Genomic DNA, 57671 nt, shown 5'->3' with positions numbered 1-57671 from the left:
ATTTTGCAAAGGGCATTCGGGCCAATATGGAGCAGATGGCATCGTACAGAAGTCCGATTCCGGAAGCCGCCATAAAAGCCTACCTGGATGCCCATCCGCTGGATATGGGCAAAGCACTGGAACAAATCAACACGCAGTATTGGGTAGCGTCCTTTTTAGATGGCTCCGAAGCCTGGGCTAACTTCCGGCGTAGTGGCTTCCCCGCTCTGAAGAAAAACCCCTACCCCGGCTCCGAAATCAAAGGCGACTTCATCCGCCGGCTGCCCTACCCCGATAGTGAGATTGTGGTCAATTCGGCCCAGCTAAACGAGGCCGTCAAGCGGCAGGGACCCAATGACCTGGATACCCGCGTTTGGTGGGATAAATAGTAAAATGGTTTACGGTTTTTGGTTTACGATTTACGGTGGTTGACACGAATATCACTGACGTAAATCTGTCTCGTGCTTCAGCTATTCATGCGTTAGCCACCGTAAACCAAAAACCGTAAACCATAAACCTTAAACCAATTTATACACATGAATAAACCTGATTTCAACCGCCGTGACTCGTTAAAAATGCTGGGTCTGGGCGCATCGGCCGGGGCACTGAACCTGTTTGGCGGCCTCTCTACCGCCGAAGCGCGTGAACAGCAGGGCACACCCCAATACGCCAAAGGACTGGCTCCGGTCAAAATTAAAAGCGTGAAAGCCATTGCCACCGCTCCGCAGGGCTCCAACCTTATTGTGGTGAAAGTAGAAACCACCGAGCCGGGCCTGTACGGCTTAGGCTGCGCCACGTTTACACAGCGGGCAATGGCCGTTGTTACCGCTATCAACTCGTACCTCAATGATTTCTGCGCCGGGAAGGACGTGGACAACATCGAGGATATGTGGAATGGGGCGTATGTCAGCTCCTACTGGCGCAATGGTCCCGTGCTCAACAACGCCCTCAGCGGACTGGACCAGGCCTTATGGGACATCAAAGGCAAACGCGCCAACATGCCCGTTTATCAGTTGCTGGGGGGCAAATCCCGCTTTGCCATTCCGTGCTACACCCATGCCAACGGCAACACACCCGAAGCCGTTGCCGAGGATGTGAAGAAGATTATGGAGCGCGGTTTCCGGCACATCCGCATTCAACAGGGGGGCTACGGAGCTGTGGGAGCCACCGCCGACAAACCCGACTTCAAAGCGGCCAACTTTGGGGGCGAAACCGACAACTACATGAACGTACCGCTCTACCTAAAATCGGTACCGAAGATGTTCGAGGTGGTCCGGAAAGCGTGTGGCGACGAAGTTGAACTGCTCCACGACATCCACGAGCGGGTGCAGCCGATGGAAGCCATCAACATGATCAAGAAACTGGAAGACTACCGGCCTTTCTTCGTCGAAGACCCCTTCTCGCCCGAGAACATGGAGTGGTTCCGGCAACTGCGCCAGTCGACCACGGTGCCCATTGCCATGGGTGAGTTGTTCAACAACATTAACGAGTTTAAAGAGCCGATGGTGAACCGGCTGTTCGATTTTGTGCGCTGCCACGTCTCGCAGATTGGCGGCATTACGCCCGCCATGAAGATAGCCCGACTGGGCGAGTTCTTCAACGTCCGCACCGCCTGGCACGGCCCCGGCGACGTATCGCCGGTGGGGCACGCGGCCCACGCTCACATCGACCTGGTTGTGTGGAACTTTGGCATTCAGGAGGCCGTCAGCTTCTCCGACAAAATGCAGGAAGTTTTCAGCGGTTGCCCCACCATGAACAAGGGCTATATGTCGGTAAATGAAGTACCGGGCCTGGGCGTAGATATCAATGAAAAAGAAGCCGCCAAGTACCCCATCGGCACCAAATCCAACTGGCAGGTGCGGAAAATGGACGGCACGCTGATCAGACCTTAATTCGGTTTTTGGTTTACGGTTTTTAGTTAGCTGACGCGAGTCTACTAGTGCGTTAGCCGACTACAAACCGTAAACCAAAAACCGTAACCTATAAACCCTGAACCCTATATGAAATCGCCCAAACTTTCCCGGCGTTCCGCCATCCAATCCGTACTGGGGATGGCCGGTACGGGTCTGCTCCTGCCCGAATCATCCTATGCCGCCAACCCCGCCCCGTTTCGGGATTACAGCAAAGTAAAAATCACCAAGCTGGAAACCTTCCTGGTCAAACCGCGCTGGATCTTCCTGAAAATCCACACCGATGTGGGTGTGTACGGCCTGGGCGAACCCCTGCTCGAAGGGCGGGCACTCACCATCCAGACAGCCATAAAGGAAGTGGAGCCCTACCTGATTGGCAAAGACCCGCGAGCGGTAGTACACCACTGGCAGGCCATTTACCGACACGCCTTTTATCGGGGTGGCCCCATCCTGACCTCGGCGCTCAGCGGCATTGACCACGCGCTGTGGGACATCAAGGGTAAACTCCTCAATGTACCCGTCTATGAACTGCTGGGCGGCCCCACCCGCGACCGCGTTCGGGTGTACGGGCGCGCCAGCAACGCCGAACAAATCAAGCAGCAAAAGGCGCTGGGATTCACCGTTATCAAAACGGGCGTCGCGCATAAGAACCCGGCCAATATTGTCGAAAACCCCCAATTCATTAAGTACGCCATCGACAATTTTGCGTCGCTGCGGGAAGCCGGCGGCCCCGATATGGACATTGCCATTGATTTTCACGGCAATATTTCGCCCCAGACCGCGAAGGTGCTCATTAAGCAGTTGGAACCCTATCAACCCATGTTCGTGGAAGAGCCCTGCCAGGCGCAGAATGTGGATACCATGGTCGACATTGCGAAGGGTACCCACCTGCCTATTGCCACCGGCGAACGCATTTTTACGAAATGGGGCTTCCGCGAAATACTGGAGAAAGGTGCCGCCAGCATCGTTCAACCCGATCTGTGCCACGCGGGTGGTATTACGGAGGGTCGCATCATTGCGGGCATGGCCGAAGCCTATTACGTACCCATTGCGCCCCACAATCCCATGGGGCCCATCTCGCTGGCCGTCGGGCTTAACCTGGCAGCCAGCGTACCCAATTTTCTGGTTCAGGAGCAGGTCTCCTTGGGCGAAGGTTACCTCAAGAATCCGTTTAAGCTACAACCAGACGGTACAGTTCTCATTCCCAAAGGACCGGGCCTCGGCGTCGAACTGGACGAAGCCCTGATGAAAGATAAAATCGGCCACGACTGGAAAAACCCTGAGTCGTACAATGCACTGGATGGCTCGGTAGTGGATTGGTAAACGAACGTCAACCCAACTGCCTATGATTAACACCCGATAATGCACACTCCTGTCAATTCCTTACCAAACCAAAATACTCCTGATAATCATGAAAAACCCTGTAAAACTCGTTGTTCTGCTGCTGCTACTGGGCCAGAACTTCGCTTTTGCACAAACCAGTCGCATTACCGGAAAGGTAACCGGCCCCGACAATGAGGGGCTACCCGGCGTAAACGTGCAGGTGGAAGGCACCACTACCGGAACCGCTACCGATGCCGCCGGAAACTTCGTACTGAATGCTCCGGGTACGGCTTCGCTCATCTTCTCCAATATTGGGTATACCAGTCAAACGGTGCCGGTCAATGGGCGAACGGTTGTGAATGTGCAGTTGGCAGAGGACTTGAAAACGCTCAGCGAGGTAGTTGTGGTCGGTTACGGAACCCAAAGAAAAACCGACGTTACGGGCGCACTGACGGCTATTTCTACAAAAGAATTTGCCCAGCAGCCCATTACGCGCCTGGACCAGGTATTACAGGGTCGGGCGGCCGGTGTACAGGTAACGCAGGCCAACGGCGCACCGGGGGGCGATGCCCGCATCCGGGTGCGGGGAGCCAACTCCGTTTTGGGCGACAACAACCCGCTTTACGTGATTGATGGCTACGTGGGCGCCGATTTCAACTTCATAAACCCCAACGACATTGCCACGATTCAGGTACTGAAAGATGCGGCTTCAACGTCTATTTACGGTAGCCGGGGTGCCAATGGCGTGGTCATTATCACCACCAAACGCGGGGCGAAAGGCATTAAAGTGATGTACGAAGGACAGGCGAGTGTATCGAACGTTATCAAACGATACGATGTACTACCCGCCGGAGAGTTCGCGGAGATTGTGAATGCCCGCGCCACAGCTACTGGCTCAACTCCGCCCTTTACGGCAGCCCAGATAACCGACTACAGACAAAACGGCGGCACCGACTGGCAGGATTTGGTCTATCGAAAAGGCAGTGGCCAGCAGCATCAGGTAACGGTGTCGGGCGGCAGCGATAAATCGACGTTCCTGATTTCGGGAAACTACGTGGGGCAGAAGGGCATCGTTGAAAACAGCGACTTCAAACGGTACATTCTCCGTACCAACCTGACAACACAACTCAACGACAAACTAAGCCTGCGACTAAATCTGTCGGGGACAAAAACCCAGAATCATAACACTAACGGGGGCGGTGCGCTGATTCAGGTACTAGCCTGGGCCCCTACTACCCCCGCTTACGGGTCTGATGGACAGCCCACCTTTACGGACCCTACCGGTTCGGTATACCGGAATCCGCTGGATTTCCTCTACGACCAGTCTATCAATGCCGACCGGGCTACGTTTAACGTGATTGGTGGCCTGAATTACAAGCTGCCCATAAAAGGACTGTCTTTCGATGTGCAGTATGCCGTAAATTACCTGAACGCCCAGAACCTGAGCTTTACCGGCCAGCGACTCTCGAACAATAACCCCAACGCCAGCCGTTATTCGGCCGATTTGGTAACGCTGCAAAACACCAACAACCTGACCTACAACCTGACCGTTGGCAACCACTCCATTACGGCGGTGGGCGTGCTGGAAACGCAGCAATTCACCAACCGCAATTTTACCGCTACGGCCACCGGCCTGCGGTTTCCGCAGTTAGGTTTCGACAACATCGGCGGTAACTCGGCGGCTTCGGTCGCATCGGGTTATCAGAAATGGACGCTGCTCTCGCTGCTGGGCCGGGTCAACTACGCCTACAAAGACAGGTACCTGGTTACGGCTGCCGTTCGGCGGGATGGGTCGTCTAAATTCGGGCCGGATAATAAGTACAGCGTGTTCCCGTCGGTGGCCCTCGGCTGGCGGCTTTCGGAAGAGCCGTTCATCAAAGACCTCAACGTATTCAGCAACCTCAAGCTTCGGGGTAGCTGGGGCATGACGGGTAGCCAGGCTATCAACCCGTATGCCACGCTGTCGCCCTATAACACGGTGTTCGTAGCCTACAACAACACGGCGGCTGTGGCCGGTGTGAATCAGGGCAATCAGGGCAACCAAAACCTGAAGTGGGAAACCACCCGCCAAACGGACGTAGGGGTAGAAATGGAATTCATGAACGGACGAATTCACATCGAAGCCGACTATTTCAACAAAAACACCACCGACTTGCTGCTCAATGCGGCCCTGCCGAGTTATGCCGGTGGTGGCACCCAAACCCGGAACATCGGCGAGGTTGAAAACAAAGGGTTCGAGTTTACGCTGGGCGGCACGCCGGTTCGGAGCACTGATTTCCAGTGGGAAACCAACCTGAACCTCTCCACGCTGAAAAACAAGGTCATCAGTTTGGGCGGTCTGGCCCGGCTGGGTACGGGTACGGGCGTGGGGGCGGGTATGTCGACCACCAACGAGTTTATGCTCATGCCCGGCGAACCTCTCGGCTCGTACTGGGGGCTGAACTACCTGGGTACGTTCAAACCCGGTGAGGCCGACCTGGCCGCCAGATTTGGCCGCGTGCGGGGCGACCCGCACTACGAAGACCTCAACGGCGACAACTCGATTACGACCGACGATTTCAAGATTATTGGCCGGTCGTTCCCCAAACTGACCGGGGGCTGGAACAACACGTTTACCTACAAAGGGCTGACGCTGAACGTGTTCTTCAACGCCGTATTTGGGGTCGACAAGTTAAACTACACGCGGGCGGCAGCCCTGTCGGGTTCGGGCGATGCGCGGCAGTTTATCCTGTCCGAAATCCGGGATTATTACCGGCCCGGCAACGAAGCGTCGGATATACCCGCGTTTACCAGAACCTACCAGCCCTTCACCCAGTCCAGCCGCTTCATTGAAGACGGTAGTTTTGTCCGGTTGAAAAACGTGAGCCTGTCGTATAATCTCCCGACGGCGTTTATCAACAATAAAGGAACCATCCGGGTGTTTTTCAGCGCGACTAACCTGCTCACGTTTACCCGATACAAAGGCCCCGACCCGGAGTCGAGCAACGTTGGGTCAAACCTGGATACGGCCATTGGTATCGACTACGGCTCCTATCCGAACGCCAAAAACTACACCCTTGGCCTGAACTTAGGCTTCTAACTCCCAAAACGCCAAAAACATGAAAAAGATAGCGATAATTTTCCTGGCCGTTATGCTGGTAGCGAGCTGCAAAGGATACCTCGAAGAAGATACCACCGGGCTGCTGTACGGCCCCAACGTTCTGTCCACACAGGCCGGACTGGAATCCGCCCTGACGGGTTCCTACAAAGGGCTTGCCTCGCAGTGGTCGATGGGATTCATTCACCCCTCGGCCAATGCCGCTGTGCTGGGTGCCGATGACGTAACCACGCACCCAGCCAGTAACAAAGCCGACTGGCGCGAGTTCGACCAGTTCAACGTATCGACCACCAACCAGCGGTCGGGGGCGGTGTATAATGGCTGCTACAAGGCCATTCAGGGGGCCAATAACGTGATTAATAATTACGCAAAAACCGTTGGCACCAAAGCTACCATCGACATCATTGCGGGCGAAGCGTACTTTATCCGGGGCTTTTCGTACTACTGGCTGACCCGTTTTTACGGCAATATTCCGCTGGTGCTGTCGGGTGAGTATTCGGACAGTTTGCTGACCATCAAAAAATCGTCGCCCCAACAGGTCTATAACCTGATAGTGTCTGACTTGAAAAAGGCCGAAACCATGCTGCCCAATGCCAAGCGCGATCCGGGTCGGCCCAATGCCGGAGCAGCCAAAGCGTTTCTGGCGGATGTTTATCTGACGATGGCGGGCTGGCCCCTCAAGCAAACCGACAAGTATGACCTGGCTGCGGCCAAAGCCAAAGAAGTTATTGATAACAGTGCCCAATACGGGTTTCAGTTGTTACCCACCTTTGCGGCTGTCTTTGAAAATGACCCAGCCGTGTTGGGTACGCCCGAAGCCGTTTTTCAGATTAGTGGGTTTGCGGGCGGCAGCGGCACGGCCAATGCCACCTACGGCAATACAACCATGCCCGGCGAAGAAGGTGGCTGGGACGATATGTTTTCGGAACTTAATTTCTTTAAAAACTTTCCCGAAGGTCCCCGTAAAGACGCGACATTCCGCACGGAGTTTGGGCTGGGAGCCACCAAAATCCCCTGGCAGCAAAGCCTGACCCGGCACCCGTACTACAAGAAATGGTACATCAAAGGAAACGTGGTAACTTCCAGCAGTTCGCTGCCATCAGTAATGATGCGCTACCCCCACGTGCTGACCATTTATGCCGAAGCCAAAGCGAGGGGAACGGGCGGCCCCGACCAGGCTGCTTATGACGCACTGAACCAGGTTCGGCTGCGGGGTTTGCCCGCCGGAACGAAGGCTCTCTCCCCTGCTGACGGCCTGTCGGCTACCCAGTTTGCCGATGCCGTGGTGCAGGAACGGGCCTGGGAGTTTGCCTGCGAGCGCACCCGCTGGTTCGATTTGATCCGGCTGGAGCGCGTCGAAGCCGCCAATGCCGCCAAAAGCCCCGACGATTTACAACCAATCAAGCCCATCACAAAGGCAGATTACTGGTTTCCGCTGCCGTACACGGACACGTCGATTAACCCGAATCTCTGAATTAGCGAAATCAGACCTATAAGGTTTGAGAAACCTTATAGGTCTATTAAACTCCCTTTACACCGTTGAAAAAGGCACTTCCGGCAATACTCCTCGGTTTTGGGTTGTGTGGTCTAATACGCCCCACCGCCGAACCACCCCAAATCACGCTCTCCAACGGGCTGATTACCACTACGCTGTACCTGCCCGATACCGCGCAGGGGTATTACCGGGGTACGCGCTTCGACTGGGCAGGGGCGTTTAAAAACCTTGACTATAACGGGCATAGCTACATTGAGCAGTGGTTTCAACACTATGATCCTTTTTTCCACGATGCCATCAACGGCCCCGCCGAAGAGTTCACCCCCCTGGGCTTTGCCGAAGCTAGACCCGGTGATACGTTCGTAAAAATCGGCGTGGGTGCTCTGCGGAGAGCCAACGAGAAGCCGTATGCTTTTGCTACCGTGCATACCGTGGCCAACTATGGGAAACGGACAGTGAAAACGCAGAAGCATGCCCAGTTCACCGACGCGGTAACCTTTACGCATGCGTTGACCGACGCCAGCGGCTACGGGTACCAATACAGCAAAACTGTGAGATTGGTGAAGGGCAAACCCGAACTGGTATTGGAACACCGGCTGAAAAACACGGGGCAGAAGCCTATCGAAACCAGTGTTTATAATCACAATTTCTGGATAATCGACCAGCAACCCACCGGGCCAACCGTAGCCATCCGGTTTCCGTTTGCGGTAACGGGCGAGGGTAAAGGATTTGGCACGACCATTGTTGCCCAGAATAAAGCCCTGACCTATACCCGCAACCTGAATGAACGGGAGCAGGTGTACAGCGCGGGGTTACAGGGCTTCGGTCCAACAGTCGACTCGTATGACTTACGCATCGAAAACCTGAAAACCGGAGCCGGGATACACACCACCGGGGATCGTCCCCTGGAGAAATTAGTGTATTGGGCCTGCGCTACTACCTCCTGCCCGGAGCCGTACATTCACCTGAAAGCCAAGCCCGGTGAGGAAGTGACCTGGACAATCAAATACGAATTTTATCAGACTACTGCTCCATGAACCGAACAGTTTATCAACGCTGCTTTGCTGTTATCCTGCTGATTGGGGCGTTGGGACTGGTTTCCAGCTATGGGCCAGCCCCCGCCCGGGAGGACTGGCCAACGTACGGCGGTAACGCTGCCGGAAACCGGTATTCACCCCTGACCCAGATTAATACCCAAACCGTTAAAAACCTGCAACTGGCCTGGACGTTTGACACGGGCGAAAACAACGATTCGACCAAACGGGGTATGGATATTCAGTGCCAGCCCATTGTGGTCGATGGTGTCCTTTACGGCACTACGCCCCGCCATAAACTCTTTGCCGTTGATGCGGCTACGGGCAGGCGAATCTGGCAATTTGACCCGTTTTCCAACCCTGACAAACAACCCCGTTTTCACCCACTGCGGGGCGTAACGTACTGGAATGGTGGTGCGGATAAACGTATTCTGTATTCGTCCGGAGCTTCGCTTTATGCCGTGAATGCCCAGACGGGTGAATTAATCAACAGTTTTGGCCAAAACGGTGAAGTGGATTTGCACGAAGGGCTGGGCAATAAAGAAACGCTCGGCCATGATGTGAGTAACCTATCCATTCGCAATACGTCGCCGGGTGTGATTTATCAGGACCTGATTATCGTCGGTTCCAGCATGAACGAAGGGGGCGACGCGCCACCGGGCAACATCCGGGCCTTTAACGTTCGTACGGGCAAGCTAGCCTGGACGTTCCACACCATTCCGCTGCCGGGCGAGTATGGCTACGAAACCTGGATGAAAGACTCTTACAAAAAAATTGGCGGAGCCAACTGCTGGGCCGGTATGGTGGTCGACGAAAAACGGGGTATCGTCTTTGCCGGGACCGGCTCGCCTTCGGTCGATTTTTATGGCGGAGACCGGGCGGGTAAAAACCTGTTTGCCAACTGCCTGCTGGCCCTCGATGCCAAAACGGGCAAACGCATCTGGCATTTCCAGACTGTTCACCACGACCTCTGGGACCGGGATATTCCCTGCCCCCCCAACCTGCTCACCGTAAGCCACAATGGAAAGAAAGTTGATGCCGTAGCCCAGGCTACCAAAGATGGCTATGTGTTCGTGTTCGAGCGTGAGACGGGCAAACCGCTGTTTCCCATTCGCGAAATGGCGGCACCCACCTCCCCCGCCCTGCCCGGCGAAAAACCCTGGCCCACGCAACCCGTACCCGCCAAACCAGCCCCGTTTGCCTTTCAGCACCTCGATGAAAGAACCATTACCAGCCGCACACCCGAAGCACGGGCGTATGTGCTGGACCGGTTCAAAAACAGCCGACAGGGCAATAAATGGCTGCCCCCCAGTGAAGAAGGCTCCCTTATTTTTGGCGTAGGGGGCGGAGCCGAATGGGGTGGCACCGCTGCCGACCCGGAAGGCGTTTTTTACGTCAACGGCAACAACATGCTGTGGTGGCTCAAAATGCGAAACACACAGACACCGTCTGACGGTGTCGCGCTCACGCGGGGAGCCAGTTTGTTCAACACCAACTGTGCCGCATGTCATGCCATCAGCAAAGAGAACAAGGCCGTTGCCAGCACCAGTCAGGCGTATCCTAACCTCGCCAACGTGGGCAACCGCTTAGACCGAAGCCAGATTAACGCCCTGCTGACAACGGGTCGGGGCCGGATGCCGTCCTTCAGCCATCTTCCTAAGGATGACCGCGAAGCCATCGTTAACTTCCTGTTGCATACTGAGCCTGCCCGCCCAGTGCCTGCCGATATGCACCAGGCAACCAATACCCTTGACACGGCGCCAAACGCCGATTTTCCGTATGTTTCGCCCTATCTCAACAACGGCAACATCCAGTTTAGGGATCAGGACGGTTACCCGGCCATAAAACCACCCTGGGGCACGCTCAACGCCATCGACCTCAACACGGGCGAATACCGCTGGCAAGTATCCCTGGGCGAATACCCGGAGTTAGTCCAGAAAGGTCTGATGAATACCGGTACCGAGAATCATGGCGGACCGCTCGTTACGGCGGGCGGGTTACTTTTCATTGCTGCCACCTACGACCAGAAACTGCGTGCGTTTGACCGGAAAACGGGTAAAATAATCTGGGAACAGAAACTACCCGCCGGTGGGTTTGCTACGCCCATTACGTACAGCGTAGCTGGAAAACAGTACGTGGCTATTGCCTGCGGAGGCACCCGATACGGGCTAAAATCCGGTGGGTCGTATGTATCTTTTGCGCTTCCTTCATCATCCATCAACTGACAGTAAAAACAATGCAATACCCCGAAAACCGGATAACAAACCACCTGCTGTGCTGCGACTGGGGAACGTCATCGTTCCGGTTGCAGCTTATGGACCTGACCACGCACGTCTGCATGGGTGAAGTCCGGTCAGATATGGGTATATCGGCGATATTTGATGATTGGAAAACCGCTGCCAAACAGCAGGGTATTTCCCGGGACGGTTTTTTCATGCAGGTGCTGCAAAAGCACATCAGCCGCCTGGAAACGCAGCTATCGACTACTCTGACGGATGTGCCGGTGATGGTATCGGGTATGGCGTCGTCGTCCATTGGCATGGCCGAAGTACCGTATGCCACCCTGCCCTTCCCCACGGATGGCTGTCAGGCCAGTATGCAACGGTTCGAAAGCCGCCCCGGTTTCCGGCACGATTTGTTTCTAATTTCGGGCGTTCGCAGTGACCAGGATGTTATGCGGGGCGAGGAAACGCAGCTTATCGGCCTGATAAAATTGCTTGCCTTATCGGGCCATACTGTGCAGGATGCACGCTGCATTTTTCCGGGTACCCATTCCAAACATTTGTACATTCAGCATGAGAAGTTAGTACATTTTAAGACCTACATGACTGGTGAGATTTTTGATGTGATGCGCCGACACAGTATTTTAAAAGACTCGGTTGACTATTTTCCTTATTCCGACTTACCGGATACCGCTGTTAAAGCCTTTCAAGAAGGCGTTCGTCAAACAGCCTCATCGAATATTCTGAATACATTATTCAGCGTCAGAACCAATCAGTTATTTGACAAAATCAGTAAGGAAGAAAATGCCTTTTACCTGAGTGGCCTGCTGATTGGTACCGAATTAAACCAGCTTCAATCGACAAACGAATGCCCGCTCATTTTGTGCGGGGGCAGCAACTTGTCAGCCCTGTACGAACTCGCCATCAGCGAACTCCACCTTACCCACCGTACCCACACCGCCCCCGCCGATCTGGTTGATCGGGCGGCCAGCATGGGGCAACTACTCCTGTTTCAGCAACAGCTTATCAAACAACCAACCGAATGAGTGATTCTGCCTTCTCGTGGCCTTTATTTTATAAAATGCCTATTGTGGGCATAATCCGGCATGTTTCGGCCGCAGATGTCAGCCAGATACTACCCGTTTATCAGGCAGCGGGGTTAACTACCATAGAGATAACCATGAACACCCCCGGTGCCGAAAGCATGATTCGGGCGGCCCGCCAGCAATACCCCAACACGCTGAATGTTGGCGCAGGCACCGTCTGCTCCGAAGCCGATTTGAACCTGGCCTTAGCGGCTGGGGCTCAGTTTATCGTTACGCCGGTTATTAATAAAAAAGTACTGAAAACCTGCGTAAAAAAAGACATCCCTATTTTCCCCGGTGCCTTTACCCCTTCCGAAATTTATAAAGCCTGGTCGCTGGGGGCAAGTATGGTAAAAGTATTTCCAACTACCCAGCTCGGCCCCGGCTATATTCGGGATATAAAAGCGCCCCTGAATCAGATTAAACTACTGCCAACGGGTGGTATTACGCGACAAAACATGGGCGATTTTCTGACCGCCGGTGCCGATGGTTTCGGCATTGGCAGTCATCTTTTTGACAAGCAGTTAATTGACGAAAAAAACTGGGATGGGCTGAAAAATCATTTCGTAGGATTCATAGAAAAATTTCAGGTTTTTGTCCTTCCGGGGAACGATGAATCTTGAGTTAACAGGCTGGCGATTCTTTCTTTCCCGGAAGGACAAAAGCGGAATGATGAAAACCCAAATAGAAGCCCCTAAACCTTAGCTAGCATGACCACCTCACAGGCCCCTAAAACTACCACCACCGGCATCTACCGCTGGGGTATTGTGGTGCTATTATTTACGGCCACGACCATCAACTACCTCGACCGGCAGATTATTGGCCTGCTCAAGCCCCTGCTGGAAATTGAGTTTAGCTGGACCGAAAGCGACTTTGCCCGGATTGTCATTGCCTTTACGGCGGCTTATGCAGTGGGCTTGCTGGTGATGGGCTGGTTTGTGGATAAAGTAGGCACCAAAATTGGGTACGCCGTTACGATTGTCTGGTGGAGTGTGGCGGGTATGCTGCACGCCCTGGCCCGCTCAGCTTTTGGGTTTGGCGTGGCCCGCGTGGGGCTTGGTTTGGGCGAAGCCGGTAACTACCCGGCCGCGGTAAAAACCGTGGCCGAATGGTTTCCGCAGAAAGAGCGGGCGCTGGCTACGGGACTATTCAACGCTGGTACCAGCGTGGGGGTGGTGGTCGCCCTGCTCATCGTACCCTGGATTTTGAGCCAGTACGGGTGGCAGGAAGTGTTTTGGATTACGGGGGCGCTGGGCTTCGTGTGGCTTATTTTCTGGATCATCTTTTACGATGTTCCGGCCCGCCAAAAGCGGCTTGGTGCCGCCGAACTCACGTACATTACTGCTGGTCGTGATCCGGTTGAATCGGCCACCACTGTTCGCTGGACCCAGCTCTTTCGATACCCCCAAACGTGGGCTTTAATCGTGGGCAAGGGCCTTATCGACCCCATCTACTGGTTTTTCCTATTCTGGTTGCCCTCGTATTTTGCGTCGACCTTTAACCTTGACCTGAAAAAGCCGAGTCTGGAACTGATGCTGATTTATCTGGCTACCACCGTGGGCAGCATTGGTGGGGGGTATGTCTCCTCGCAATTAATCCGGCGGGGCTGGCGGGTGCTGCGAGCCCGCAAAACGGTATTACTGGGCATTGCCCTGCTGGAAATTTCGGTGATAAGCATTCAATTTGTTACGGACGTATGGGTGGCCGTGGGCCTGATTAGCCTGGCCGTAGCCCTGCACCAGGCGTGGGCCACGAATATTTTCACGCTGGCCTCCGACTTGTTTCCCCGGCAAACGGTGAGTTCGGTCGTAGGCATTGCCGGCATGGCTGGCTCTGTTGGCGGTATTTTCTTTCCCCTGCTGGTTGGCACCTTACTCGACAACTACAAGGCTGTCGGTAATCTGACTGGTGGCTACAACGTGCTGTTCACCGTTTGCGGCTGTACCTACCTGACGGCCTGGCTACTCATTCACAGCCTGACGCGCCGGGATCGGCCAGTGGCTACTTAACCGGGGTGTATACTAGGTAGCAAGTCTGCCCTGCCCGGGTAAATTGATAGCCGTTATCACGCTAAAGAGATGGCAGTGCCCGGCAGAAACGGTAGCATAACAGGGCGGATGTACTTTTGATGGCCACGGAAGTCCGGACAGCCTTACTCCATCAGACTGTGTCAGTAAGATAGGGTTTTACGGATGCTGAAATAGCCGCCCGATGATTTGTTAAGTAATTCACCCGTATCCAGTGCCAGGGACGTTTGGAGCTGGACCTGGCCCAGAGCGGGTAACTTTACTGGAGTCATCATTTGCAGCAAGGCTGAAAACTGATTGGTTTCGGCGGGATAGGGAGTTTCATAGGTGCCGAAATTCTGACTATAGGATACTTTGGTTAGCCATTGTACCTGCCTGGCAATCCGACCCGATAAGCCAACATGCCACAGCGACACCCTCGTGTTAGCAATAGGATAGCCAACTGGCAAATTAGGGTTCACTTCAGCCTGGGGAGTCAGAAAAGGAGTGCCAATGACCCGGCCGTAATATTGCCAGCCATCAATGAACTGCTCGTTATTAAAATAATTGACTTTCCCACGGCCAAAAGGATCATTTTCAATAAACCCCGACCCGCCCTGATTTTTTGTATAAAGCCATTCCAGAACGGCACCGTCTACGGTAAACCACCCCTTACCAGGCTGATTCCGCCGAAAACTAAGCCCGTTGAGTCCATCAGCCAGGGTTGTCAGATAAAACAACGCACCCGTTTCATAAGGATTCTGACGATATAACATGAACTTGCCTATTGGCAACTTAATCGAAGCGCCAATATCTATCGTACCCAGGTGATTACCGATGCGATTGGTCCCGTCAAAGAACGAAACGTTCGGGTCTGTTTCCAGAGAGGAAGCGGTGCGGGCCGTAACCGCATAAAAATAGGCCATCAACGAAGAAGGTAATAACCCGTTGTTTGAAACCCCATTATCTAATGCCGACGAATAGCCACCCCATACAACCGAATGATTGAGTCCACCATACAATTTTACGGGCCATTTGGGCTTACCGAGTTGTACATACAGCGCGGCCTGGTGTAAACGGGTGTCGATAACCCGTTTATTGACATTTTCGAACCAGCCATGATTGTACAGGGCGTTGAACGAAATAAGCCCTTTCGTAAAGGGCACCGGGACGTAGCCGAGCGTGCCGAGCTGCACTTTAGGGATAGGCAGCGCGTTCCCGGACCAGGAAAAGGAACCCGATGTAAGCATTGTATCGACCAGACCGATTTGATCGCGCCGACGGCCGGCATAAAGTTCAAATCGCCCCCATCTTGCCTTTAAATAGGCTTCGGGAACTAGAAATTGACTCTGTTGACCTGCATTCCCAACCAGCTCCAGGCCGTATCCCCAGTCCACTTTTTTGGGCTTAGCCAAACTGTCTGTTGGATTTACCTGTCGGTAGGCGCCGGAAAAGCCTATCCGGACCGTCCCCGTTGAACCCGCTAACGGGACAATTCCCGACTGATTGGCCCGCAACCAAAATGGCATTGGTCCGCTCACAACGAAGCCTCCGGCTTCTATATATACATTTTCAGGCTTGCCGGATCGAACCGTAGTCTGAGCCTGTCCGGTTACCGAAAAGAATAGCATCAACCAAAGCACTGAAAACAGTGCAAAAGGATTAATCAACTTGGTTTTTCTGTTTTCGTTTAGTCGGTAAATTTTTGTCATAAAGGTCACTTTCCTGGATTGTGTCGATGATTATCAATCGACGGCACTGTGTAAAGTTATTACTCTAGACTAAAAGAGAGCTATAGGGACACAGCAGGTTGTAAAAATAGTTAACCTACCGTTACCCTTATTTCACCAAATTTCGATGCGGCACTAATTGTGCCGCATCGAAATTTAGACTAGCTGGGTTCCCCGATTTCTCTACATCTACCATTTAAAAAGTACGGGGAAGGTTACCACCGGTTGGCTTGCGTTAGATGGCAGGAGTTAACGGGCCACAGGAATGAGCCGCTTGTCACTACTTACCTACCCCGCTGAAAATTACCACTGGGCGGTGATTTTCGATTCAACGGTAATTTGCTCGTTCTCGTGCGACAGTCTACTTATCGGAATATTCCTGAAGTAGGAACATTAACCTGTGTCAAGTGACCGACACGCGGGTAAACTCACCAGGCAAACAAAGAAGCGGTTTGGTACTATTCGGCTTCGGGTGGCCGGGGCGCATGAGGGTATATATCCGAAAGTGCGGAGTTTCGTCCGGTCGTTTTGGCAGGAGCTCCACTAACTGCTATAGGGAGCGCTTTGACCAGCTAATTATTTAGTATACAGAAAAATGCACCCTTATATTGTCGTATCGATTTTGTCGTTCATCGGACTATTTCCTGAACGACAATACGCGTATTGGCCAATTCATCATCGATGGAAATTGCACAGGCCAACTCTCTTACTCCATCAATCGTTACCAGGCACGTGCCGCAACTACCCATGCCGCTGCACAACCCGAAACCGGAAATTCCCAGGTAATCCGAAATCAGGCCCATCAGGGAGTAATAGCGGTTTTTGGAGGTCTGCACCTGTACTTCTTCGTTTTTGTAGACCAGCGTAAAAAGGATTGAATTCATGTCTGCCGCAGATGAGTTACGACGTAAAGAAATGACAGAACTACCGGCTTTTACCCTACTGCGCTCGCGCTCAGGCCAGTCACTCACCCCTTATAATGAGTACAAATCATACGCTTATAAAAGAGTATCTTTTCTAGCGACCCTGGAAAACTGTCGAAAAAATCGGGGAGTTTAGTCCCTGAGACGGTGAATTTATGGGTTACAAGTCAGTAGAGTTGATAGCCAGCAATTGGAATCTCAGCGGGTAAATCACTAAAAATCAAATAGCCAACTAACAGGGTAAAGCAGCACTCTACCCTGTTGGTTGGCTACCGTGTCAAAAACCACAATTCAAGCCAGGAAAATGCCCTACTCCAGTGTACGTCCGTCAATTTCTGTTATTTCTAGCTTGGTCGAAATGACAGAACAAACATAAAACGGATAATCAGGGACTTACGTTAAGCAAAAAATGCTGGGCCGTTGCAGACTTCCCTTTACCTGCCAACTGGCATCCCGCCGACGAAGAGCCTGGGAAATGGTAATGATCTGCTCATCGACATTACCCTGCTCATTGATGCCAGCTTCCGTGTAATGGTGGTGCTGCTGGCCGGGCTCCCACTCAAACAACTCCGTTTTGGCATCATAAATGCCAATGGGAATCCGCCCTTTACTGGTTGAAATAGTTTGTAAAACAGACCGGGCTTCTGAAATGGTCTGACAAATAATGTGCTGATGCCGCTCTTTGAGCAGGTATAAAACTGAAAAACGATTCATGATGATAATGGGTATGACCGTGCTTTCTTTTTTCGGGTAGGTGAAACCAGCGGAACAAAGCGTTCGTCCTGGCAAAAGCAGGTTTGTGTTGATGTACGTTAAGGGAAGCGTTAGACCTCGAACTGTAGTGAACGAAACCGCTCAATGCCGATTTCGTCCGCCCGCCCAACCGACCGCTTACCGGCCTGACGTTGCGTTGAGCCAGCAGACTGGCCAAGGCTGTTGCTTAGCTGAGCGAGTCGCAGGATAATTTCATCTAGTTCCCGTTCGACCTCAATCATCGTTTCGGCGGTTAGTTCCAGTGGCTGGAGCGAGTCCGGCTGAGCGGTAGGCATCCAGTTGCTGCCATAAGGCATTCCCTGACGGGTGAGGGCCTCAAATACTCCGGCATGTTGTTCGATAAAGGAAGAAACCCGCTCGCGGAGCGAGGTCCGCTTATTCGATGAAGTGAATTGATTTATATAAGTGCTTGTACGTTCCATTACTTTCAGGTTGTTTGTTATCCGTGCTTCAGCGTCTTCCTTCAACAGGAGTAGGCTAATGCTGAAACAGTTTCTGCCAACTACGCCCTATCGGTTGATTCCGTTGCCGGTTGTTGACTGATTGATGAGAAAACGGGTGAAGCCTACATTTAGTTTGAGAATTTTATCAAAATATAACTAAACTAAGTAAAGTTCAACTAATCATGCAAGCGTTTTATATAAAAAGTACTATTTTTATGGCAATTTTATAATTTTTCTATAGTAAAATAAGTATGCGTAGACAGTTTTTGAACTTTATCAAGTTCGATGAATTATCTATTTTATTGCATTCATTATATTTGTGGCGCACGAAAAATATTCTGGGCTATTGCCAAAACAGGGCGAGTGCCCGGAGATTTTGCCATCGTCTGTTTCGTCAAGATGAACGTATCCTGACCTTATACCCCCTACTCCTATGCGCTTACTAGTACTTCTTTTGCTGGGTAACATGCTCATAATCCATACCAGCATTGCCCAAACTGCCGCCCCTATGGTTGTTGCGACCTACAATCTTCGCTATAATAATAAGGGCGATGGAATCAATGCCTGGCCCAATAGGAAAGACCAGGTAAAAGCCCTGATCCAGTTTCACGAATTTGACCTGTTTGGCACCCAGGAAGCACTGCGCGACCAGTTAAACGATGTCGACGAATTAAAGGAATTCGCCTTTCTGGGCGCTGGTCGGGATGATGGCAAAGAAGCCGGGGAGCATTCGGCCATTTTCTACAAAAAAGATCGGTTCAAGGTGCTTGACTCCGGTAATTTCTGGCTGAGTGAAACGCCCGACAAACCTGGTAAAGGCTGGGATGCTACCTGTTGCAACCGCATCTGTTCGTGGGCTAAGTTCAGCGACATGACAACCAAAAAAGAGTTTTTCTTTTTCAGCGTTCACTTCGATCATCAGGGCGTAGAAGCCCGTCGGCAATCAGGAAAACTGATGGCGGCAAAGATTAAGGAAATTGCCAAAAATGCGCCGGTCATTCTCACCGGTGATTTTAACTCCACGCCCGAAACGGAGCAAATCCAGACGATACAAACGCTCCTGAACGATGCCCACGCCGTCACTAAAACTCCCCCCTACGGCCCGGAAGGCACATTTAACGCCTTCAAATTCGATGCTCCCATGGATAAACGCATCGACTATATCTTTGTCAGCAAACAGTTCGACGTACTGAAATACGGCGTACTGACCGACGCCAAAGACCAGCGGTACCCCTCTGACCATCAGCCAGTAATGACAAAACTTGTGCTGAACTGACACCCGGCTAACCGATTACTACCCAAGTCAGAAGAAAAATAGTTTTGCCTGTCTATTGATGGATTGACTTTTGATGTGCTTACTTTGCAAGTCAAAGTACTTTTATTATGGAATTATTCATAAAGTCTGCCTATACATTGCCCCGGGGTGGTCAGTCCGGCCGGGGGCTACACGCGCTGATCCTGTTGACCATTGCCGGATTAACGTTAGTGACTACCCGAGGGCTGCTAACGGGAAACTGGTGGTTTTTCATTATGCTGACCTGGAACCTGACGCTCGCGTGGTTTCCACTGGGTGTTGTGTTGGTACTCCGCGATTTACGGGCGGCCAGCGATGCCCCGGCCGGGTTTCGAAACCGATGGTTGCTCATTGCTGGTTTAGCGCTCTGGCTCGTATTTCTACCTAATGCCCCTTATATCATCACCGATTTGTACCACATCAAACACGTGGACAGCCCCTTGCTGTGGTTCGATACCATGACCATATTCCTGTTTGCGCTGACGGGGCTGCTAACCGGTCTGTATTCTATCCTGATCGTGCACCGGATGCTTCGGCCATTGCTTGGTCAGTGGCGTACCTGGGGTTTGCTGATTGTCAGTCAGTTTTTGTCAGGGTTTGGTATTTATCTGGGGCGCATGGGCCGCTGGAACAGTTGGGATATCATCACCAGTCCTTCCGCGCTGGCATCGGCCATTGCGCGTACTTACCACGACCATCTGAGCATAAAACTAACACTGGCCTACGGCTTTGTGCTGCTGGTACTGTACGTGGCGTTTTACTGGTACGTCGAAAACGAACGTACGCCTGATGTAAAATCATCCCTATAAATCAGGCTCCTGTCTCCTTCTCCGGCGCACCGGTCCGCATCCGAGCGTGTAAACCGAGTGTTTCATCCGAACGTGAACGGTCCGGAACACAAAAAAGCAGATCCTAAACAGGTCCATCGTATGTTTGCCAAATGATTGATTTCCGAAAAGTAGGGCGTAGTTTCCGATTTGCCGGGCAGGGTATCCTGGATTTATTCCGTTTCGAAAATAACGCCAAAGTGCATCTGCTGATAGCGGTTCTGGTAACAGTAGCCGGTTTCTATTTACAGCTTAGCCGGGTGGAATGGGCCATCATCCTGACGCAGGTTGGGCTGGTCTGGGCGGCTGAGGCTTTTAACACCGCCATTGAGAAACTGTGTGATTATGTTTCGCCGGGCATTCACCCGCAAATTAAAGCCATCAAGGATATGGCCTCGGGGGCCGTGTTGATACTGGCTATCGCTGCGGTTATAGTGGGCCTTATTATCTTCGGCGGACGACTACTAACTATCACGCACTTATTCACTCTTTCGCTCCGCTTCGGCGAACCGATTTACTATTTCGCTACTTAACATGCACGAATCCCGCGAACACCTGCAAACGCTGACGGAAATCCGCAGCCTGATGGAGCGCTCTTCCAAGTTCCTGTCACTGAGTGGCCTCTCCGGTGTATCGGCGGGTCTGATTGCACTGAGCGGAGCCACCGTTGTGTACACGCGACTGCGAACCGGGTTGTTTACGATTCTCCATGCCGACCCGGAAGCTACTTACACTGGAACAAACCAGCAGGATACACAGCAGTTTCTGGTCACTGTAGCTGTTATTATACTCGTTTTGGCCCTGCTGGCCGGTACCTACTTCACGGTGCGTAAAGCCCGGCGGCAGGGACTTGGCGTTTGGAACCAGTCGTCCAGACGACTCCTGTGGGCCATGGCCGTTCCGCTGGCCACGGGGGGCGTGTTCTGCCTGGCACTGCTGCATTACAACCTGATTTGGCTCGCCTTTCCGGCTACGCTTATTTTTTACGGAATGGCCCTGCTCAACGGGAGCAAATACACCCTGCGCGACGTGGAGTCGCTGGCCTACTGCGAAATTGGGCTGGGATTAATTTCGCTGTTCTGGCCGGGGTATAACCTGCTCACCTGGGCTATTGGGTTTGGGGTACTGCACATCATGTATGGGTTAGCCATGTACTACAAATACGAACGGACTACGGCATGAAGAACGATTTGCTGGCACAGTTCAATAAAGCCTTTGAAAGCAAGGCACGGCTCAGCATCATGTCGGTTCTGATGGTCAACGACTCCCTGAGTTTCAGCGCCCTGAAAGAACTGCTTGGTTTGACCGACGGCAACCTGGCCACGCACCTGCGGGCACTGGAAGAGTCGGGCTACGTAGCGGTGCAGAAACAGTTCGTCGGGCGGAAACCCAATACCACTTACTCAGCCACTCAACCGGGTCAGCAAGCCTTCGCCGACCACCTGAATGCGCTGGAGGAGTTTATCCGGACTATGTAAGACCCGGATAAACTCCTCCAGCGCAGGTAGTTATCTTCTTTTTACCGACTCTCCACCAGTTCCGCTTCCCGGAGACAGGCAAATACTTCCCGGTAAAATTCGGGGTGCGATTGCCAGGTTTGGCCCGTTACTATGTTTCGGTCTCGGATGGCTTCCTGAGTTGAATAGGTGCCACCACCCATTTCAATTTCGGTGCGGACGTGTTCGTAGGCGGTCAGGTTTCGACCCTTAGCCAGGCCCGCCGTGACCAGAATCTGAATACCGTGACAAATGGCAAAAACCCACTTTCCCTGCCGGTCGAACTCGCGGACTACATCCAGCAACGCAGCATGGTTACGCAGGTACTCGGGGGCACGTCCGCCCAGCAGCAGAATGGCGTCGTACTCATCTACCACCACGTCCTGTATGGTCATATCTGCCGCCAGACAGTAGCCGGGCCGTTCGATGTACGTATCCCAGCCGAGCTCGAAATCGTGCATCACCAGATTGAGTCGGCGTTTGCTGGGAGCAGCAATCACGGCCATATCCCCTTCTTCCTGAAAGCGGTGAACGGCATAAAGGGTTTCATAACTTTCGCCACCATCACCGGTGACAATCAAAATTTTTCGATTCATGGATGTAAGGGTTCAAACAAGCGTATGGCTGTCACCAGGATGGGCGAATTACCACCGAAACAAAGCGGGTTTATGTGTAGTCTCTTTAGCTATTTTCCTGAGAAGGTAGTTCACGAGAACGAATAAGACTTCGAATACCAGTGTCATAGTGTTCTTTGGATACGGTGAAATGGTGACCGCCTTAACAACTTCGTAGCTATTCACCAAAGCCTACTTTCCTGATAGTTTACCCAATTCAGGCATGCATTTTATCGCAATTGTTTCGGGAATGGAAACCCGAAGTTACTCTTGCGAGCTACACGCGCTGAGAGCAGACAATCTGGACTTTGCATTGTTTTTGAGCGATTTACGTATCTACTTATTGTAATTCTCCCAACGCCAGCGACGGACGATGGGCCGTAAGTGATTGCCCTGAACATTGGTAGCTTTCGCCCTTTTCGTCCTCGCCCTGTTGGGTGCCTACTGCGCAAACTCTCCCGGTGCCCTGCCAGACTCTATACGCATATGCAGGCTGGTACGACTTACCAACTACCCTGCAAGATTCACTCGCTAACTGAGCAATAAGCTATGAATAACCCTCACGTACCCATTGCGAACTTACCCGCCTATAGCATGGATAAGGAGAGTAACAACACCCTATCCTACATATTCTGTGATAATATAGCGTTTAACTCGTTTGTGGAGTTGCTTCTTTACAGTAGGACTGCCCGATTCTGAGCAGATAAGGGATTTGTGGGAGGAAGTGGAAGATTTAGGTTAGGCATGAAAAAGCCCTTGCTTGATGGGTATGGGCTTTTTTTCGGTTGATTAATTAGGCTTTACGCTACATACTCACCACAAAATAAAAAGTAGTCAAATAGCTACTTTTACTGTCCTATAGGAAGCAAAGCGCAAAGCAATGTAGAGAGCAAGAATTAAGTCACAAGGCAAAGTTCACCTATCTGTTAACTGATGTTTGAAGTTGTTCAAAAATGCTCGATATTTAGGGTGTTAGTTTTAACTAAATATCGCACTTATGGCCTTTTTTGCTGATGAACTCCAATGTTACGTAATGGGACTTTTGCAGGGGGTGGCGGTATTCTGGATTTGGAAAATTCGTTCTTTAAAACTTCAAGCTGTTGATGAAGTTGCTTCACGGTGGATGATAGCAATGCTAGTTCTTTATCTCTTTCTTGGTTTCTTGAATCATAGTACCATGCCTGAGTGAAAGGTATTAGGATTGCCAGTACGGACACAAATAAGGTTTTTTTGTTGGCTTTTCTTGCTTCATGCTCAGCAACTTTTGCCCTTTCCTCTGCTTTCTCCGTTCGCTCATTAGCCTTTGTTAATTCCCCTGTTACGCGTGTTAATTCAGATTGTATTGGTTCCAATGCTTCAACAATTGACAACGCTATAGGCTTCAATTTTGAAGAATCTGGAGTTGTAAACTCAATGGGTTTGTATAAAGAATGTGATAAACCAAAGTCCATTTTCCCTAATTCAGAAAGTTGCTCTATTGTAGACTTCTTTTTTGCCATGTCGCTTCATTTTTACACCCTGCCCCACAACTCCCCTGCCGGATTTACTCCGCATATAAACAAAAGCGGCCAACCCCGCACACTCACAAGCCCATTGCTGACAACAGGGCGGCAAATAGACGTATCTTCGCGTAGCGTAGTGGAGCATCCTACCCAACATAGTATTGTACACAAAACTGCGGAACTACTCGCCCTGATTATCAGCCTATTTCAGTTCCGCTACATCTTGTCAACCAGACACTACTTTGATCGTTTAAAGTTAAAGAAACAACTTCGTTTGATACCATCATAGCCGTTACTCAGTCAATTTATCAAACGGTAGCCGATGCAGGCAGGTCACAAAAAAAGCCCGGCTACTAGCGTAACCGGGCTTCATTATCAGGGTATTTTTGACCTTAAGCTGCTTCCATCACTTTAGCCGACTTAACGGTTTTGATGATAACGGCCGCTACTTTATAGGGGTCGGCCGCCGAGTTGGGACGACGATCTTCGAGCCAGCCTTTCCAGCCGCGCTCCACCGTAGCGATGGGGATACGGATAGAAGCACCCCGGTCAGAAATTCCATAGGAGAACTGGTCGATGGACTGAGTTTCGTGCTTACCCGTCAGGCGTTGCTCGTTGTCGGCACCATACACGGCAATGTGCGCTTTGATAATATCGGATGGTGAGAAAGCCTGACAGATGGTATCGTACACGGCTTTGTTACCAGCCGTACGAAGCGCGGTGTTAGAGAAGTTAGCATGCATACCCGAACCGTTCCAGTCGGTAGCACCCAATGGCTTGCAGTGCCAGTTGATAGACATGTTGTATTTTTCACCAATGCGCTCCAGCAGGTAGCGGGCTACCCAAATCTGGTCGCCGGCTGCGGCTGCACCTTTGGCAAAAATTTGGAATTCCCACTGACCAGTAGCTACTTCGGCGTTGATACCTTCTACATTTAAACCCGCTTCCAGGCAAGCATCCAGGTGTTCTTCAACAACGTAACGACCATAGGCATTCTGGGCACCTACTGAACAGTAATAAGGCCCCTGCGGACGGGTTGGGAAACCTTCGGCGGGGAAACCAACCGGCTTATCCGTGTTAATATCCCATAGGAAGTACTCCTGCTCGAAGCCAAACCAGAAATCATTATCGTCATCCTGAATCGTAGCCCGACCATTGGATACGTGAGCGGTACCGTCGGCGTTCAGGACTTCGCACATAACCAGATAACCGTTCTTGCGCTGTGGGTCAGGGCAGATAAAAACAGGTTTCAGCAAGCAGTCCGATGAGCCGCCTTCTGCCTGCTCCGTCGAAGAACCGTCAAACGACCACATGGGACAATCATCCAGATTACCCGAGAAATCGTCTTCAATTTTTGTTTTTGACCGTAAGCTCTGGGTTGGCTTATAGCCATCAAGCCAAATGTATTCTAACTTCGCCTTTGCCATAATGTACAAGTGGATTAATTGAATAGGGTTTTGTCACCATACGTTCAGCAAATATAATACGGCTTTACAATAATTTATTAATGCCATTTGCCAATACAGCCATATTTAGTACTGATTTTATAGAAAAATTATAATTTTAATTCGTTTGATCCAGTAAATGACCGCACTTACTGCCATTTTTTAACACGTCATCATTTTGGCTATCCAAACAAAAAAAGGCCCTCATAGCCTTCTTTTAGCTTATCATTATAGTCGTTTTAACGAAAAAATGTGGTTTTTTCAGGATTTCAGCTTTCCTACTAACTGACCATAGATAAATCAGTTAGCCTAAAAGCCAGCAATAAGGTTTGTTTTCAGAAGTTTTATGGCGATAGCCAGCAGAATAATCCCGAAGATTTTACGCAGCACCGCCAGCCCTCCGGCACCCAGCCGGGTTTCGAGCCATGCCGACGATTTGAGGACCCCATAAATCAGCAGCAGATTGAGGATGATACCAATGATGATGTTGAGCGTCTGGTACTCGGCCCGCAACGAAATGATGGTCGTCAGGGTACCTGCACCTGCTATCAGCGGAAAGGCAATGGGTACAATGTGCGTAGCCCCGCCCGAATCAATCTCTGGTTTAAAAATAGTACGGCCCAGAATCATCTCCAGGCCAATGAGAAAAATAACCAGGGCACCCGCCACCGCAAACGACGCAACATCGACCCCGAAGAGGTTGAGAATTCGCTCACCAACGAACAGGAACGAAACCATCAGTACCCCTGAAGCAAACGTGGCCCGCTCCGATTCGATTTTGCCGGTCTTTTTCCGAAGGTCGATGATGACCGGTAACGAGCCAATCACGTCAATGACTGAGAACAAAATCAGGGTGACGGAAACTGCTTCTCTAAAACTAAACATGAAAGCTACAGTGTCTGTTGATTGGCATACGACCGAAAAAACCCCGTTAAGGTTCCAATCTCTTCGTCGTCAATAGCCGGGAAGTTAGCGATACGGAATGTCGTTGTTTTCCAGTCGCCGTAGCCGTTCCCCAGCGTTATACCCGCCTGTTGGGCGGCTGCCTTTACGGCTTTAATGGCCTGCTCGGCTCCAGACACGGCAATAACCGTATCGGACCGGGTAGCCGGGTCGTCAATGAGTAGTGTAAAGGGGGTCTGGTTCATCTCGTGGTCGAAAAATGCGTACCAGTCCGCTGCCCGCTGTTTGGTACGGGCACTCACTTCTGCAATCCCCGGCACCTGTTGCAGTACGCGCATGAGCAGGTAAATACCCAGGCCATTGGGGGTACACGGCGTCTGAAATTTCGAGAAGTTTTCGTGGATAAAAAGCAGGCTGTTATAATGGTCACGCTCCCCAATTTCTTCGGCTCGTTTCAGGGCGGCTGGCGAATAAATCAGGACGGCCAGCCCCGCCGGTAATCCAAAACACTTTTGCACCGACGCAAACCAAACGTCGGCCAGCGTCCAGTCGAACGCCACACCCGCCATCGACGAAACAGCATCGACGGCGATGAGCGACGAAAAATCCCGGCGAAACTGGGCCAGCGTATCCATGCTAACTTGGGTACCGTTGGAAGTTTCATTCTGCACGATGCACAGCACGTCGGCTTCGTTCAGGCTGGTGGGGGGCTTGATGCGGTACGCATACTCCGCCCATTTCTTACCGAAAGCACCGCTATGCGGGTGCAAACTGGCGTGGGCCGTGAGCGACTGCGACACAATTTCCCAGCATTCGGTGGCCGAAGAGACCAGCGCAACATGATAATCAGCCGGAATGTCGAGTTTCTCGTGCAGCAGCCGAACGGTTTCCTGCACAATGGTCATAAACCCAGCACTACGATGATTCAGGCTCACAATACCTTCACGCACGGCTTCGGCGGCATACTCCGCCACCTGCGGATATACTTTAGACGGTCCTGGGTAGAAGGTAATCATCTGAATAATGAATTATAAATGATGGATGATGACCGGGTCGCCGGTGCGATGATGAGTACTATCAAGAATTCATCATTAAATACCTTACTGCCAGTTCGTAGCCCATCAATCCCATGCCCACAATAACGCCTTTGCATTTGGCGGAGAGGTAACTATGGTGTCGAAACTCCTCGCGGGCATGGACGTTGGAGATATGGACTTCCACTGCCGGGGCCGTTACGGCCGAAAGCGCATCGGCAAGGGCGATGGAGGTATGAGTGTAAGCCCCCGCATTGATAACGATGCCATCCACCTCAAAACCCAGTTCGTGAATTTTATCCAGCAGTTCGCCTTCGTGGTTCGACTGAAAATAGCGTAGTTGCACATCGGAGAACTGTTCTTCGAGCGTTTTCAGGTAGTCGACGAACGAACGGTTACCATAAATACCCGGCTCGCGCTTACCCAACAGGTTCAGGTTCGGGCCGTTGATGATGAGAATCTGTTTCATATATGTGGCAAAGTTATATAAACGCCTTCAAGAACTACCTCAAGCTGGAACGATCACTGGCCGAAAATTCAGTGGAGGCTTACCTGCACGATGCTGAAAAATTGTATCAGTTCATCCTGCTAACCGACCCCGCCCTGAACCCGATGCAGGTGACGGAGAAGGAACTGATGAATTTTCTGAAGTACTTGGGCGAGTTGGGTCTTTCAGCGCACAGTCAGGCCAGAATCCTATCGGGGCTGAAATCGTTTTTCAAGTATCTGTTACTCGAAAACCTGATTCAGCACGACCCAACGCAACTGCTGGAAGCACCCAAGCTGGGACGTAAGCTCCCCGACACGCTTAGTTTTCCCGAAATTGAGGACATCCTCGCGGCCATTGACCTCTCTACCCCCGGCGGCCCCCGGGACCGGGCCATGCTGGAGGTGCTGTACAGTTCGGGGCTGCGCGTGTCAGAACTATTGAATTTGCGCCTGACCAACTGTTTTTTTACTGAGGGATTTATCCGGGTGCTGGGCAAGGGCGACAAAGTTCGGCTGGTACCCATTGGCGAGGATGCCATGCACTACACCCGCATCTACGTTGAGCACGTTCGCAGTAAGCTGGCTATTCAGAAAGGGGACGAAGACAGTATATTTCTCAACCTGGGCGGCAAGCAACTTTCCCGCATTTCAGTTTTTACCACCATTAAAAAGCTGGCGGCAGAAGTAGGCATTACCAAAACGATTAGCCCGCACACCTTCCGGCATTCCTTTGCTACTCACCTCATTGAGGGTGGTGCCGATTTGCGGGCCATCCAGCAGATGCTGGGCCACGAGTCCATTACGACAACAGAAATCTACACCCACCTCGACCGCGACTATCTGCAACAAACGCTGCGGGAGTATCATCCGAGAAGCCTGAACCGTGATTTTAAGCCGATTTAAATGATTTACAGAATATCGATACGGATGAAATGATAAGCAGGGAAATCATCCGGGTCCTTTTAAAATTGCACTGGGGCGTCAATGCTGTTCAGACAAAAAAAGTCCCCGCTGTCGAAACGACGGCGGGGAGACCCGATCTAACTAACCCAAAACTAAATGAAACAATGCACTCCTCTTATCTTTAAATTTATATCGCCTGTCAGGCATCCACCGTTGTCTTGTCGCCCACAAACTGTTGCTGCTGGTTTTTGAACAGCAGGTTGAACGAGGTCAGGCTCCCGTAAATCCGGGTGATGTATTGCTGAATATTGACCTTCTCTTCATTGTCGAGCAGGCTGGCGTTTACGCGCTGTTCGAGAACCGGCAACCGGTCGCGTACCATCACTAGTTTATGAAAGAACGCATCGATGGGCATTTCCTTCGTCGCTAAATCGGCCCGGCCGGGTTTGAGTATCAATTTCCCGCCTTTCCATTTATCGCCCAGCGGCACCAGTTCCGTTTGGTCAACCCACCGCTGAAGGATGCGGGTCAGCGACTGTTCAACATCGAACAGGCTAACCAGATCACTATCGGGTTCCAGGGCTTCGAGGATGGTCAGGGGTGCGTCGAATTTTAGTATCTTCACCCCCGTTTCGATAAACGTAATGGTGTAGCCACTCCCTTTCAGGTTGATAACAACGCCATCGCCAAACTCATCATGCCGGATTCGGGACCCAATGCCCAACAGGGTATTCATAAAAGACCGTATTTACGTTCACGAATTAATACAGGCAAAGCTCGTGCCAGAATAACCGAAGCAGTAGCGATAGACCCACATGAATACAAAAAATTCTCCAATAAGTACACAAAAAGACAAATTCACGTTGCCTGAAGGCGTTCATTACCTGAACTGCGCCACCCGTTCGCCCCTGAGTAAAAAAGCGGAGCAAGCCGGGTATGATGCCGTTCGTCGGGACACTAACCCCTTCGGCCTGCACCCCGATGATTTTTTTCGTGGCGCTACTCACGTCCGTTCCTTATTCTCGGAACTTATCCACGACAGGAGCACTGGCGGTGCGACACACCAATCACCCAACCCCGAACGTATTGCCATAATTCCATCTGTATCCTACGGCATGGCGGTGGTGGCACGAAACTTGCCAGCAAGGCCGGGCCTTCGGGCGGGGCAGAAGATAGTACTTGTCGGAGATGAATTTCCGAGTGATGTGTACGCCTGGGACCGGGTCTGCACCGAACTGGGGCTAAGCATCGTAACCGTTCCCATGCCCGCTGAATTTCCGAAAGGCCCCCTGTGGAACGAACGCCTGCTGGAGGCTATCAGTCCCGACACGGCATTGGTGGTGGTACCACCCGTTCACTGGATGTACGGCATCCGGTTCGACCTGGAAGCTATCGGTCGGCGGGCGCGGGAGGTGGGCGCGTGGCTGGCCATCGACGGAACACAGGCCATTGGTGCTCTGCCGTTCGACCTGGATGCTATCCAGCCCGATGCCGTTATTTGCGCGGGCTACAAATGGCTGATGGGCCCGTACTCGCTGGGGCTGGCTTACTTTGGTCCGGCCTTCGACGATGGCATTCCGTTGGAAGAGGGCTGGATGAACCGGCTCGACAGTAATCAGTTTCACCGGCTGATGGATTACCAGCCTGCCTACCGGCCCAAAGCGTACCGGTACAACGTGGGCGAACATTCGCATTTTATGCAGATGCCCATGCTCGAAGCCGCCCTGACGCAGCTTATCGAGTGGCAGCCAGTTCGTATTCAGGACTACACAAAAGCCCTGATGGCTGATGCTTGGCCGGTCCTGGAAAACCTAGGCTGTTCGCTCGAACCGGAAAACGGTAGCCGGGGCCGTAGTCATCACCTGATTGGCCTTTGGCTCCCCGACCACGCTGACCCAATGGCTGTTCAACAAGCCCTGCTGGCCGAAAACGTATCCGTATCGGTCCGATCAAAGGCCATGCGCATCGCCCCGCACGTGTACAACGTACCCGAAGATGTGGATGCGCTGGTGCGGGTGTTAAGCGCGAAACTGAAGGCGTAGGGCATGGGGCATTTGACTTTAACCCTAAGCCACGGGGTATCAGACCACCGCCCCTTCATACAACTCAAGGGGTAGTCCGTCGGGGTCGGCGAAGAAGGTAAAACGTCGTCCGGTATGTTCATCAGTGCGGACGGGTTCGGTCTGGATACCCTGTTGGTTCAGGTGATTGATGGCCGCATCAAGGTCAGAAACGGAGAAAGCGAGGTGCCGCAGTCCAACTGCTTCGGGCCTCGACGGGCGAACGGGGGGAGTCGGAAAGGAAAATAACTCAATCAGGTACTGGCCATTCAGGGCCAGATCAAGCTTATACGACTTCCGTTCGGCCCGGTAGTGTTCGCCCAGTACCGAAAACCCCAGCGTTTCGGTGTAGAAGCGTTTGGAGATCTCGTAGTCCGAAACGATGATGGCAATGTGGTGAACGGCCGTTAGTTGGAGCATAGTAATTAAGGCATTAATAAGGTATCTGTAGCCATTGTGTCCACGGCAGTACCATCTTTTTGTACAGGCAATGCCCGTTCCAGTTCACGGTGTTTATTCCAGGGTGCCGTGGTCCGGCTGGCCATGTCGATAGCAAACAGGGCGACGATGATGGTGAAAACGATAAAGACGATGATAAAAATTCGACGGTTACGGTTCACGTTCTTATTGATGAATTACGACCGGGTCGCCGGTGCGATGATGAATGATTAATGTCAGAAGATGGCCGATACCAAAATGTATCATTCATCATTCTTTTACCAGTTGTTTTGGTCCTATCTGAAACGCCAGGCTACCGGTCCGGCCCGATACTTCAGCCCAGGTGAGATTATCGAACGTTACGGCAACCACCTCGCCTTTACTCATGGAGCCAATAGTCTGATGCGTCAGGTACTCGGCCAGATACGACACATCGGGGTTGTGCCCTACCACCATTGCCGTTTCTGTTTCACCAGAAAGTGCGTTAATGGCCGCCAGATACGCCTTTGGCCCGCCGTCGAACAGTCGGTCGTCTAGTTGAATCCTTTCCAGGTCGAACCCTATCTGTTCGGCTATCATCCTGGCAGTGTCTTTGGCACGGGGTGCCGTACTGCTAATAATAACAGCAGGGTTGATGCCCTGCTGGTGCAGGTGACGGCCCATACGGGCGGCTGCCATGGTGCCATCGGATGTAAGTTGCCGGTCGTGGTCAACCATAAACGTCCCCCGGTCTTCGGCTTTGGCGTGGCGAACAATGTATAACGTAAGGGGCATAGGGAGCGTTTTTGGTTTATGGTATTCGGTTTACAGTTTTTGATTTACGGTTCATTATGGCAAACACCGTAGACCCAAAACCGTAAACCTGTTTTAGTTGGCACAAAAATAGAACGACAATTGGCACGCCGTGGTTTTACCGATTAAAATTGTCTGCGGGCGTTTCAACCGACAATCCGTACTTTTGCGCCGTAAACATTCGCTGGCCGTCGTTTTAGTATGAGTTATCAATCCATTCAGCAGTTATTGAAAACCAGTCCGGTGGGTACCACCGTAACCGTGAAGGGCTGGGTCCGTACCAAGCGTGAAAGTAAGAACGCTACTTTTATTGCCTTAAATGATGGGTCGACCATCAATACCATTCAGGCCGTTGCGGAGACAGGTATACTGCCTGAAGAAACCCTGAAACTCATTACCACGGGTGCCTGCGTGGCTATAACGGGTCAGCTGGTTGAGTCGCAGGGAGCGGGGCAGTCCGTGGAAGTCAAACTGGAAAGCGTTCATATCTACGGCCCCGCCGACCCGGATAAGTACCCGCTGCAACCCAAACGGCACTCGCTGGAGTTTCTGCGCGAGATAGCTCACCTGCGTCCGCGGACCAACACCTTCAGTGCTATTCTACGCATCCGGCACGCGCTGGCGTTTGCCGTGCATAAATACTTCAACGACAACGGATTTTTCTACCTGCATACGCCCATCATCACGGCATCCGATGCCGAAGGAGCGGGTGAGATGTTCCGGGTCACCACGCTCAGTGCCACCAAACCACCGCTCACGGAGGATGGTAAGGTCGATTACAGCCAGGATTTCTTTGGCCGGGAAACCAACCTGACGGTGTCCGGGCAATTGGAAGGCGAACTGGGCGCACTGGCCCTGGGAAAGGTTTACACGTTTGGCCCAACCTTCCGGGCCGAAAATTCCAATACCACCCGCCACCTGGCCGAGTTCTGGATGATTGAGCCCGAAATGGCTTTTTACGAGCTGGAAGACAACATGAATCTGGCCGAGGACTTCGTTAAAACCGTTATCCGCTACGCCCTGCAACACTGCGAAGACGACCTGACTTTTTTGGACAACCGTCTAAAAGAGGAAGAAAAGAGCAAAAAGAAAGAAGAGCAAAGTGAATTGAGTTTGCTCGAAAAGCTCCAGTTCGTCATCAGCAATGAGTTTGTCCGGCTCACCTATACCGAAGCCGTTGAGATTCTGGCAAACTCGAAACCGGCGAAGAAAAAACAGTTTCAGTACGAGGTAAGCTGGGGCGTCGATTTGCAGTCGGAGCACGAGCGGTATCTGGTGGAGAAACATTTCAAAAAACCCGTTATCCTGACCAACTACCCCCGGGACATCAAGGCGTTCTACATGAAGCAGGACGACGCACCGGCCACCAACGAACGGGGCGAAACGTTTGGCCAGACCGTGCGGGCAATGGACGTGCTGTTTCCCGGTATCGGCGAAATCATCGGTGGCTCCCAGCGCGAAGATAACCTGGACAAACTAACGGCCCGGATGCAGGAAGTAGGCATCGAACCGGAAGCACTCTGGTGGTACCTGGATACGCGCCGGTTTGGGTCGGCCCCGCACGCGGGCTTCGGCCTTGGTTTCGAACGGCTGGTTCTGTTCGTAACCGGCATGGGCAACATCCGCGATGTCATCCCCTTCCCCAGAGCACCAAAGCAGGCAGAATTTTAACCTAATGATGAATGATAAATTATGAATGATTGCGCTTCGCGTCAGCCAATTCATCATTTATCATTCTTCATTCTTCATTCTTCATTCTTCATTATGCTAGCAGTTCCCATTTTCCTGGCAATGGCTTCCGGCTTCGTGGTGGTCGGGGTGTACACCGAGCGCAAGGTATCGGCGTTTATGCAGGACAGGCTGGGACCGATGGAAACGGGAAAATGGGGGTTGCTGCAACTCTTCGCCGATTTACTGAAACTGCTCCAGAAAGAAGATATTGTTCCCACCGCTGCCGACCGCACGCTTTTTCTGCTGGCTCCCACCCTCATTTTCGTGTCGGTGTTTGCGGGTTTTGCCGTAATGCCCCTCACCCCAACCTTGCAGGGGTCGGGTGCGGCAGTGGGGGTTTTTTATCTGCTGGCCATCGTCTCCTTCGATGTAGTCGGCATTCTAATGGCGGGCTGGGGCTCGAACAACAAATACTCACTGTTTGGAGCTATGCGGTCCGTTGCGCAGATCATTTCCTACGAAATTCCCCTTGGCCTAACGATTCTGTGCGTCGTGATGATTTGCCAGACTCTCAACCTGCAAACGCTTAGTTTCCAGCAGGGCATTTACACCCACGAAACCAATTATCTCTTCGGGCTGAAAGCCCTGGGGATCGATGTTACGGGCTGGGGGGGTATTTTCTCCTGGAATATCCTGCGGAATCCGTTTCTGCTGGTTGCCTACGTCATTTTCTTCATCTGCACCCTGGCCGAAAGCAACCGCGCCCCCTTTGACTTGCCCGAAGGCGAATCGGAAATTGTGGGGGGCTTCCACACGGAATATTCCGGGATGCGGTTTGCGCTGCTTTATCTGTCCGAATACGCCATGATGCTGCTGGTATCATTTCTGGGTGCCGTTCTGTTTCTGGGTAGCTGGAACACACCCCTGCCCAATATCGGCCCCGTCCGGCTCGCCGACTGGACGAGTGGCGAACCCGGTACGGTATGGGGCCACCTGACCGGGGGATTCTGGCTCCTCTCCAAAGTGTTTTTTGTGGTGTTACTGCAAATGTGGGTACGGTGGACCTTCCCCCGCATTCGGGTGGATCAGATGATGCACCTGTGCTGGAAAGTGCTCACCCCCGCCGGACTGATTCTGCTCCTGATTTCGGGCATCTGGCGGTTGCTCATGGTATAAGGCGTATTAATGAATCAAAAAGCTTCCAGAAAGAGGTACCGGGCAAACCAGCCAAAAGGCAAATCCAGACTGGAATGTGACGAGAGGCAGACCAAAAAATAACGAAAAGCCGATCAACTATTCATCCTCAGATGTGTTGGTTTAGGATAAACGTATTTACAATACCTGTCTGCGTCGTAAATTCGCGGCCTTTTACCGTTTTACATGTCCATTTTAATCCCTGACCCCATCGGCGACTTAGCCTGGCAGGCCGCCTGGCAATCACCCGTTTTTCGCCGTAAGTTAATCATTGGCGTAGTCAGTGCGCTGGCGTTGCTGGGTACGTTCCCGTATTTCTTTTACACCATTGAGCAACACAGCGGCCCCGTTTTGAATGACTGGCTCCTGGCCAAACTCCCGCCTACGGATGTATCACTACTAATTTTCGGGATTATCTGGGCGGCTGCTTTACTCCTGCTCATCCGTGCCCGACGAAATCCAGCCATGTTTATGATATTCGTTTACAGCTACGTCATTATCAGTCTCTCGCGGATGTTGAGCATCAATTTATTCCCGCTCAATCCGCCCATTGGCCTGCTTCCGATGGTCGACCCGATCACCAATGCCTTTTATGGAGAGGTGTACATTACGAAAGACTTGTTTTATTCGGGCCACACCTCTACGCTCTTTCTAATTTTTTTATGCCTGCGCCAGCAGCGGGATCGGCTGTTTGCGTTCATTGGTTCATTGTTGGTTGGTAGCCTGTTGCTGGTGCAGCATGTGCATTATACCATCGATGTGTTAGGTGCTTTTGTATTCACGTACCCACTCTACCGGCTGGGAAAGTGGCTGGCCCTGAGTGGGTGGAACGCGGTGAAAGAGTCTTGAATTATAATTCAGTGCCTGAAACAGGACAGGGACAGCGTCTCTGAACTACCAGTTGGCCAAGACCCCAATCCCGGAACTTACCCGGAAAATAACTGGTAGGAAGTTGATGACTAAGGATGCATCGTTCGCCGGGAGAGTAGGTCTTTCCGTCGATGGCTGTAATAAATTATTTCCGCCGGGAGTACAAAGCCAGTGCTTGTGTGTTAAAGGTCCGGGTAATGGTATCCTGGCGATTAAAGCGAAACGCAAACGACCTGGTTGCCCCTATTGACCAGTCGGTTTCGATTGGTTGGGTCATAAAGGGTAAAATTAGCGTATTTCGAGTTTTACGAATGTTGGTGGTGCGGTCTGAGATGATAACGAAACACTGGCCATTTGTACCAGCAGTGTGCCGCGTATACCGGCTAACTGGCTGATCAACAGAAAAAAAGACCTTTTATCAAGAAAAGAAGGAACCGTGACTGGAATAGCCGTTACTTAAAGTCGCATTAATAATATTTCAGCAAAGTAATCCTAAAATTGTAAATTTCGTAGATTTGGGCTTTTATTGAACCGATCAAACTTGCGCCCCATAAATAAAGCGCAATAGCCGGTAGGCATCAACTACGGATCCTCCGCATTGTATATCACCGATATGAGCAAATTAGACTTGCCGCCCTTTAAACTGGGCGAAACGATTACCCCGGAACAACGCCAGTTTTTCAACAAAAACGGCGTTATCGTGTTCCGCAATTTCATCGAACCTCAAACGGTGAAACTTTTTATCAGCGAGGTTGAACGCATTGAAAAAGAGTGGCTGGCCGAAGGGCGCGATAAAGTAAATGGCATTCCGCTGAAGTTTGGTCAGGATGAGTCTGGCAACCCCATGATTCAGCGCATGTGCTTCCTGTCTCAACATAGCACCGCCCTTCACGAATTTTTGCAGGACCCCCGCCTACAGGCCGTTGTTGATCTGCTCCAGCCGTACGAGGGTCGTATCGCCGAAATCGAAAAAGACGGCCTTATCCTCAACCATTACATTCGCACGCCCAACAGTAAGTTTTCCCAGATGGGCTGGCACACCGACAGCCCCCGCGATATTTTCCTGGGCCAGCGCATCATGCCGATGCTCAACGTTGGGATTCACCTCAATCCTACCCCCTACGAGAATGGTGGGTTGCGGGTTATTCCGGGTACGCACAAGCAGGGTATCATTAAAATGCTGTTCCGCAAAAAGTATTTCGTAGATAATGACCCCGACAAACAGGAAATTGGCTTCGATATCAACGCCGGCGATTTGTCGGTACACGACGGTCGGTTATGGCACCGGGCGCAGCAGTCGCCCCACGTTGGCGAGGCCAGCCGTCGGCGCGTGATGTACGTACCCGTCGTAACGGGTAAATACATGCCCAAAAGCGAGAATAGCAAAACGCCGTTCTACCACCGCTTCATCTCGAAAGTAAATATTTAAGTTCATAGTTTACGGTTTATGCCGAGCCGCCGGTGCGGTTGGCTGACGCGTTAACAATTCCTTTGCGTCAGCCAACCGTAAACTATAAACCTTTTTCTATGACCTACGCCCTCATTACGGGAGCCAGCCGGGGTATTGGCCTGGCCATTGCCCAAGAACTGGCCCGCCGAAAATTCAACCTGTTGCTGGTAGCCCGCTCGGCCCCGGCGCTTGAGCAAACCGCCCGCCAACTGGCGACGGAACATGGTATCCAGACGGATTTTCTGGCTCTCGATCTGGCCGAAACCGGAGCCGCCCAACAGGTATATGACTGGTGTACGCAGAAAAAGTATGCGGTTCAGATGCTGGTAAATAATGCGGGTTATGGATTGAGTGGTTCCTTTGAGAAACACGCCCTTGCGGAACATACCGATATGATGCGGGTGAACATGACGGCTCTTATTGAACTAACGTATCTCTTTCTTCCCCAGCTTCGGCAACAGTCAAAAGCATATATTCTCAATATTGGCAGTTCAGCGGCTTATCAGGCCATCCCGTTACTCAGTTTGTATTCGGCCTCCAAGTCATTTGTTCTCCAGTTTAGCCGGGGATTGCATCAGGAATTGAAAGGCTCGCCGGTATCCGTTACCTGCGTATGCCCTGGTTCTACCGATACCAATTTTGTTGACCGGGCGCAAATCGGGGAGAAAGGACGCAATGCCGCAAAAAAAGTAAATATGACGCCCGAAGCAGTAGCCCGGCAAGCCGTAGAATCAACGCTGGCGGGTAAAACCGAAGTGGTAACGGGCTTCCTCAACAAAGCAGGCAAATTCATGGCGTGGCTATTACCCAAGGGGTTAGTTGAGAAAGCCGCCGGGAGTATTTACGAATAAGACCGAGATAAGGCAAGGGAACGGGGGTGATTCTGTGTGAATAGAATCACCCCCGTTCCCTTGCAACGAATTGTACTTCACCAATAAATGGCACTTTATTTGCCACAGGACAGTTATAACCGTATAACTTTACAAAGACGTTGGATGCTGGACTGAACATTTCCCCTATTCCATTACTTACCGACGTCCAACCAACATATGCAATTTTCCGACTTATCATTAATTGATCCGATCCTGAAGGCCCTCGCCGAAGAAGGATACACCACCCCCACTCCCATCCAGGAACAAGCCATACCGACGTTACTAAATCGCCGGGATTTGCTGGGGTGCGCCCAGACCGGCACGGGTAAAACAGCCGCGTTTGCTATTCCTATTCTACAACTGCTCGATGAAGAGCGCAGCAAAAACCCTAACGCTCCCCGGCGCATCAAAACGCTGGTAATGACCCCAACGCGTGAATTAGCCATCCAGATTGCCGAAAGTTTTGCGGCTTATGGCCGGTACCTCAAAATGCGGCATACGGTTATTTTCGGTGGTGTTTCACAACATTCACAGGTCAATTCGCTAAAGGCGGGTGTCGATGTACTCATTGCTACCCCCGGTCGCCTGCTCGACCTGATGAACCAGGGATTTATATCCTTGCGGGATGTGCAGTTTTTTGTGCTCGACGAAGCCGACCGGATGCTCGATATGGGTTTCATTCACGATGTCAAAAAAGTCATCGCTAAGTTACCCGAACGCCGACAGTCGTTGTTTTTCTCGGCGACAATGCCCCCCGACGTGGCAAAACTGGCCGATACCATTTTACGTAACCCAGCCAAGGTAGAAGTGACGCCGGCTTCATCAACGGCCGATACGATTACGCAGGCCATGTATTTTGTGGGTCGCGACGACAAGCGCAAACTGCTGGTTCATATCCTGAACGATCAAAAAATCAAGTCGGCCTTGGTCTTCGCCCGAACTAAGCACGGAGCCGATAAAGTGGTTAAAGATCTGTTGAAAGAGGGTATCGGTGCTGAAGCTATTCATGGCAACAAATCACAGAATGCCCGTCAGCGCGCGCTCTCGAACTTCAAGAGTCGCGAAACGCGGGTACTTGTAGCGACGGATATTGCCGCTCGTGGTATCGATGTGGATGAACTTTCGCACGTAATCAACTACGAACTGCCTAACATTCCCGAAACATACGTACACCGCATTGGCCGGACAGGTCGGGCGGGGCACGATGGTATTGCGCTCTCGTTTTGCGATGAAGAAGAAACGGAATACCTGCGCGACATTAATAAACTGATTGGCAAACGGGTACCCATCATTGAGAACCACCCGTATCCACCGGATTTTGACACGACGAAAGTAACGCCCGCTCCCCCGCAACGGCAGGGACAAGGCCGCAACGCAGGCAGGCAGGGTGGTGGCGGCCGGTCGAACGGTTCATCAAACCAGGGCTCGTTCCGCAGGGAGAGCAATGACAGCAACCGCCGGAACGAAACGCCGGGCAACCGGCAGCAACCCCGTGCAACCTCGCAAAGCCGCCCCGCCAGTCAGGACAGACCGGCACCCGGCCGTCGTGACGGGAATAGCAGCAGCTCAAACAAACCGGGCAGCACAAGCGAACGCCCGGGCCGTGGCACGGGTAATAGCCGGTACACGAATTTAGGCCCCGATAAAAATTACTAGACAGTTTCCACGATACAAAAGCCCCGGATTGAGGTCCGGGGCTTTTTGCGTGTAAGCCTATGCCCAGATGTTTTCCCCTTCTCCCCCGGTAAAGCGATGCGGCTTTATGCTTTATCCGTAGGCAACCCGGCCAATCCGGTTGCCAAAATGACGCAACTTCCTGGCTAACAAAGCATTTTCAACGTTTCCCTTGCCCAGACCAATACTACCCTTTATCCTTGTGATATAATTATTTCTTTTACAACACACCACATAATGTCAAACTTACGATAGCGCTAAACATTAATTATTTGGTTATCAAGCGGTTAAGGCTTAGTCATTTTTGCGTACAATAACATATTGGTTGATAGTCTATAAAGTGTCTGCATTTCCGGCTTTCGGTCGACAAATAGCACGCCCCAGAGGTCAGGTTTTGGGTATCCATTTCCGGCTCTGTGCGACAGGGTAAGCGTGCCCCAACAGTAAGGCATTGGCTCAATAAGCCAGTAGGGTTCGACAAGGCAAATGGAGAATATTTATAACTCCAATTTATTTGTAAAGATGGCACAAAAATGCGACTTTAGCGGTTTTGATAATTGAACATGACCGCGAAAGAGATACTCAAGTTGCTTTATGAGGATGGTTGGGTTGACAAAACCCAGAAAGGAAGCCACCTACAACTGGTGCATCCTACTAAATCCGGCAAAGTTACTGTAGCTATCCACAAAGGCGATATGCCCATTGGCACGCTCAACTCTATTCTTAAACAAGCTGGTCTGAAATAGGCAGTTACTCACAATATGGAACGGATTCAACTTATTATTGAAGCGGGTGCCCAACAAGACAGTCAGTCAGGTTTCTGGGGTCGTTTGACGTATGAAGACAACCTAATTGTCGATCAGGCCAATACGGTGGAAGCTTTACAACAGAACATGAGACAGCTTCTGCTAGATTTTCATGATGTAGATAATGTGGAGTTTGATTTAGCATATGACCTGTATGCCTTTTTTGAGCACTACGCTTACTTGAAAATCTCCAAGATTGCTGATTATGCTGGGCTAAACCCATCTCTACTTCGGCATTACAAATCTCAAACAAAGTTTCCATCGGCTGAGCAGGTGAAGCGGATTGAAACAGCAATTCACCAGCTTGCCAACGAACTGAGGCAGGTACATTTGGTGGCCGCTTAGGAGTTTTGCGTGGGTGGGTCTCCGTCGACAGGCAGTACGGCCCAAATTCAATGTTTTCAGCCCAACCGCCACCGTGTTCGCTCGCGAACGAACCCACAAGAACGCATGAACCCAAAAACGGCTCTTTTCTTATATTTACGTAGCTATCAGTAGCCCCTTCGTGGGAAGATCGTCCTTGTTCGTTGGTGCTTATCAACCCGTCCAACCGCCCGATTTGGCTATTCGTCATGGCGTGTTGTTATCATTCCATGCTTTGAGAACCCAACTGGTAGAAAAGGCTTGCCTTTTACTCCGTACATCCTTCTAATCGTTTATCTAAAATAGCCCGCTGATAGCCCTTTGTTTCAACTGCTTACTCCTTTTCAAGCATGAAAAAGCAGGATAACTATTTGGCCATGCCCATCGTCCACCAACAGGTGGCGGGCGTTGACATTGGCTCTCAGTTTCACGTCGTGGCTATCGGCGACGACCCCAAGCAATCTGTTCAACAGTTCGGCGTGTCCACCAAAGAGCTATTCCGATTGGCCCAATGGCTGACCGACCATCAGGTCAGGCACGTGGCGATGGAGGCTACCGGCGGCTACGAACGGCCCCTGGTCAACGTCTTACAGGAAGCAGGCTTTGAGGTGCTGGTAACGGCAGGGGCCAACACAAAAAACTACCGGCGCTTCAAGTCCGATACGTCCGATGCGATTCACATTCGTACCCTGCACAGTCTGGGTCTGCTGCCCCCCATCTTCCTGCCCGACGAGTTCTCAACACTGATCCGGCCTTTGGTGCGGCTGCGGAAGAGTTTGGTCGAAGATGCTGCCGACTACATCCGGCGTATTCAGAAAGCCCTGCGGGCGGGCAATGTACGGTTAGATACTGTGCTGACCGATACCAACTCGGTGTCGGGTTTGCGTATCATTGCCGCCATTTGCCAAGGTCAGGAAGACCCGCTTAAACTGGCCGACCTGGTCGATAGCCATTGTAAAAAGAAGCCCGCAGAAATCATCGAATTGCTTCGGGGCAACTGGACGGGAGCCATGCGCTTCGAGGTGGGCAGCAACTACCGGCTCTACCTGAATCTGCAAACCGAAATCGCTGAGTTGGATAAGGAACTTGACCGCCACTTCACCGACCATACCAACGGGCTGGAGCACCCTGCTACAATGGCCGACCCGACGGTAGGTCGTCAGAAGTTGCGCCAATCCCGTAACACGCCCCAATTACCCATTGAGCAATATGCTCATAAACTGTTGGGCGTTGACCTGAGTAACATCCCGGTTTTGGCCGGGATGCGCTGCTAACGTTCATGGCCGAAGTCGGTGAGTCAATTGCCAAATTTAACTCGGCCAAAGCCTTTGCCAAGTGGTTAGGCTTCACACCCAATAACAAGGCATCGGGCGGTAGAGTGTTGTCCAAAAAGACGTTGAAGAACAAATCGACGTTGCCCAACACGTTTCGGATGGTAGCTAATTCGTTGGGCAACATGAAAAAGCCCAATCCGATGACGGCGTTTTTCCAGCGGATTGCGTACCGGGCTGGCCGAATTAAGGCCATCACGGCCACAGCGCGGAAGTTGGCGGTGGTGGTTTACAAAATGCTCACGACGGGAGAAGCCTATGAGCCAACGAAATTGATGCGGGATATGGCCCAGGTGAAGCAGCAGCAGATCCGTCAGATGAAGAAAAAGCTGGCCAAATTTGGAATAACGGGCGCAGATTTGGGTCTTTTTGCTAACTTGTCAGCGAGTTGATTATGAGCGTGTTAGAAAGCATGCGTACATCCGACCATGTGTGTAAAGGCTCCCTATGGTCGCCATCAGCACATGGAGGTGTTGGGCGAATAAGTGAGAACGAAAGTAAAAATATCATTACTCCTATATAAACAATTCAACACACAGCCCCTACCCCCAAATGACAAAACCCCAAACCAGCGATGGCTTGGGGTTTTGTCTATGTCTAACGTACTGTATGTTTACGCTTCTACTTCATCTTCTACCGCTACCCGGCGGTCGTGGCCTACTTCAAACTGGGCTTTCTTAGCTTCGGCCGATGGCCGTAACCGAACGACGTGCAGCTTATGCAGGATGCCGATGAGGGGGAACGTAGGGTCGAACTCGAACCATTTAGCCCCGAAGTTGGCCGAATTGGGTCGCTTGTGGTGGTTGTTCTGGAACAACTCGCCCATCATCACTACATCCAGAATCAACGAATTTTTCGATTCGTCCTGATTGTCAAAATTCGAGTAGCCATACTTGTGGCCACTCCAGTTGATGATGGCTCCGTGTACGGGTCCCATTACAAAGTGAACAGGCAGCAGGAAGAAAAACGCCCAGTGCATATCCAGGTAGAAAAACGCCAGCAGATAAAACGCACTGTAAATAACGGCCCAACCCGCCCGAGAAAACCAGGAATCCCCTACTTTCTCAATGAAACTCCATTCGGGATAATTACGGTCGAACTGCTTTTCAACCGTCTGCTTACGGTGCAATACGGCGTTATAAATGTCTTTGGTCTTCCACATCATCGTAAAAATATTCTTGGTATGATGCGGAGAGTGCGGGTCTCTCTCGGTATCACTAAAAGCATGGTGCATTCGGTGCAGCACAGCATACGCCCGTGGGCTCAGATACGACGACCCCTGCGATATGTAGGTGAGGGCATAAAAGAACCGTTCCCAGAATTTACTCATCGAGAACATCTTGTGTGCCGAATACCGATGGAGAAAAAACGTTTGGCAGAACAGCGACAAATACCAATGCCCCAGGAATGCAACTAGTACAAAAACCACTATGGTGATTATTAAAGGATGAATGAGAGACTCGCTAGGAATATTACTACAAAACTAACGCAATTTTGAGTCGTTTGGGTTTCAATCCCCGAATAATACTTGAACTAATATGAGGTTGTCGCGTATTCCAGCAGGTTAGCGCCCATTCGTAGTGCCTGTTGGCGAACGGGTTCGGGGTCGTTGTACACGCTTTGGTCTTCCCAGCCATTGCCTAAATCACACTCGAAACTGTAAAAACAAACCAGTCGCCCCTGGTAAATCAGCCCGAAACCCTGGGGCGATTTACCATCGTGTTCGTGAATTTTGGGCAGGCCGGTAGCAAATCGAAACTTCTGCTGATAGACCGGATGGTTGAAGGGTAATTCCACAAAACTGAGTTCGGGGAAGACCTTCTTCATCTCCCGACGGATGAATTTATCCAGGCCGTAATTATCGTCGATGTGCAGAAATCCACCCGATATCAGGTACCGGCGCATGTTGCTAACGTCGGCATCACTAAAGGTCACGTTGCCATGCCCGGTCATGTGCACAAACGGGTAACCAAAAATATCGGTACTGCCCGGCTCTACGATGTCCTCTTCCGGGAAGATATTCATGCGCAGGTTAGCGTTGGCAAACTTAATAAGGTTGGGCAACGATGTTTTGTTGGCGTACCAGTCACCCCCGCCGTTGTATTTCAGTTTGGCGATTTTATAGGCGTACTGACCGTGGGCAATGATGAATGAAGAATGAAGAATGATGAATAGAACGAGCAGCTTTTTCATAGCTTGTTGAAGCAGGTATTACTGGTTTATAAAATTCAATAACTGGCAGGCTGTTAGTGCTGCTGTTTCGGTGCGGAGCCGGTTGTTACCCAGCGTCACCATCCCAAAACCGGCATCTACAGCCTGTTGTAGTTCCTTACCCGAAAAATCACCTTCCGGACCAATCAGCACCGCGTATTGCCCGTTTTTAGTAGCTACGTTCGTCAGTGGAGAAGGTGGTTCACTGGCGGGCAGATGAGCCAGAAAACGCTGCGGTTCGTCCACTGTTTTCAAGAGGTCACTGAATGAAACGGCCTCATCTAAACGGGGTAGAAACGATTGCAATGACTGCTTCATGGCGGCTATGGCAATTTTCTCCAGACGTTCCAGCTTCAACACCCGACGCTCGGAATGCTGTCCGAAAAAGAAACTGATTTGTTCGATGCCAATTTCCACGGCTTTCTCCACAAACCATTCGATCCGGTCCATATTCTTGGTTGGTGCCACGCAGATACGAATAGAGAACGACCGAAGGGGGGTTGTTTGTGTATTCGTAATTCGAAACTGGCAACGTCGGCTATCAGCCTGTGTAATAACGGCAGTATGTCGGTTTCCGTTTCCATCTGTTACGGCAATAACCCCGCCAATGCCAAGCCGCAATGTTTTAACGGCATGGCGTGAATCGTCTTCGGTCAGAAAATTATCCTGACCCGGCGCATCCACATCGGCGGGCCGACCGGGCTGGTAGAATAAGTGCATAGGGCAAAGATACACACCACTTTTCTGTCATGGGGCCAGCCTGCTGGTCTGATAACAGAAAAGAGTTCACCAGTTACTTCACATCGCTCCATAACCAGCGCAGTGATTCGGGTAAGATGGAGCCACCGTGTTTGCCGGTATGCCCCCCCGTACCTCCCACAAATTTGTAATCGTAACCACTAAATTTCAATGCCTTATCCATCTGCTGATTGCTGAGCCACCAGTTACCGTGCTGATTGTCAAGGTCATTGCTGCCATCCTGTAGGAAAACTTTGATGTTTCGCTTCGGTGATTTTCGAATCAGGGAGGGGTATACGTACCCACCTTTGATGTTGGTAAAACTACCAATCTGGCTCAGTACTTTATGGAAATAATCGGGCCGCTGCCAGGCAGCAGTAAAGGCGCAGATTCCCCCGGACGATAGACCGCAGATAGCGTGCATGGTGGGCGATTCGGCCAGTTTATAGGCTTTACTGATTTCGGGAATCAATTCCTCCAGCAGGAACCGGGCGTATTGATTGGTTAGTGTATCGTACTCAAAACTACGATTATCGGCCCGAAACGGGTCTTTGGGTGGTTCCTCACCATGCTGGCCGGGATTGATGAACAGGCCAATGGTAACGGGCATTGCTTTTTGATGAATCAGGTTATCGAACACAATTGGCACCCGAAAATCTCCATCCTCCTTTACATAGGTATGGCCATCCTGAAATACCATCAGCGCAGCCGGTATTTTTCCGTCATACTGCGCCGGAACATACACGTAATACTCCCGGATGGTATTCGGGAATACGGTACTCGTCCAGACAAACTTCGTAACCGCCCCTTTGGGAACACCCGCCTGCCGCTGCGAATCAGGCCCGTAGGTAACCGTTTCGGAGACCGGACTCTGTTGAGCGCGGGCGATTGGGTTACCCAATAACAGGACGTTGCTAACCAGCAAAATGAGTACGTATCGTTTCATAGATAGCGTTAGTTGAGATTATGGCTTATTGGTCTGTACAACATCTGTTACAGCATACGGCGGTCTGCCAGGGTGCGGTTCGTCAAAATCAACAGCAGTAATCCCTTAAGGGAATCGAGGAGCAGGTTGTCGGGCTTACCAAAGGCAACATAAATACCGATGCCAATACCAATCCACCAAAAGCCAAGCAGGTAGCAAAGGGTCTGAAATCCGCGTTTCCGCTGCCAGACCTGCCAGGTGGCCAGCCCACATACCAGGGATACAAAAAGGAGTGTCCAGCCAACAATATACCCTAAAAAGGCGGTGTCGGCTGTTAAACTGACGCCAAACTGCTTCAGCGTAAATGCGCGGGCAAAGAACGCTCCGCCCGTCAGCGCCAGTTCAATTAGTAATGCCACGATGAGCAGGGTCAGGAGCAGTTTTCGGGCCATGTGAAAGCAATTTGACCGGAAAGTAACTACAAAGCCCGATTTACTCTATTTACCCTCCTCCCTACCCTATCGTCCATCGGAACTCGTCCGCACTTTTTTTTGTACTTTTACGGCATACAATCCTTTGCTGTGAAAAAAGTTGCTTTTTATACGCTTGGCTGTAAACTGAACTTCTCCGAAACATCGACCCTCGCCCGCCTGATGGAGCAGCAGGGCTACGAGCGGGTAGAGTTCAATCAGCAGCCCGACATTTTCATCATTAACACCTGCTCCGTGACGGATAATGCCGACAAAAAATGCCGGAAAATTGTTCGCGAAGCGCAGAAAATAAACCCTGATGGGTACGTGGCCATTGTGGGCTGTTACGCCCAGTTGAAACCGAAAGAAATTTCGGAAATTCCGGGAGTGGATGCCGTACTGGGAGCTGCCGAGAAATTTCGGCTGCATGAATTGATGCCCACATTTGTGAAGGTGCCGAATGGGCAGCCCGCACAAGTATTCAACTCGCCCATCGAAACCGCCATCGACTACCATGCGGCCTACTCCCTCAACGACCGTACGCGTACGTTCCTGAAAGTGCAGGATGGCTGCGATTATCCCTGCGCCTACTGTACCATTCCGCTGGCCCGGGGAAAGAGCCGTTCCGATACCGTTGCCAACGTAGTTCGGGCCGCCCATGAGATCGCTGACCGTGACGTTAAAGAGATTGTATTGACCGGCGTAAACATCGGCGATTTTGGTGTGGGCAGCGGCAACAGCCTGCTACATCAGCAACCCGAAACGTTCCTTGACCTGATACAGGCGCTGGACGAAGTAACAGGCATCGAGCGATTCCGTATTTCGAGCATCGAACCAAACCTGCTCACCGACGATATTATTCGGTTCGTGGCGCAATCGAAGCGGTTTGTCCCCCATTTCCACGTACCACTGCAATCGGGTAGCAATCGTGTACTGGGCCTTATGCGCCGACGCTACAAACGCGAACTCTACACCGACCGTGTACAGAAAATAAAGCAACTAATGCCCCACGGCTGTATCGGGGTAGACGTCATTGTGGGCCATCCCGGCGAAACCGAGGTGGAGTTCAAAGAGACCTACCAGTTTTTGACTGAGCTGCCGGTTTCGTATCTACACGTGTTTACCTACTCCGAACGGCCTAACACATCCGCACTGACAATCAAACCCACTGTGCCAGGCCATATCCGGGCCGAACGCTCGAAGATGTTGCACATATTGTCCGACAAAAAACGTCGGGCTTTCTATGAATCGCAGGTTGGGCGGGACGCTACCGTTCTGTTCGAAGAAGATGTTACGGACGGCTTCATGCAGGGATTCACCGAAAATTACGTTCGCGTGGTAGCCAAATACGACCCCCTATTGATTAATGAAACGCTGCCCGTCCACTTGTCAGTAATCAATAGCGATGGATTGATGGAGGTGAGCGAACCGGAAGCAGTGCTGGCAATCCACTAAGCTCGACTTTAGCCTTTTAGAAGAAGCCCACTGGGGCTTTGGTATGTAGATTTGGGTTGCCAAACTTAGACCTACATGCCTACGCTACCCAGCGAGTTTCTGACTGTAATACTACCCTATGCCAGTCTGTTTTGCAAACGCGTTTTCGTTCATGCCCGACTCCTGGTAGTTGGAGCATTGTTGGCCCCAGGTAAGCGAACCATCACATCGGTGTTGCGGATTATGGGGCAAAGCCAAGAAAAAGCATTTCACAAGTATCATCGGGTACTTAGTCAGGCCCAATGGTCAACGCTGGCAGCTAGCCAGCTCATGCTACAACAGCTTTTATCTGTTTTTATTGGTCAGCAACCCTTGGTTGTTGGTATTGATGAGACCCTGGAGCGACGCTGGGGAAGTAAAATCAAAGCCCGTGGTATCTACCGCGATGCGGTTCGTAGTAGTAATAGTCATTTTGTTAAGTGCAGTGGCTTACGGTGGATCAGCGTGATGCTATTAACTAAAGTGCATTGGGCCAACCGGATATGGGCTTTACCCTTCCTAACAGCTTTGGCACCCTCGGAACGCTACTACGCTGAGAAGCCCCGCACTCATAAGAAACTAACGGACTGGCGCGCCAGCTACTGTTGCAAGTCAAGCGATGGGTAGGTTGCCCTATCGGTGCGGTTTAGAGGGGGAAAGGGAGTCCTCACCAAGTGAAAACACGACGAAAATGGAAAGTAGAGTTGCTGACTTTGGAGCATGGGCCGCTCCTCATCTCTTATAAGGGATCAATAGGCCGATTATGTGCCTTTATTACTTTTTTTCTGGAAGAAGGAAGTAGCTTTCTCTAAAAACAAACTCACAGATCCATCGTGTTATCAAAAATGCCTTTTTGGGGATTCAATACGCGAGCCGTGGCGAATCGTCAGGGGTGGGGCGCCACGGCGAGGCCTTTGCCGTACGATTCGCAGATCTATCCCCATGAGCAATCTGCTGTAAGTGCGCAGCACACTCACCGGATGGTGATCTCCACGCGCCGGTTTTTACTTCGTTCATGTTCGATGGCGTTGTCAGCAACGGGCCGCCTGCTGCCGTATCCGCTGGTTGCTATGCGGTCATCACTAATGCCCCGGCGCGTTAGATAACTGGCAACAACTTTAGCGCGGTTTTCCGACAGGGCCAGGTTCAGGCGTGGGTCGCCAACATTGTCGGTGTGACCGGCTATGTCGATGTGCCAGAGCGGATTTTTTTTGAGGGTCGTCACCACCTGATCCAGTTCGGCGGATGATTCTGGCAGCAGGATATAACTGCTTTGCTCAAACTGAACGCTGTGCAGGATAACTGTTTTACTGGGTTTGAGGTCAGTTGCCGGCTGACGAACCGGTACAATCGTTGCCGTCACGGTATCAGGAATAACTCTTTTTTTCGCGGGTAAGGGTGCAGGCACCAGTTTGGGTTCTATAATTATCCATTGTTTTTTAGGCGCTACTTTTGGTGGAGTGGAAACCACGGCTACGGGCGGGGCAGCAACAGTTTTTAAGGGTGTTTTGATCAGAGTAAGTCGATTAGGGTCAGGCTTTTGAAAGAAGTACTTTGCCGTTATTGGTTCACCAGGATGATTAATTCCATTGAAAACAGGTGCTGGCGCATTAGGGAGTTGCCAGAATAATTGAATCTCGCCCTCCAGCATATCATTGAAATAATCGACCCGCAAGTCGTAAAATTTTCCGGCTTCCAGCAAAACGCTACCCCTAAAATGTTCAGAGTCGTTCAACTGCCAGGAATCCATTACTTTTTTGTTACCCACCCATACCCGAATACCATCGTCTACTTTCGCATTGAATATATACCGCCCCGTAGCGGGTGCCAGCAGTTTACCCGTCCAGCGAATGGAGTAATATGACTCAGCAAGACCCGGAGCAGGGCTACGGTCCCGCCAATTGAAGTTTAGTTGCGGATCGATTCGGGTGAAAACCTTTCGTTCGAAATTTGTTCCGGTATAATACTCACCCTTCAGCCCCTGCTGTGCGCTTGTTTGCCCGGCCATTAACCACGCGAATAGTATTCCGAGCGTTGCTGTTGATTTCATCCGTAAACTCTTTAGGGCAAAGATGACAAATTAGTAAAATGAGTGAGTAGCGATAGGTATAGAAGGCCAAAAAACCAACTGAATGCGCGAATTTCTACATGGGGTGGCCCGAACCGCACTTTACGGCACAACTACCCAGTACCCATAGGAGAGGTTACTGCGGGGCCGCCCGTGTGGCCTAACCTATTGTTAGATCGGTCCTTACCACAAGAACCTAATTTGATTTGGGTGAGTAACGTATCTGCCTTTACCGAAGGGAGAATGGGCTTATTTATGTGCTTGGATGGAGTGGTTCGCGACCACGACTGTTCTCCCGGCGAATTGTAGGGTGGCGTGTCGATGATAAGATGAAATATAACCTGGTTATCATATCACTGCGTAACGCATTGCAATCTCGCCAGCCTTCCTCTGGCCTAATTACCCACTCAGATCGAGTAGGGCGGCCTGTGCCGTGATCAATGTATATCAAATGATCTGCACGAGTTGATCAATTTGTGGCAGATCAGGCCTAGTATAAGTCGAGCCTACGATCCTTATGACAATCGCACCGGCGAACCGGCCTTTGCCGAGTCGTTCTGGACGGGGCCGCGGAAGCGGCCGATTGAAAGCGGAATTATTGGAAGGAGGAACGTTCTTAAGTATATTAAGATGCTTGAACTGAAATCTCCGACATGGCCGCCTGAGGGATATATTGAAATGTATTACAATCGATTGCGTAAGCATTCGTCGCTGGACTACAGAAGCCCTGAACAGTTTGAGCAAGAATATTACGCAAAACTTGCCAGTTCAGTGTGCCGCTAAACCGGAGCACCTCAAAGGCCCTACCTGTTGATTAATAGGAAAGTTTATAGACTTGATTACCCCTGACATAACCCTTGTAAATGACTGTTGTCCCAAAGTGTTCTACAATTTAAAACTCTCAGGTATGAAACTTCTGTCGTTCGTTTGTTTCCTGTTTATTGGTATACAAGCTATCGTTGCTGCTCAAAGCAACCAATATGTCCGAGTAAAAGCGGGGGAGAACCTAACTAATTCTGTTTTATTCAGTGATCGCTACCAATACCCGGCATTTACCATTGGACAGCTTGTTTACGTATCCAATAAGTCGTCAGTGGCTAGATTCAACTATAATCTTTTTTTGGATGAAATGCATTTTATTAACGCTACTGGCGATACACTGGCGCTGCAAAACGATCCTACCGTTAAACTCGTGGCTATCGGCCCGGACTCGTTTTATTACGAGTATCCAAAGACTTATTGGCTGCTGGTGTCTACTTACGGTTCTGCAAAATTGCTGATTAAACGAACCATGGTTTTGATTGACCGGGAAAAAGAAGGGGGCTATAAACAATCAACGGGCGCTTCTGCCATACGAACTACCACCACATATTCCGGTACGAATGGATCTTTAGCCCGCTTAGACGCCCATGGTGACATGTTATTTTCTAAAAAAACTGAGTTTAAGCTACAGGATAATAATGGCAAGTTTCATCCGGCAAACCAAGCTGGTTTTCTGAATTTATTTGCTAAGAACAAACAGGTTGTTAAACAATACTTAAAGGAAAACTCTATCAATTTTAATCAGGAAACGGATCTGAAAAATAGTCTTGCCTTTTGTGCTACTCTGCCTTAGGTAAGTAGGAAAGGAAAGTAAATACAAACTCTTTATTGATGTGTGAATAAGTTTGTAAACTTTCTATCTTTTGATCCTTTGACAATCAATTGATTGAACAATAGTAAACTGTATGAATTAACTCACGGATCAATATAACTGGTCGCCAATGATTGGTACGATTGTGGCGTTGTACGTTTCTCCGAACGACCGATTTCCCAAGTAGTAGATACATAAACATTTCTTCATTTCAAGTGGGAGCATTTTAGTGAACGTATCTTACAAGAGGCAAAATTGTACTTTTTGTTGATTATGAAAATATCATTTCGAACCCTCTAGGGTAGAGTCTAATTGGATAATTCGCATAAACACGCAATCGGCTTAGTTGCCTAAACGCATAAACAATTTCCAATGAAAATTTGCCTAATAAATAATCTTGCCCACTGTTTTGCAAACTCATCTACATCTGTCAAAATGAGACAGCGCGATTGCCACAATGATTCGTGACTAGGGTGGGGCCGCTCCGGCATACCGGCCACTGTTAACGGTACCGCAACGACACGGTCATGGTACGCCATCGCGGGCCGTTGCGAATGGCAATTTGACCGGGGTGGGGCACCACTGCGACGCCGGATGGACTCTATTTAGACAAAGTTGGCAATAGCGCTGAAAGCAACGTTAGCATCTCCGAAAAATGGGCCTTAAAAGTATGATAAATCAGTAATATACCCTCCTAAAAAAGTTGACTGCAACGACAGTTTGATAGCTGAATTACAAGTTCTAGCTAACTTGTACCCAATTTTCTTTGATTCGCTATGATCGGCGATCAACGGTCCTTTGATATAAGTAAACAACTCACCGAGCGACTGGATATCCATTTGGCTCTGCAAGCAGCGGAGCTCGGTGTTTGGGAAGTTAATCTGCTCACCAACCAAGTCCTCTGGGATGGGCGGTGCTGTCAACTCTTTGGCATTGACCAAAACCAGCTCTCCTATCCTGACACGCTGCAACACATCCATCCCCAGGATGTCGAGCAGGTTAATCAGGCCGTGCAGTGGGCCCTGAACCCCCAGTCGGATGGCAGCTATCAGGTGACCTACCGCAGCATTGGCCAGGATGGCCGCACCCACTGGATTCGCTCAACGGGCCGAAGGTATGTCGACCAGCGGGGGCAGCCGGTTCGCCTGACGGGGGTAGCCCAGGAGCTCACTCAACAGGTAGAGGCTCAGCAACAGGAAGCGGCAGCTCTTCAGCATAGTGAAGATCGCTTTCGTACCCTGATTCAGGAAGCCCCCGTCGCCACCTGTTTGTTTGTAGGACGGCAGATGGTCATTGAGGTGGCCAACCAGGCCATGATCCAGGTGTGGGGCAAAGGTCCGGACGTGATTGGTTTGCCGCTGGCCGAAGCCCTACCGGAACTGAAACAGCAACACTTTCTGACCACGTTGGATGAGTTGTTCACCACCGGCAAAACCTACCAGTCGAAAGGGGGCCGGGCAGACTTAGTGATCCAGGGCCAGTTGCAAACTTTTTACTTTAATTATGACTTTAAGCCCTTACGTACCCCCGAAGGGGAGGTCTACGCCATTCTCGAAACGGCTCAGGATGTCACCCAGCAGGTGCTGGCCCAGCAACGTATCGAACAAAGCCAGCAGGAACTGCTGACCCTGTTCGAGCAGTCACCAGTGGGCTTGGCCACCATCAGCGCCGATGATCAACTGGTGTTTGAATGGGTCAATGCCTTTTACGGACAACTGGTGGCTCGACCGCCCCAGACCCTTGTCGGTAAGCCCTTACTGGAGGCCCTGCCGGAGATCAAAGGGCAGGGGTTTGATGCTATTTTGACCGAGGTCATCCAGACAGGTACTGCGTTTGTCGCTCAGGAAGTAGCCGTGGACATTCTGCGGGATGGCCAGTTGACCACCAGCTACGTTGACTTCACCTATCAGCCCCGAAAGAATCCCGATGGCACGGTAGCAGGCATCCTGGTGGTAGCCATCGATGTCACCCAGCAGGTCCTGGCCCGTCAACAGATTGAAGCCAGTGAAGCCCGACTGCGCTCAGTCATCGCTACGGCTCCGGCGGTCATGGGCTTGTTTGTGGGTAGGGATCTCATTGTTGAGCTGCCTAACCAGACCTTTATTGATATTGTCGGTAAGGGACCAGACATTGCCGGCAAGCCGCTACGGGAGGTGATGCCCGAACTGGTGACGGAAAATCAACCCTTTCTGCAAACCTTAGATGAGGTCTATACCTCTGGACAGATGTTTCAGAGTCCTGGTTCGCGGGTATCCATTGTCCAGCAGGGCGTGATGATCCATAAGTATTATAACATCACGTACACGCCCTTGCGCAATGAGCATGGGGCGGTGTATGCCATTCTCGATATTGCTATCGATGTAACCGCCCAAATTGACGCCCAGCAGTCCCTGGCTCGAAGCGAGCAACACCTGGAGCTCTTACAGAACACCGTGCCTGCTATGATCTTTTATCTGGACAACCAGCAGCGCTACCAATCCTACAATAAGGTGTTCATGGAATGGTTCAGCGTCGATGAGAACGAGGTGCTGGGTAAAACGGTTCGAGCGTTTCTGGGCGAGACAGCGTATAAATTGACAGAACCTCAATTGCGGAAAGCCTATGCGGGTCAGCCGGTGCAGTATGAGCTGTTTTCTCCCTCTCGCATGCGTGCCGACCGGTGGCTAAGCATTGTGTATACCCCTCATCTAAACGAAGAGAACCAGGTGATTGGTCTCATTGTCCACGCTACCGATGTGACGTACAGTAAGCAGATAGAGCTGGACCTTAGCCACAGTGAAGCAAACTATCGCGCGTTGGCCGCTGAGCTAGAAATGCAGGTGGTGGAACGCACCGAGGAGCTGGCCAAAACCAATCAGGAGTTATCGTCTAATAATGAAGCACTGGCAGAAGCCAATCGGTTGCTGATGCGCTCCAACGAAAATCTTCAGCAGTTTGCCTTCGTGGCCTCTCATGACTTGCAGGAGCCTTTACGTAAGATTCAGCAGTTTGGCGATCTGTTGAAGACACGCTACACGGACTCGGTCGGTGAAGAGCTCCTCTACATCGAACGGATGCAGGTAGCGGCCAGCCGGATGTCCACCCTGATCAAAGACCTGTTGAACTTCTCGCGCATCTCTACCCGGCGGGAAGCCAATAGTCCGGTGTCGCTCGACAATGTGGTCAGCCAGGTCTTGGCTACGCTGGAGCTGCCTATTGCCGAAACGGGGGCTCAGATAAGCCTCGGGCCTTTACCTACGGTCATGGGTGATGCCTCGCAGCTAAATCAACTGTTTCAAAACCTGTTGTCTAATGCGCTCAAGTTTCGACGTACGAACCAGGCTGGAGTACCGGTAGCGCCTCACATTTTGATCGAGTCTAGCTGGCAGGCAGCTGATGAGCTGCCTGAGCCCCTCAAGCTCAATCGGGTAGCCATAGCCTATCATCGGATTGACGTAGCGGATAATGGCATTGGCTTTGATGAAAAGTATCTGGGCCGCATCTTCCAGGTATTTCAACGGCTGCACGGCAAAGCGGAGTTTGCCGGTACAGGGATTGGCCTGGCAATCTGTGAAAAGGTGGTGGCTAACCATGGGGGGGCGATTACGGCCAGCAGCCAACCGGGTCAAGGGGCCACCTTTACCGTCTACCTGCCTGCGTCGCTCAATGCGTAATTAGAGCTTTGTAATAATGATGTTGCGCAGTGCTTTTTTAGATGCACCCATTGAATCAAGAAGCTCATCCTCAACTAAGGCTCTTATCGTGGGCTGATTATAGGGTGCCCGGATGGGCTTTTGTTTTTACTGGAGCTGCTACATTTGACTGGACATTAAGTTAAGGATGATCTAACTTANTAGACCATGAAAACAAGGAGACAATACGACGAAGAATTCAAAAAGATGGCCGTGGAGCTATCAGAAGCAAAAGGTTCTTTAAAAGTAACCGCTGACGAGTTAGGGATAACCCCACAAATTCTAACCAGATGGCGCAGAGAACGAGTGGTGACTCCCGGCACCCCAGCCGTTAGCCGGGCCCAGGTGAGCCAAGAGCAACAAGAAATAGTACGCCTGAAAAAGGAGCTTAAGCAGGCCGAATTAGATCGGATCGCCGAAGCGACGCGATATCTTAAAATCGTTGTACAGCGCATACGCTGTTGAATAGGCCCAACAACTTACGTTCCGGCCAGAAACCCTATTTTTGGGGAGGCTTTCTGAACCAAGCCCCCCGCTTTTACTGGTACTTTCTTAAGTCCTTCTTAAAATCTGGGCTGGAGCGTACGATGCCCTTTCTACTCGAAAGGCATTTGGTGAATTGATTGGTGATCGCTTCGGCGAATCCCGTACAGAAAACTCTTACAATCCCGATACGCTCCCTGGAAGTCATTAATCACTAATCACTTATGGGTATGAATCAGCTATCGTTCAACATTGTTAATCCCCAAGCTGCCGGGATTGATGTAGGCTCCCGCACTCATCTGGTAGCTATTGACCAGAATAAAGATAACGTGCGTGAATTTGGGGTGTACACCAAAGACCATCAGCAGATGATCGATCATCTCCACCAGCATGGAGTGACCACTATCGCGATGGAAAGCACCGGCAGTTATTGGCAGACTTTGTTCAATGCGCTCCAACAAGCAGGTTTTGATGTATTGCTAGTTGGGGGTAATCAGACCAAGAATGTAAAGGGACGCAAAACCGATGTCATTGATTGCATCTGGATCCAGAAGCTACACTCGCTGGGACTCTTATCGGGTAGCCTATTGTTGAGTGATACTTTCCAGCAGTTACGTACCTACTATTATCATCACCTGCATTTGGTTGAGCAATCAGCGCGTTATAGCAACAAAATGCAGAAGGCATTGCGGTTGATGAACATCCGTCTGGATGTGGTGCTTAATGATATCACTGGTCAGTCAGGGATGGCCGTTATTGAAGCCATCTTGGCTGGACAGCGTGAGCCGGACCACCTGGTGTCTCTGGTCAGCTTTCGGGTCAAAAAGTCCCGTCAGGAGATTATCGATGCCCTTCAAGGCTGGTGGCGGGAAGAACTGCTCTTCGAATTACAGGCCTCGCTGGATTTTTACCGTCTGTATGAACGGAAGATCAAAGAATGCGACCAGGTCATCGAAACGTTTCTAGTTAAGTACGCTCCGGCGATCGAGGTCTCAATGGAGGAGAAGCAGCAGTTGAAAACCAATCGAAAAAGAGCGGGTAAACATGCACCTGGCTTTAATCTCTCGCATCTAGCCTACCAGTATTTCCATACCGACCTATTTGCCATATCGGGCATTAGTCATAATGCTGTTTTATGTTTACTAACTAGCCTGGGTCATGATATACACAAATTTCCGACGGCTAAAAGTTTTGCCTGCTGGCTAGGTCTTGTCCCTAACAATAAAATCAGCGGAGGCAAGGTAATCAGTAATCGAACGCCTTCAGGGAAGAATTACATTGCCAAAGCACTACGTCATGCGGCCAATTCAGTTGGGAATCAGAAAGATCATGAGTTGACGCCCTTCTTTAAGCGCATCGCCTTCAAAAAAGGGCGGCTGGCTGCTATTATCGCTACTGCCAGAAAGTTGGCGGTTATCATTTGGCATATGATTGTCAAAGCCGAACCTTATCATAAGCAACGGGTGGAGATCAATGACCAAAAGCAGAAGGCCATGAAATTACGGCATCTGGATAAGAAATTACAAGCTCTTCAACTAACCAAAGAGGAACTGGAGAAGCTGTTTTTAAAGCACTCATTCTCAGTGACGTAGTAATGAGTTGTACAGAAAAATGCGGTCGGCATCTTCTCCAGGAGCGACGGGAAATATTCGGATTTATAAAGGCTCACCAACGTGAGTTCCCCGTTGAGACGATGTGTAAAGTCCTACTAGTAAGCCGTAGTAGCTATTATTATTGGTTGGCCCAACGACCTACCAAAAGGGCAAGTGAAAATGAAGCTATCACTCAATTAATCAGCAGCTTATTCACAGCTAGTAAAGGCCGGTATGGTAGCCCAAAAATCACTCGAGATCTGAAAGCCCAGGGCGTAAACGTATCCCGGCCCCGGGTGGCCAGACTGATGAAGCAGGCTAATCTGAAAAGTGTCATTCAGAAGAAGTATGTGGTCAC

56 protein-coding genes (1 of these 56 running past the window's edge) are annotated in these 57671 nt (G+C 51.0%); 35 read left to right on the top strand and 21 right to left on the bottom strand.

What is annotated here, in order from left to right; translation table 11 throughout:
* The 10 genes from B156_RS0118360 to B156_RS0118315 form a co-directional block, all read left to right on the top strand.
* On the top strand, window positions 1–368 hold the 3' end of the coding sequence (locus B156_RS0118360; protein ID WP_018621237.1) for a SusD/RagB family nutrient-binding outer membrane lipoprotein. 1165 nt of this gene lie to the left of the window's left edge; only the last 368 of its 1533 coding nucleotides appear in the window; the start codon falls outside the window, past its left edge; its stop codon occupies window positions 366–368.
* A gap of 147 nt (window positions 369–515) precedes the next feature.
* The gene (locus tag B156_RS0118355; protein WP_018621236.1) at window positions 516–1871 is read left to right on the top strand and encodes an enolase C-terminal domain-like protein; all 1356 of its coding nucleotides are present in this window, start codon (window positions 516–518) and stop codon (window positions 1869–1871) included.
* Window positions 1872–1979: 108 nt separating this feature from the next.
* The gene (gene dgoD, locus B156_RS0118350) at window positions 1980–3212 is read left to right on the top strand and encodes a galactonate dehydratase (RefSeq protein ID WP_018621235.1); all 1233 of its coding nucleotides are present in this window, start codon (window positions 1980–1982) and stop codon (window positions 3210–3212) included.
* 88 nt (window positions 3213–3300) lie between these two features.
* Window positions 3301–6291 (top strand): SusC/RagA family TonB-linked outer membrane protein, encoded by a 2991-nt coding sequence (locus B156_RS0118345; RefSeq protein WP_018621234.1) that lies wholly within the window; start codon window positions 3301–3303, stop codon window positions 6289–6291.
* A 19-nt stretch (window positions 6292–6310) separates the two neighbouring features.
* The gene (locus B156_RS0118340) at window positions 6311–7783 is read left to right on the top strand and encodes a RagB/SusD family nutrient uptake outer membrane protein (RefSeq protein WP_018621233.1); all 1473 of its coding nucleotides are present in this window, start codon (window positions 6311–6313) and stop codon (window positions 7781–7783) included.
* 65 nt (window positions 7784–7848) lie between these two features.
* A complete protein-coding gene (locus B156_RS0118335; RefSeq protein ID WP_018621232.1) occupies window positions 7849–8841 on the top strand; it encodes a hypothetical protein in 993 nt (330 codons plus the stop codon).
* Window positions 8838–11063, top strand: a complete 2226-nt coding sequence (locus tag B156_RS0118330; protein WP_018621231.1) for an outer membrane protein assembly factor BamB family protein — start codon at window positions 8838–8840, stop codon at window positions 11061–11063. The genes B156_RS0118335 and B156_RS0118330 overlap by 4 nt, the downstream gene beginning before the upstream one ends.
* Window positions 11064–11074: 11 nt before the next feature.
* Window positions 11075–12106, top strand: coding sequence for a 2-dehydro-3-deoxygalactonokinase (locus tag B156_RS0118325; protein ID WP_018621230.1), 1032 nt, complete (start codon window positions 11075–11077; stop codon window positions 12104–12106).
* Window positions 12103–12768 (top strand): bifunctional 4-hydroxy-2-oxoglutarate aldolase/2-dehydro-3-deoxy-phosphogluconate aldolase, encoded by a 666-nt coding sequence (locus tag B156_RS0118320; RefSeq protein ID WP_018621229.1) that lies wholly within the window; start codon window positions 12103–12105, stop codon window positions 12766–12768. The genes B156_RS0118325 and B156_RS0118320 overlap by 4 nt, the downstream gene beginning before the upstream one ends.
* An 87-nt stretch (window positions 12769–12855) precedes the next feature.
* Entirely contained in the window at window positions 12856–14154 is a 1299-nt protein-coding gene (locus B156_RS0118315; RefSeq protein ID WP_018621228.1) for an MFS transporter, read from the top strand.
* Between the two features lie 161 nt (window positions 14155–14315).
* Here the strand turns inward: B156_RS0118315 and B156_RS0118310 are convergent, their stop codons facing one another.
* Window positions 14316–15863, bottom strand: a complete 1548-nt coding sequence (locus tag B156_RS0118310) for a capsule assembly Wzi family protein (protein WP_018621227.1) — start codon at window positions 15861–15863, stop codon at window positions 14316–14318.
* Between the two features lie 418 nt (window positions 15864–16281).
* Here B156_RS0118310 and B156_RS31960 point away from each other — a divergent pair, with 418 nt between their 5' ends.
* The gene (locus B156_RS31960) at window positions 16282–16428 is read left to right on the top strand and encodes a hypothetical protein (RefSeq protein WP_157627093.1); all 147 of its coding nucleotides are present in this window, start codon (window positions 16282–16284) and stop codon (window positions 16426–16428) included.
* Between the two features lie 82 nt (window positions 16429–16510).
* Here B156_RS31960 and B156_RS29425 read toward each other — a convergent pair whose 3' ends face one another.
* From B156_RS29425 to B156_RS0118295, 3 genes are all read right to left on the bottom strand, one after another.
* Window positions 16511–16765, bottom strand: coding sequence for a hypothetical protein (locus tag B156_RS29425; RefSeq protein WP_018621226.1), 255 nt, complete (start codon window positions 16763–16765; stop codon window positions 16511–16513).
* Window positions 16766–17197: 432 nt separating this feature from the next.
* Window positions 17198–17518: a hypothetical protein gene (locus tag B156_RS0118300; protein WP_018621225.1), complete on the bottom strand. Its 321-nt coding sequence runs from the start codon at window positions 17516–17518 to the stop codon at window positions 17198–17200.
* Window positions 17519–17628: 110 nt separating this feature from the next.
* A complete protein-coding gene (locus tag B156_RS0118295; protein WP_018621224.1) occupies window positions 17629–18000 on the bottom strand; it encodes a hypothetical protein in 372 nt (123 codons plus the stop codon).
* Between the two features lie 454 nt (window positions 18001–18454).
* Here B156_RS0118295 and B156_RS0118290 point away from each other — a divergent pair, with 454 nt between their 5' ends.
* From B156_RS0118290 to B156_RS0118270, 5 genes are all read left to right on the top strand, one after another.
* On the top strand, window positions 18455–19297 hold the full coding sequence (locus B156_RS0118290) for an endonuclease/exonuclease/phosphatase family protein (protein WP_018621223.1): 843 nt from the start codon (window positions 18455–18457) through the stop codon (window positions 19295–19297).
* 107 nt (window positions 19298–19404) lie between these two features.
* Window positions 19405–20124, top strand: a complete 720-nt coding sequence (locus B156_RS0118285; RefSeq protein WP_018621222.1) for a DUF1361 domain-containing protein — start codon at window positions 19405–19407, stop codon at window positions 20122–20124.
* A gap of 131 nt (window positions 20125–20255) precedes the next feature.
* On the top strand, window positions 20256–20675 hold the full coding sequence (locus B156_RS0118280) for a diacylglycerol kinase family protein (protein WP_018621221.1): 420 nt from the start codon (window positions 20256–20258) through the stop codon (window positions 20673–20675).
* Between the two features lies 1 nt (window position 20676).
* Entirely contained in the window at window positions 20677–21324 is a 648-nt protein-coding gene (locus B156_RS0118275) for a hypothetical protein (RefSeq protein WP_018621220.1), read from the top strand.
* Window positions 21321–21620: a winged helix-turn-helix domain-containing protein gene (locus tag B156_RS0118270; RefSeq protein ID WP_018621219.1), complete on the top strand. Its 300-nt coding sequence runs from the start codon at window positions 21321–21323 to the stop codon at window positions 21618–21620. The genes B156_RS0118275 and B156_RS0118270 overlap by 4 nt, the downstream gene beginning before the upstream one ends.
* Window positions 21621–21661: 41 nt before the next feature.
* On the opposite strand, the gene B156_RS0118265 is transcribed toward B156_RS0118270, so the two are convergent.
* The 6 genes from B156_RS0118265 to aroQ all read right to left on the bottom strand — a co-directional run bounded on the left by B156_RS0118265 (window position 21662) and on the right by aroQ (window position 27605).
* Entirely contained in the window at window positions 21662–22234 is a 573-nt protein-coding gene (locus B156_RS0118265) for a DJ-1/PfpI family protein (protein ID WP_018621218.1), read from the bottom strand.
* A 1013-nt stretch (window positions 22235–23247) separates the two neighbouring features.
* The gene (locus B156_RS0118260) at window positions 23248–23751 is read right to left on the bottom strand and encodes a hypothetical protein (protein ID WP_018621217.1); all 504 of its coding nucleotides are present in this window, start codon (window positions 23749–23751) and stop codon (window positions 23248–23250) included.
* 395 nt (window positions 23752–24146) lie between these two features.
* Window positions 24147–25181: a glutamine synthetase beta-grasp domain-containing protein gene (locus B156_RS0118255; protein ID WP_018621216.1), complete on the bottom strand. Its 1035-nt coding sequence runs from the start codon at window positions 25179–25181 to the stop codon at window positions 24147–24149.
* 327 nt (window positions 25182–25508) lie between these two features.
* A complete protein-coding gene (locus B156_RS0118250; RefSeq protein WP_018621215.1) occupies window positions 25509–26084 on the bottom strand; it encodes a MarC family protein in 576 nt (191 codons plus the stop codon).
* A gap of 5 nt (window positions 26085–26089) precedes the next feature.
* Window positions 26090–27118, bottom strand: a complete 1029-nt coding sequence (locus tag B156_RS0118245; protein ID WP_018621214.1) for an aminotransferase class V-fold PLP-dependent enzyme — start codon at window positions 27116–27118, stop codon at window positions 26090–26092.
* A gap of 61 nt (window positions 27119–27179) precedes the next feature.
* A complete protein-coding gene (gene aroQ / locus B156_RS0118240; protein ID WP_018621213.1) occupies window positions 27180–27605 on the bottom strand; it encodes a type II 3-dehydroquinate dehydratase in 426 nt (141 codons plus the stop codon).
* Window positions 27606–27607: 2 nt separating this feature from the next.
* On the opposite strand from aroQ, the gene xerD reads away from it, so the two are divergent.
* Entirely contained in the window at window positions 27608–28528 is a 921-nt protein-coding gene (xerD, locus tag B156_RS0118235; RefSeq protein ID WP_018621212.1) for a site-specific tyrosine recombinase XerD, read from the top strand.
* 199 nt (window positions 28529–28727) lie between these two features.
* On the opposite strand, the gene B156_RS0118230 is transcribed toward xerD, so the two are convergent.
* Window positions 28728–29264 (bottom strand): hypothetical protein, encoded by a 537-nt coding sequence (locus tag B156_RS0118230; RefSeq protein ID WP_018621211.1) that lies wholly within the window; start codon window positions 29262–29264, stop codon window positions 28728–28730.
* 79 nt (window positions 29265–29343) lie between these two features.
* Here B156_RS0118230 and B156_RS0118225 point away from each other — a divergent pair, with 79 nt between their 5' ends.
* Window positions 29344–30570 carry an aminotransferase class V-fold PLP-dependent enzyme gene (locus tag B156_RS0118225; protein ID WP_018621210.1) on the top strand — a complete coding sequence of 409 codons (1227 nt, stop codon included), beginning with the start codon at window positions 29344–29346 and terminating at the stop codon, window positions 30568–30570.
* Between the two features lie 39 nt (window positions 30571–30609).
* On the opposite strand, the gene gloA2 is transcribed toward B156_RS0118225, so the two are convergent.
* The 3 genes from gloA2 to B156_RS0118210 form a co-directional block, all read right to left on the bottom strand.
* A complete protein-coding gene (gene gloA2, locus B156_RS0118220; RefSeq protein ID WP_018621209.1) occupies window positions 30610–31008 on the bottom strand; it encodes an SMU1112c/YaeR family gloxylase I-like metalloprotein in 399 nt (132 codons plus the stop codon).
* Window positions 31009–31013: 5 nt separating this feature from the next.
* The gene (locus tag B156_RS0118215) at window positions 31014–31208 is read right to left on the bottom strand and encodes a hypothetical protein (protein WP_018621208.1); all 195 of its coding nucleotides are present in this window, start codon (window positions 31206–31208) and stop codon (window positions 31014–31016) included.
* Window positions 31209–31296: 88 nt separating this feature from the next.
* Complete coding sequence (locus tag B156_RS0118210; RefSeq protein WP_018621207.1) at window positions 31297–31800, bottom strand: SixA phosphatase family protein; 504 nt, start codon at window positions 31798–31800, stop codon at window positions 31297–31299.
* 219 nt (window positions 31801–32019) lie between these two features.
* Here B156_RS0118210 and asnS point away from each other — a divergent pair, with 219 nt between their 5' ends.
* The 3 genes from asnS to B156_RS0118195 all read left to right on the top strand — a co-directional run bounded on the left by asnS (window position 32020) and on the right by B156_RS0118195 (window position 35532).
* The gene (gene asnS, locus B156_RS0118205; RefSeq protein WP_018621206.1) at window positions 32020–33489 is read left to right on the top strand and encodes an asparagine--tRNA ligase; all 1470 of its coding nucleotides are present in this window, start codon (window positions 32020–32022) and stop codon (window positions 33487–33489) included.
* A gap of 21 nt (window positions 33490–33510) precedes the next feature.
* The gene (locus B156_RS0118200; RefSeq protein ID WP_342664432.1) at window positions 33511–34665 is read left to right on the top strand and encodes a complex I subunit 1/NuoH family protein; all 1155 of its coding nucleotides are present in this window, start codon (window positions 33511–33513) and stop codon (window positions 34663–34665) included.
* A 204-nt stretch (window positions 34666–34869) separates the two neighbouring features.
* Complete coding sequence (locus B156_RS0118195; protein ID WP_018621204.1) at window positions 34870–35532, top strand: phosphatase PAP2-related protein; 663 nt, start codon at window positions 34870–34872, stop codon at window positions 35530–35532.
* 166 nt (window positions 35533–35698) lie between these two features.
* On the opposite strand, the gene B156_RS32415 is transcribed toward B156_RS0118195, so the two are convergent.
* Entirely contained in the window at window positions 35699–35830 is a 132-nt protein-coding gene (locus B156_RS32415; protein ID WP_018621203.1) for a hypothetical protein, read from the bottom strand.
* Between the two features lie 336 nt (window positions 35831–36166).
* Here B156_RS32415 and B156_RS0118185 point away from each other — a divergent pair, with 336 nt between their 5' ends.
* From B156_RS0118185 to B156_RS32250, 7 genes are all read left to right on the top strand, one after another.
* Window positions 36167–36982 (top strand): phytanoyl-CoA dioxygenase family protein, encoded by an 816-nt coding sequence (locus tag B156_RS0118185; RefSeq protein WP_018621202.1) that lies wholly within the window; start codon window positions 36167–36169, stop codon window positions 36980–36982.
* A 98-nt stretch (window positions 36983–37080) separates the two neighbouring features.
* Complete coding sequence (locus B156_RS0118180; protein ID WP_018621201.1) at window positions 37081–37854, top strand: SDR family NAD(P)-dependent oxidoreductase; 774 nt, start codon at window positions 37081–37083, stop codon at window positions 37852–37854.
* 198 nt (window positions 37855–38052) lie between these two features.
* A complete protein-coding gene (locus B156_RS0118175) occupies window positions 38053–39531 on the top strand; it encodes a DEAD/DEAH box helicase (RefSeq protein ID WP_018621200.1) in 1479 nt (492 codons plus the stop codon).
* 581 nt (window positions 39532–40112) lie between these two features.
* Window positions 40113–40295 carry a type II toxin-antitoxin system HicA family toxin gene (locus B156_RS0118170; RefSeq protein WP_018621199.1) on the top strand — a complete coding sequence of 61 codons (183 nt, stop codon included), beginning with the start codon at window positions 40113–40115 and terminating at the stop codon, window positions 40293–40295.
* Window positions 40296–40310: 15 nt separating this feature from the next.
* On the top strand, window positions 40311–40700 hold the full coding sequence (locus B156_RS0118165; RefSeq protein WP_018621198.1) for a hypothetical protein: 390 nt from the start codon (window positions 40311–40313) through the stop codon (window positions 40698–40700).
* 368 nt (window positions 40701–41068) lie between these two features.
* On the top strand, window positions 41069–41992 hold the full coding sequence (locus B156_RS30385) for an IS110 family transposase (protein WP_245563777.1): 924 nt from the start codon (window positions 41069–41071) through the stop codon (window positions 41990–41992).
* Window positions 41993–41997: 5 nt separating this feature from the next.
* The gene (locus B156_RS32250; protein ID WP_245563776.1) at window positions 41998–42441 is read left to right on the top strand and encodes a transposase; all 444 of its coding nucleotides are present in this window, start codon (window positions 41998–42000) and stop codon (window positions 42439–42441) included.
* A 221-nt stretch (window positions 42442–42662) separates the two neighbouring features.
* Here the strand turns inward: B156_RS32250 and B156_RS0118155 are convergent, their stop codons facing one another.
* The 5 genes from B156_RS0118155 to B156_RS0118135 form a co-directional block, all read right to left on the bottom strand.
* Window positions 42663–43478 (bottom strand): acyl-CoA desaturase, encoded by an 816-nt coding sequence (locus B156_RS0118155; RefSeq protein ID WP_026260899.1) that lies wholly within the window; start codon window positions 43476–43478, stop codon window positions 42663–42665.
* Window positions 43479–43582: 104 nt separating this feature from the next.
* Window positions 43583–44242, bottom strand: coding sequence for a DUF4159 domain-containing protein (locus B156_RS0118150; protein WP_018621196.1), 660 nt, complete (start codon window positions 44240–44242; stop codon window positions 43583–43585).
* 18 nt (window positions 44243–44260) lie between these two features.
* Window positions 44261–44980: a 16S rRNA (uracil(1498)-N(3))-methyltransferase gene (locus B156_RS0118145; RefSeq protein WP_018621195.1), complete on the bottom strand. Its 720-nt coding sequence runs from the start codon at window positions 44978–44980 to the stop codon at window positions 44261–44263.
* Window positions 44981–45053: 73 nt separating this feature from the next.
* A complete protein-coding gene (locus tag B156_RS0118140) occupies window positions 45054–45944 on the bottom strand; it encodes an alpha/beta hydrolase (protein ID WP_018621194.1) in 891 nt (296 codons plus the stop codon).
* A 47-nt stretch (window positions 45945–45991) separates the two neighbouring features.
* Entirely contained in the window at window positions 45992–46375 is a 384-nt protein-coding gene (locus B156_RS0118135; RefSeq protein WP_018621193.1) for a hypothetical protein, read from the bottom strand.
* A gap of 129 nt (window positions 46376–46504) precedes the next feature.
* On the opposite strand from B156_RS0118135, the gene mtaB reads away from it, so the two are divergent.
* Window positions 46505–47848, top strand: coding sequence for a tRNA (N(6)-L-threonylcarbamoyladenosine(37)-C(2))-methylthiotransferase MtaB (mtaB, locus tag B156_RS0118130; protein ID WP_052635770.1), 1344 nt, complete (start codon window positions 46505–46507; stop codon window positions 47846–47848).
* Window positions 47849–47923: 75 nt separating this feature from the next.
* On the top strand, window positions 47924–48493 hold the full coding sequence (locus B156_RS29410) for a transposase (RefSeq protein WP_211211236.1): 570 nt from the start codon (window positions 47924–47926) through the stop codon (window positions 48491–48493).
* A gap of 346 nt (window positions 48494–48839) precedes the next feature.
* Here B156_RS29410 and B156_RS0118120 read toward each other — a convergent pair whose 3' ends face one another.
* Window positions 48840–49916 carry an OmpA family protein gene (locus tag B156_RS0118120; protein WP_026260898.1) on the bottom strand — a complete coding sequence of 359 codons (1077 nt, stop codon included), beginning with the start codon at window positions 49914–49916 and terminating at the stop codon, window positions 48840–48842.
* A gap of 925 nt (window positions 49917–50841) precedes the next feature.
* Between B156_RS0118120 and B156_RS0118115 the strand changes: the two genes are divergently transcribed.
* From B156_RS0118115 to B156_RS32625, 5 genes are all read left to right on the top strand, one after another.
* The gene (locus B156_RS0118115; protein WP_018621190.1) at window positions 50842–51549 is read left to right on the top strand and encodes a hypothetical protein; all 708 of its coding nucleotides are present in this window, start codon (window positions 50842–50844) and stop codon (window positions 51547–51549) included.
* Between the two features lie 794 nt (window positions 51550–52343).
* Window positions 52344–55220 carry a PAS domain-containing protein gene (locus B156_RS29405; RefSeq protein WP_018621189.1) on the top strand — a complete coding sequence of 959 codons (2877 nt, stop codon included), beginning with the start codon at window positions 52344–52346 and terminating at the stop codon, window positions 55218–55220.
* 186 nt (window positions 55221–55406) lie between these two features.
* The gene (locus B156_RS0118105) at window positions 55407–55703 is read left to right on the top strand and encodes a transposase (RefSeq protein ID WP_026260897.1); all 297 of its coding nucleotides are present in this window, start codon (window positions 55407–55409) and stop codon (window positions 55701–55703) included.
* A gap of 248 nt (window positions 55704–55951) precedes the next feature.
* Entirely contained in the window at window positions 55952–57313 is a 1362-nt protein-coding gene (locus tag B156_RS29400) for an IS110 family RNA-guided transposase (protein WP_157627092.1), read from the top strand.
* 2 nt (window positions 57314–57315) lie between these two features.
* A partial coding sequence (locus tag B156_RS32625; RefSeq protein WP_040585928.1) for an IS3 family transposase occupies window positions 57316–57671 on the top strand: 356 nt, incomplete at its 3' end.

Source organism: Spirosoma luteum DSM 19990, assembly GCF_000374065.1.
GTDB classification, from domain to species: Bacteria; Bacteroidota; Bacteroidia; order Cytophagales; family Spirosomataceae; genus Spirosoma; species Spirosoma luteum.
Note: the sequence above shows the minus strand (reverse complement) of the source record. Positions and strands in the feature narration are given on the sequence as shown.

Excerpts from the sequence above, each read along its gene's own strand:
- B156_RS0118355 (WP_018621236.1), top strand. The coding sequence starts at position 516 with ATGAATAAACCTGATTTCAACCGCCGTGACTCGTTAAAAATGCTGGGT.
- dgoD (WP_018621235.1), top strand. The coding sequence starts at position 1,980 with ATGAAATCGCCCAAACTTTCCCGGCGTTCCGCCATCCAATCCGTACTG.
- B156_RS0118345 (WP_018621234.1), top strand. The coding sequence starts at position 3,301 with ATGAAAAACCCTGTAAAACTCGTTGTTCTGCTGCTGCTACTGGGCCAG.
- B156_RS0118340 (WP_018621233.1), top strand. The coding sequence starts at position 6,311 with ATGAAAAAGATAGCGATAATTTTCCTGGCCGTTATGCTGGTAGCGAGC.
- B156_RS0118330 (WP_018621231.1), top strand. The coding sequence starts at position 8,838 with ATGAACCGAACAGTTTATCAACGCTGCTTTGCTGTTATCCTGCTGATT.
- B156_RS0118325 (WP_018621230.1), top strand. The coding sequence starts at position 11,075 with ATGCAATACCCCGAAAACCGGATAACAAACCACCTGCTGTGCTGCGAC.
- B156_RS0118320 (WP_018621229.1), top strand. The coding sequence starts at position 12,103 with ATGAGTGATTCTGCCTTCTCGTGGCCTTTATTTTATAAAATGCCTATT.
- B156_RS0118315 (WP_018621228.1), top strand. The coding sequence starts at position 12,856 with ATGACCACCTCACAGGCCCCTAAAACTACCACCACCGGCATCTACCGC.
- B156_RS0118310 (WP_018621227.1), bottom strand. The coding sequence starts at position 15,863 with ATGACAAAAATTTACCGACTAAACGAAAACAGAAAAACCAAGTTGATT.
- B156_RS29425 (WP_018621226.1), bottom strand. The coding sequence starts at position 16,765 with ATGAATTCAATCCTTTTTACGCTGGTCTACAAAAACGAAGAAGTACAG.
- B156_RS0118300 (WP_018621225.1), bottom strand. The coding sequence starts at position 17,518 with ATGAATCGTTTTTCAGTTTTATACCTGCTCAAAGAGCGGCATCAGCAC.
- B156_RS0118295 (WP_018621224.1), bottom strand. The coding sequence starts at position 18,000 with ATGGAACGTACAAGCACTTATATAAATCAATTCACTTCATCGAATAAG.
- B156_RS0118290 (WP_018621223.1), top strand. The coding sequence starts at position 18,455 with ATGCGCTTACTAGTACTTCTTTTGCTGGGTAACATGCTCATAATCCAT.
- B156_RS0118285 (WP_018621222.1), top strand. The coding sequence starts at position 19,405 with ATGGAATTATTCATAAAGTCTGCCTATACATTGCCCCGGGGTGGTCAG.
- B156_RS0118280 (WP_018621221.1), top strand. The coding sequence starts at position 20,256 with ATGATTGATTTCCGAAAAGTAGGGCGTAGTTTCCGATTTGCCGGGCAG.
- B156_RS0118275 (WP_018621220.1), top strand. The coding sequence starts at position 20,677 with ATGCACGAATCCCGCGAACACCTGCAAACGCTGACGGAAATCCGCAGC.
- B156_RS0118270 (WP_018621219.1), top strand. The coding sequence starts at position 21,321 with ATGAAGAACGATTTGCTGGCACAGTTCAATAAAGCCTTTGAAAGCAAG.
- B156_RS0118265 (WP_018621218.1), bottom strand. The coding sequence starts at position 22,234 with ATGAATCGAAAAATTTTGATTGTCACCGGTGATGGTGGCGAAAGTTAT.
- B156_RS0118260 (WP_018621217.1), bottom strand. The coding sequence starts at position 23,751 with ATGGCAAAAAAGAAGTCTACAATAGAGCAACTTTCTGAATTAGGGAAA.
- B156_RS0118255 (WP_018621216.1), bottom strand. The coding sequence starts at position 25,181 with ATGGCAAAGGCGAAGTTAGAATACATTTGGCTTGATGGCTATAAGCCA.
- B156_RS0118250 (WP_018621215.1), bottom strand. The coding sequence starts at position 26,084 with ATGTTTAGTTTTAGAGAAGCAGTTTCCGTCACCCTGATTTTGTTCTCA.
- B156_RS0118245 (WP_018621214.1), bottom strand. The coding sequence starts at position 27,118 with ATGATTACCTTCTACCCAGGACCGTCTAAAGTATATCCGCAGGTGGCG.
- aroQ (WP_018621213.1), bottom strand. The coding sequence starts at position 27,605 with ATGAAACAGATTCTCATCATCAACGGCCCGAACCTGAACCTGTTGGGT.
- xerD (WP_018621212.1), top strand. The coding sequence starts at position 27,608 with ATGTGGCAAAGTTATATAAACGCCTTCAAGAACTACCTCAAGCTGGAA.
- B156_RS0118230 (WP_018621211.1), bottom strand. The coding sequence starts at position 29,264 with ATGAATACCCTGTTGGGCATTGGGTCCCGAATCCGGCATGATGAGTTT.
- B156_RS0118225 (WP_018621210.1), top strand. The coding sequence starts at position 29,344 with ATGAATACAAAAAATTCTCCAATAAGTACACAAAAAGACAAATTCACG.
- gloA2 (WP_018621209.1), bottom strand. The coding sequence starts at position 31,008 with ATGCTCCAACTAACGGCCGTTCACCACATTGCCATCATCGTTTCGGAC.
- B156_RS0118210 (WP_018621207.1), bottom strand. The coding sequence starts at position 31,800 with ATGCCCCTTACGTTATACATTGTTCGCCACGCCAAAGCCGAAGACCGG.
- asnS (WP_018621206.1), top strand. The coding sequence starts at position 32,020 with ATGAGTTATCAATCCATTCAGCAGTTATTGAAAACCAGTCCGGTGGGT.
- B156_RS0118200 (WP_342664432.1), top strand. The coding sequence starts at position 33,511 with ATGAATGATTGCGCTTCGCGTCAGCCAATTCATCATTTATCATTCTTC.
- B156_RS0118195 (WP_018621204.1), top strand. The coding sequence starts at position 34,870 with ATGTCCATTTTAATCCCTGACCCCATCGGCGACTTAGCCTGGCAGGCC.
- B156_RS32415 (WP_018621203.1), bottom strand. The coding sequence starts at position 35,830 with ATGACCCAACCAATCGAAACCGACTGGTCAATAGGGGCAACCAGGTCG.
- B156_RS0118185 (WP_018621202.1), top strand. The coding sequence starts at position 36,167 with ATGAGCAAATTAGACTTGCCGCCCTTTAAACTGGGCGAAACGATTACC.
- B156_RS0118180 (WP_018621201.1), top strand. The coding sequence starts at position 37,081 with ATGACCTACGCCCTCATTACGGGAGCCAGCCGGGGTATTGGCCTGGCC.
- B156_RS0118175 (WP_018621200.1), top strand. The coding sequence starts at position 38,053 with ATGCAATTTTCCGACTTATCATTAATTGATCCGATCCTGAAGGCCCTC.
- B156_RS0118170 (WP_018621199.1), top strand. The coding sequence starts at position 40,113 with ATGACCGCGAAAGAGATACTCAAGTTGCTTTATGAGGATGGTTGGGTT.
- B156_RS0118165 (WP_018621198.1), top strand. The coding sequence starts at position 40,311 with ATGGAACGGATTCAACTTATTATTGAAGCGGGTGCCCAACAAGACAGT.
- B156_RS30385 (WP_245563777.1), top strand. The coding sequence starts at position 41,069 with ATGAAAAAGCAGGATAACTATTTGGCCATGCCCATCGTCCACCAACAG.
- B156_RS32250 (WP_245563776.1), top strand. The coding sequence starts at position 41,998 with ATGGCCGAAGTCGGTGAGTCAATTGCCAAATTTAACTCGGCCAAAGCC.
- B156_RS0118150 (WP_018621196.1), bottom strand. The coding sequence starts at position 44,242 with ATGAAAAAGCTGCTCGTTCTATTCATCATTCTTCATTCTTCATTCATC.
- B156_RS0118145 (WP_018621195.1), bottom strand. The coding sequence starts at position 44,980 with ATGCACTTATTCTACCAGCCCGGTCGGCCCGCCGATGTGGATGCGCCG.
- B156_RS0118140 (WP_018621194.1), bottom strand. The coding sequence starts at position 45,944 with ATGAAACGATACGTACTCATTTTGCTGGTTAGCAACGTCCTGTTATTG.
- B156_RS0118135 (WP_018621193.1), bottom strand. The coding sequence starts at position 46,375 with ATGGCCCGAAAACTGCTCCTGACCCTGCTCATCGTGGCATTACTAATT.
- B156_RS29410 (WP_211211236.1), top strand. The coding sequence starts at position 47,924 with ATGCCTACGCTACCCAGCGAGTTTCTGACTGTAATACTACCCTATGCC.
- B156_RS0118120 (WP_026260898.1), bottom strand. The coding sequence starts at position 49,916 with ATGAAATCAACAGCAACGCTCGGAATACTATTCGCGTGGTTAATGGCC.
- B156_RS0118115 (WP_018621190.1), top strand. The coding sequence starts at position 50,842 with ATGAAACTTCTGTCGTTCGTTTGTTTCCTGTTTATTGGTATACAAGCT.
- B156_RS29405 (WP_018621189.1), top strand. The coding sequence starts at position 52,344 with ATGATCGGCGATCAACGGTCCTTTGATATAAGTAAACAACTCACCGAG.
- B156_RS0118105 (WP_026260897.1), top strand. The coding sequence starts at position 55,407 with ATGAAAACAAGGAGACAATACGACGAAGAATTCAAAAAGATGGCCGTG.
- B156_RS29400 (WP_157627092.1), top strand. The coding sequence starts at position 55,952 with ATGAATCAGCTATCGTTCAACATTGTTAATCCCCAAGCTGCCGGGATT.